At 73.1% G+C, this 57,263-nt stretch carries 49 protein-coding genes (1 of these 49 running past the window's edge); 24 read left to right on the top strand and 25 right to left on the bottom strand.

Annotated elements, in window-relative coordinates; genetic code table 11:
- From C1I92_RS07630 to C1I92_RS07610, 5 genes are all read left to right on the top strand, one after another.
- Positions 1-545, top strand: partial view of a serine hydrolase domain-containing protein gene (locus tag C1I92_RS07630; RefSeq protein ID WP_111254069.1) — the 3' end only. Its footprint begins 877 nt before the window's first position; only the last 545 of its 1,422 coding nucleotides appear in the window; its start codon lies beyond the left edge, outside the window; its stop codon occupies positions 543-545.
- Between the two features lie 11 nt (positions 546-556).
- Positions 557-1,960 carry a serine hydrolase domain-containing protein gene (locus C1I92_RS07625; protein WP_111254068.1) on the top strand — a complete coding sequence of 468 codons (1,404 nt, stop codon included), beginning with the start codon at positions 557-559 and terminating at the stop codon, positions 1,958-1,960.
- Positions 1,961-2,086: 126 nt separating this feature from the next.
- Positions 2,087-3,685 carry an ABC transporter substrate-binding protein gene (locus tag C1I92_RS07620; RefSeq protein ID WP_146605056.1) on the top strand — a complete coding sequence of 533 codons (1,599 nt, stop codon included), beginning with the start codon at positions 2,087-2,089 and terminating at the stop codon, positions 3,683-3,685.
- A gap of 47 nt (positions 3,686-3,732) precedes the next feature.
- Positions 3,733-3,996, top strand: a complete 264-nt coding sequence (locus tag C1I92_RS07615; protein WP_111254066.1) for a type II toxin-antitoxin system Phd/YefM family antitoxin — start codon at positions 3,733-3,735, stop codon at positions 3,994-3,996.
- A gap of 1 nt (position 3,997) precedes the next feature.
- Positions 3,998-4,390 carry a type II toxin-antitoxin system VapC family toxin gene (locus C1I92_RS07610; protein WP_111254065.1) on the top strand — a complete coding sequence of 131 codons (393 nt, stop codon included), beginning with the start codon at positions 3,998-4,000 and terminating at the stop codon, positions 4,388-4,390.
- Positions 4,391-4,401: 11 nt separating this feature from the next.
- On the opposite strand, the gene C1I92_RS07605 is transcribed toward C1I92_RS07610, so the two are convergent.
- From C1I92_RS07605 to C1I92_RS07575, 7 genes are all read right to left on the bottom strand, one after another.
- Positions 4,402-6,105 (bottom strand): DUF885 domain-containing protein, encoded by a 1,704-nt coding sequence (locus C1I92_RS07605; RefSeq protein ID WP_111254064.1) that lies wholly within the window; start codon positions 6,103-6,105, stop codon positions 4,402-4,404.
- A gap of 1 nt (position 6,106) precedes the next feature.
- Positions 6,107-7,705, bottom strand: coding sequence for an ABC transporter substrate-binding protein (locus C1I92_RS07600; protein ID WP_111254063.1), 1,599 nt, complete (start codon positions 7,703-7,705; stop codon positions 6,107-6,109).
- 9 nt (positions 7,706-7,714) lie between these two features.
- Positions 7,715-9,064 carry an amidohydrolase family protein gene (locus C1I92_RS07595; RefSeq protein ID WP_111254062.1) on the bottom strand — a complete coding sequence of 450 codons (1,350 nt, stop codon included), beginning with the start codon at positions 9,062-9,064 and terminating at the stop codon, positions 7,715-7,717.
- Between the two features lie 137 nt (positions 9,065-9,201).
- Positions 9,202-11,112, bottom strand: a complete 1,911-nt coding sequence (locus C1I92_RS07590) for a S9 family peptidase (RefSeq protein ID WP_111254061.1) — start codon at positions 11,110-11,112, stop codon at positions 9,202-9,204.
- Positions 11,113-11,120: 8 nt separating this feature from the next.
- On the bottom strand, positions 11,121-12,650 hold the full coding sequence (locus tag C1I92_RS07585; protein WP_111254060.1) for an ABC transporter substrate-binding protein: 1,530 nt from the start codon (positions 12,648-12,650) through the stop codon (positions 11,121-11,123).
- A 56-nt stretch (positions 12,651-12,706) separates the two neighbouring features.
- Positions 12,707-13,288 carry a TetR/AcrR family transcriptional regulator gene (locus C1I92_RS07580; RefSeq protein ID WP_111254059.1) on the bottom strand — a complete coding sequence of 194 codons (582 nt, stop codon included), beginning with the start codon at positions 13,286-13,288 and terminating at the stop codon, positions 12,707-12,709.
- 155 nt (positions 13,289-13,443) lie between these two features.
- Positions 13,444-15,090, bottom strand: a complete 1,647-nt coding sequence (locus tag C1I92_RS07575; protein WP_111254058.1) for a PucR family transcriptional regulator — start codon at positions 15,088-15,090, stop codon at positions 13,444-13,446.
- 123 nt (positions 15,091-15,213) lie between these two features.
- On the opposite strand from C1I92_RS07575, the gene C1I92_RS07570 reads away from it, so the two are divergent.
- From C1I92_RS07570 to C1I92_RS07530, 9 genes are all read left to right on the top strand, one after another.
- Positions 15,214-15,837, top strand: a complete 624-nt coding sequence (locus C1I92_RS07570) for a TetR/AcrR family transcriptional regulator (RefSeq protein ID WP_111254057.1) — start codon at positions 15,214-15,216, stop codon at positions 15,835-15,837.
- 81 nt (positions 15,838-15,918) lie between these two features.
- Positions 15,919-16,188 (top strand): type II toxin-antitoxin system Phd/YefM family antitoxin, encoded by a 270-nt coding sequence (locus C1I92_RS07565; RefSeq protein ID WP_111254056.1) that lies wholly within the window; start codon positions 15,919-15,921, stop codon positions 16,186-16,188.
- Positions 16,178-16,654 (top strand): type II toxin-antitoxin system VapC family toxin, encoded by a 477-nt coding sequence (locus C1I92_RS07560; RefSeq protein WP_111254055.1) that lies wholly within the window; start codon positions 16,178-16,180, stop codon positions 16,652-16,654. Before C1I92_RS07565 ends, C1I92_RS07560 begins: the two co-directional genes overlap by 11 nt.
- Positions 16,655-16,784: 130 nt before the next feature.
- Entirely contained in the window at positions 16,785-18,680 is a 1,896-nt protein-coding gene (locus tag C1I92_RS07555) for a CocE/NonD family hydrolase (RefSeq protein ID WP_111254054.1), read from the top strand.
- A 19-nt stretch (positions 18,681-18,699) separates the two neighbouring features.
- Positions 18,700-19,734, top strand: a complete 1,035-nt coding sequence (locus C1I92_RS07550; protein WP_111254053.1) for a dipeptidase — start codon at positions 18,700-18,702, stop codon at positions 19,732-19,734.
- A gap of 130 nt (positions 19,735-19,864) precedes the next feature.
- Positions 19,865-21,472, top strand: a complete 1,608-nt coding sequence (locus tag C1I92_RS07545; protein ID WP_111254052.1) for an ABC transporter substrate-binding protein — start codon at positions 19,865-19,867, stop codon at positions 21,470-21,472.
- 22 nt (positions 21,473-21,494) lie between these two features.
- Positions 21,495-22,832, top strand: a complete 1,338-nt coding sequence (locus C1I92_RS07540) for an amidohydrolase family protein (protein ID WP_111254051.1) — start codon at positions 21,495-21,497, stop codon at positions 22,830-22,832.
- 2 nt (positions 22,833-22,834) lie between these two features.
- Positions 22,835-24,823, top strand: a complete 1,989-nt coding sequence (locus C1I92_RS07535; protein WP_111254050.1) for a S9 family peptidase — start codon at positions 22,835-22,837, stop codon at positions 24,821-24,823.
- Entirely contained in the window at positions 24,820-26,751 is a 1,932-nt protein-coding gene (locus tag C1I92_RS07530; protein ID WP_111254049.1) for a S9 family peptidase, read from the top strand. The genes C1I92_RS07535 and C1I92_RS07530 overlap by 4 nt, the downstream gene beginning before the upstream one ends.
- Here C1I92_RS07530 and C1I92_RS07525 read toward each other — a convergent pair.
- From C1I92_RS07525 to C1I92_RS07495, 7 genes are all read right to left on the bottom strand, one after another.
- Complete coding sequence (locus tag C1I92_RS07525) at positions 26,740-28,152, bottom strand: aminopeptidase P family protein (protein ID WP_111254048.1); 1,413 nt, start codon at positions 28,150-28,152, stop codon at positions 26,740-26,742. The genes C1I92_RS07530 and C1I92_RS07525 overlap by 12 nt on opposite strands.
- A gap of 64 nt (positions 28,153-28,216) precedes the next feature.
- Positions 28,217-29,026: an alpha/beta fold hydrolase gene (locus C1I92_RS07520; protein ID WP_111254047.1), complete on the bottom strand. Its 810-nt coding sequence runs from the start codon at positions 29,024-29,026 to the stop codon at positions 28,217-28,219.
- A 14-nt stretch (positions 29,027-29,040) separates the two neighbouring features.
- Positions 29,041-29,826, bottom strand: coding sequence for an ATP-binding cassette domain-containing protein (locus tag C1I92_RS07515; RefSeq protein WP_111254046.1), 786 nt, complete (start codon positions 29,824-29,826; stop codon positions 29,041-29,043).
- On the bottom strand, positions 29,823-30,803 hold the full coding sequence (locus C1I92_RS07510; RefSeq protein ID WP_111254045.1) for an ABC transporter ATP-binding protein: 981 nt from the start codon (positions 30,801-30,803) through the stop codon (positions 29,823-29,825). Before C1I92_RS07510 ends, C1I92_RS07515 begins: the two co-directional genes overlap by 4 nt.
- Entirely contained in the window at positions 30,800-31,618 is an 819-nt protein-coding gene (locus C1I92_RS07505) for an ABC transporter permease (RefSeq protein WP_111254044.1), read from the bottom strand. Before C1I92_RS07505 ends, C1I92_RS07510 begins: the two co-directional genes overlap by 4 nt.
- Positions 31,615-32,586, bottom strand: a complete 972-nt coding sequence (locus C1I92_RS07500) for an ABC transporter permease (protein ID WP_111254043.1) — start codon at positions 32,584-32,586, stop codon at positions 31,615-31,617. Before C1I92_RS07500 ends, C1I92_RS07505 begins: the two co-directional genes overlap by 4 nt.
- Positions 32,583-34,136 (bottom strand): ABC transporter substrate-binding protein, encoded by a 1,554-nt coding sequence (locus tag C1I92_RS07495; RefSeq protein ID WP_146605055.1) that lies wholly within the window; start codon positions 34,134-34,136, stop codon positions 32,583-32,585. Before C1I92_RS07495 ends, C1I92_RS07500 begins: the two co-directional genes overlap by 4 nt.
- Before the next feature lie 99 nt (positions 34,137-34,235).
- On the opposite strand from C1I92_RS07495, the gene C1I92_RS07490 reads away from it, so the two are divergent.
- Positions 34,236-35,054 (top strand): GntR family transcriptional regulator, encoded by an 819-nt coding sequence (locus tag C1I92_RS07490; protein ID WP_158564038.1) that lies wholly within the window; start codon positions 34,236-34,238, stop codon positions 35,052-35,054.
- A 32-nt stretch (positions 35,055-35,086) separates the two neighbouring features.
- Positions 35,087-36,430, top strand: a complete 1,344-nt coding sequence (locus C1I92_RS07485; RefSeq protein WP_111254040.1) for a C69 family dipeptidase — start codon at positions 35,087-35,089, stop codon at positions 36,428-36,430.
- 11 nt (positions 36,431-36,441) lie between these two features.
- On the opposite strand, the gene C1I92_RS07480 is transcribed toward C1I92_RS07485, so the two are convergent.
- The 3 genes from C1I92_RS07480 to C1I92_RS07465 all read right to left on the bottom strand — a co-directional run bounded on the left by C1I92_RS07480 (position 36,442) and on the right by C1I92_RS07465 (position 39,296).
- Positions 36,442-37,284 (bottom strand): amidohydrolase family protein, encoded by an 843-nt coding sequence (locus C1I92_RS07480; RefSeq protein ID WP_111254039.1) that lies wholly within the window; start codon positions 37,282-37,284, stop codon positions 36,442-36,444.
- Positions 37,285-37,347: 63 nt separating this feature from the next.
- Complete coding sequence (locus tag C1I92_RS07475; RefSeq protein ID WP_146605054.1) at positions 37,348-37,689, bottom strand: amidohydrolase family protein; 342 nt, start codon at positions 37,687-37,689, stop codon at positions 37,348-37,350.
- A gap of 479 nt (positions 37,690-38,168) precedes the next feature.
- Positions 38,169-39,296: a nucleoside hydrolase gene (locus C1I92_RS07465; RefSeq protein ID WP_111254036.1), complete on the bottom strand. Its 1,128-nt coding sequence runs from the start codon at positions 39,294-39,296 to the stop codon at positions 38,169-38,171.
- A gap of 68 nt (positions 39,297-39,364) precedes the next feature.
- Between C1I92_RS07465 and C1I92_RS07460 the strand changes: the two genes are divergently transcribed.
- Positions 39,365-40,372 (top strand): LacI family DNA-binding transcriptional regulator, encoded by a 1,008-nt coding sequence (locus C1I92_RS07460; RefSeq protein WP_158564037.1) that lies wholly within the window; start codon positions 39,365-39,367, stop codon positions 40,370-40,372.
- Here the strand turns inward: C1I92_RS07460 and C1I92_RS07455 are convergent.
- Genes C1I92_RS07455 through C1I92_RS07435 form a run of 5 tightly spaced genes read right to left on the bottom strand, consistent with a single transcriptional unit; the run spans position 40,366 to position 45,177 of the window.
- The gene (locus tag C1I92_RS07455) at positions 40,366-41,232 is read right to left on the bottom strand and encodes a ribokinase (RefSeq protein WP_111254034.1); all 867 of its coding nucleotides are present in this window, start codon (positions 41,230-41,232) and stop codon (positions 40,366-40,368) included. The genes C1I92_RS07460 and C1I92_RS07455 overlap by 7 nt on opposite strands.
- Entirely contained in the window at positions 41,229-42,065 is an 837-nt protein-coding gene (locus tag C1I92_RS07450) for a carbohydrate ABC transporter permease (protein ID WP_111254033.1), read from the bottom strand. Before C1I92_RS07450 ends, C1I92_RS07455 begins: the two co-directional genes overlap by 4 nt.
- Positions 42,062-42,949, bottom strand: coding sequence for a carbohydrate ABC transporter permease (locus tag C1I92_RS07445; RefSeq protein ID WP_111254032.1), 888 nt, complete (start codon positions 42,947-42,949; stop codon positions 42,062-42,064). The genes C1I92_RS07450 and C1I92_RS07445 overlap by 4 nt, the downstream gene beginning before the upstream one ends.
- Positions 42,949-44,250, bottom strand: a complete 1,302-nt coding sequence (locus C1I92_RS07440) for an ABC transporter substrate-binding protein (protein ID WP_111254031.1) — start codon at positions 44,248-44,250, stop codon at positions 42,949-42,951. The genes C1I92_RS07445 and C1I92_RS07440 overlap by 1 nt, the downstream gene beginning before the upstream one ends.
- A 36-nt stretch (positions 44,251-44,286) precedes the next feature.
- Entirely contained in the window at positions 44,287-45,177 is an 891-nt protein-coding gene (locus C1I92_RS07435) for a nucleoside hydrolase (protein ID WP_111254030.1), read from the bottom strand.
- A 162-nt stretch (positions 45,178-45,339) separates the two neighbouring features.
- On the opposite strand from C1I92_RS07435, the gene C1I92_RS07430 reads away from it, so the two are divergent.
- On the top strand, positions 45,340-46,479 hold the full coding sequence (locus C1I92_RS07430; protein WP_111254029.1) for a glycoside hydrolase family protein: 1,140 nt from the start codon (positions 45,340-45,342) through the stop codon (positions 46,477-46,479).
- Between the two features lie 4 nt (positions 46,480-46,483).
- Here C1I92_RS07430 and C1I92_RS07425 read toward each other — a convergent pair whose 3' ends face one another.
- Complete coding sequence (locus tag C1I92_RS07425; protein WP_111254028.1) at positions 46,484-47,326, bottom strand: alpha/beta fold hydrolase; 843 nt, start codon at positions 47,324-47,326, stop codon at positions 46,484-46,486.
- Between the two features lie 317 nt (positions 47,327-47,643).
- Between C1I92_RS07425 and C1I92_RS07420 the strand changes: the two genes are divergently transcribed.
- Both C1I92_RS07420 and C1I92_RS07415 read left to right on the top strand, forming a co-directional pair.
- Positions 47,644-48,402, top strand: coding sequence for an SDR family oxidoreductase (locus tag C1I92_RS07420; protein WP_111254027.1), 759 nt, complete (start codon positions 47,644-47,646; stop codon positions 48,400-48,402).
- 108 nt (positions 48,403-48,510) lie between these two features.
- Entirely contained in the window at positions 48,511-51,306 is a 2,796-nt protein-coding gene (locus tag C1I92_RS07415) for an ATP-binding protein (RefSeq protein WP_111254026.1), read from the top strand.
- Here the strand turns inward: C1I92_RS07415 and C1I92_RS07410 are convergent.
- Entirely contained in the window at positions 51,257-52,249 is a 993-nt protein-coding gene (locus C1I92_RS07410) for an alpha/beta hydrolase (RefSeq protein WP_111254025.1), read from the bottom strand. The two genes, C1I92_RS07415 and C1I92_RS07410, sit on opposite strands and share 50 nt — an antisense overlap.
- A gap of 190 nt (positions 52,250-52,439) precedes the next feature.
- On the opposite strand from C1I92_RS07410, the gene C1I92_RS07405 reads away from it, so the two are divergent.
- Genes C1I92_RS07405 through C1I92_RS07390 form a run of 4 tightly spaced genes read left to right on the top strand, consistent with a single transcriptional unit; the run spans position 52,440 to position 55,520 of the window.
- The gene (locus tag C1I92_RS07405) at positions 52,440-53,072 is read left to right on the top strand and encodes a sigma-70 family RNA polymerase sigma factor (RefSeq protein WP_158564036.1); all 633 of its coding nucleotides are present in this window, start codon (positions 52,440-52,442) and stop codon (positions 53,070-53,072) included.
- Positions 53,063-53,785 carry a hypothetical protein gene (locus tag C1I92_RS07400; protein WP_111254023.1) on the top strand — a complete coding sequence of 241 codons (723 nt, stop codon included), beginning with the start codon at positions 53,063-53,065 and terminating at the stop codon, positions 53,783-53,785. The genes C1I92_RS07405 and C1I92_RS07400 overlap by 10 nt, the downstream gene beginning before the upstream one ends.
- 32 nt (positions 53,786-53,817) lie before the next feature.
- Positions 53,818-54,543 (top strand): alpha/beta fold hydrolase, encoded by a 726-nt coding sequence (locus C1I92_RS07395; RefSeq protein ID WP_111254022.1) that lies wholly within the window; start codon positions 53,818-53,820, stop codon positions 54,541-54,543.
- A complete protein-coding gene (locus tag C1I92_RS07390) occupies positions 54,540-55,520 on the top strand; it encodes an SDR family oxidoreductase (protein ID WP_199521035.1) in 981 nt (326 codons plus the stop codon). The genes C1I92_RS07395 and C1I92_RS07390 overlap by 4 nt, the downstream gene beginning before the upstream one ends.
- Here C1I92_RS07390 and cydC read toward each other — a convergent pair.
- Positions 55,517-57,263: thiol reductant ABC exporter subunit CydC (cydC, locus tag C1I92_RS07385; protein WP_111254021.1), on the bottom strand; the 1,747-nt coding region annotated here is incomplete at its 5' end. The genes C1I92_RS07390 and cydC overlap by 4 nt on opposite strands.

The raw sequence follows: 57,263 nt of genomic DNA, 5'->3' as shown, positions 1-57,263 counted from the left end.
TGTTCCCGATCGCCGGCACGACCGCGCCGTGGCACGGCGGCGGATCGCCCAACGGCGTCTCCAGCTTCGGCATCCTGCCCGAGCACGACGCCGTCATCGCCAGCTTCGCCACCGGAGGCGGACGCGCCGTCATGAACGACCTGCTGCACACGGCCGCGATCGAGGAGCTCACCGGCGACTCCGTCATCGCGCCGATCGACGTCACGCCGACGCCGGCCGACGACGCCGACGCCGGCGAGTACCGGGCGTTCCAGACCCGGATCGTGGCCGAGCGGGATGGCGGCGCACTGGTCCTCACCCGCCACAGCGAGCCCTACGACGACGACCACGCCGCGCAGAGCCTCGCCTACGCGACCGGCATGACCGATCCCGTGCCGCTCCCCTACCGCGGCGTCGCGCCCGGGCAGTACGCGCCCGCCGAGGCCGACGAGGCGACGCTGGGCGGCTTCTACGGCCGCATGGGCCTGGTCGCGGCCGTCCCCGCGGACGGCGCCCGCCGGGCCGGCCTGCACACCGGCTTCCGCTACTACCCGAAGACCGCCTGAGAGGACACACCATGGATCTTCGCCAGACCGAACTGCAGCGCACCGTCGAGAGCATCGTCGAGCAGCACGGTGTGCCCGGCATGGTGGTGGCCACCTGGCAGGACGGCGTGCGCGCGGCCGCCGCCGCGGGGGTCGCGAACCTCTACACCGGGCAGCCGTTCGCGGCCGACACCGGCTACCTCACCGGGTCGATCACCAAGGTCTGGCTGTCCACCCTGCTCATGACGTTCGTCGAGGACGGCACGCTGGACCTCGACCAGCCGCTGGTCGCGTACGCCCCGGACGTCCAGTTCGGCGCCGACGTCGAGGTGGCCAAGTCGCTCACGATGCGTCACCTGATGAACCACACCAGCGGCGTCGACACCAGCGACCTGTTCGTCGACTCGCGCGAGTATCCCGACGGCGTCGAGGACTACCTGCCCCGGATCGCGACGGCGCCGACGCTCACCGAGCCCGGCGTGGTCTCGTCGTACAACAACATCGGCTGGATCGTCGCCGAGATCGTGCTGCGCCGCCTGACCGGCCGCACGTTCCACGAGCTGCTCCAGGAGCGGGTGATCGAGCCGCTCGGCCTGCGCCGGACCGTGTTCTCACCGCGCGAGGCGATCCTGCACCGGACCGCGATCGGCAGCTTCCCGTCGCCCGGCGGCGGGCACGAGCCGACGCCGCAGTTCATGTACCCCAGCGCGTGGGCGGCGCCGGGCACGACCATCGTCACCACCGTCGACGACACGCTGACGTTCCTGCGCATGCACCTGGCCGACGGGCTGGTCCCCGCCGGCGACGCGCGCGTCCTGTCGGCCGCGTCGGCGCTCGCGATGCGGACGCCCACCAGCGCCGATCCCACCGGCCCGGACAGCGGCTTCGGCCTGGGCTGGATGTACAACGAACAGGACGGCCGGCGGGTGTTCTCGCACGGCGGCGGCTCTCCGGGCGGCTGTGCCTACGCGCTGATCTCCCCCGACGACGACTTCGCGCTGGCCGCGTTCGTCAACAGCATCGCCGGGATGCCGCCGCTGGCCGATCTCGTCGACGCCGTCCTGCCGGCCGGGCCGTCGCCGCTGGCACCGCCGGTCATCGGCGCCGCGCGCACGGACGTCGACCTCACCCCGTTCCTCGGCAGTTATGAGCGGGTGACCCAGCGCGTGGAGGTGCGTCCCGCCGACCACGGCGACGGCGTCCTGGTGCGGCTCGTCCCGCTGCCCGACGACCTCGTCGGCGCGACGTTCCCGACCATGACCGACGTGAAGGAGTTCCGCGCCGTGCCGACGTCGGCGGACACGCTGGTCTCGCACGGGCCGGCGTACGCGAAGACCGCGTTCGCGCTGCACTTCTCCGAGCCCGGCCCGGACGGCTACCAGCTGGTCTACATGGGCAAGCGGCTGGCCCGGCGTACCGACGCGGTGAGCCGCTGACCGTCGCCACACCGGCGCCTCGGGTCGTCCGGAGCGACGACGACCCATCCCACCTTTCCGCGAAATGGAGGACGGCAGCCGCGGACGCGCGCCCTACCGTGATCGGCACCCGAGAGGAGCACTGCCGTGGGCCGGTCGTCTGGGTTGGTCGTCGCGTTCGTCGCCGCAGGTCTGGTCGCCGCCGGGTGCGGCGCCTCGTCCGACCCGTCCGGTGGTCGGGGAGATGAGGTGCCGTACGCCGAGGACGGCACGTTCACGATGGCGCTCCTGGAGGACCTGGGGTCGCTCGATCCCTATCGCGGCACGGCCTTCCGGGTGGACCGGCTGGCCTACGACTCCCTCGTGAACCTCCAACCGGACGGGCGGTTCGTCTCGGGGCTGGCCGAGGAGTGGACCGCGGACGCCCTGTCGGCCAGGTTCGTCCTCCGCGACGACATCACCTGCTCCGACGGCACTCCCCTGACCGCGAGCGACGTCGCCGCCGCCATCAGCTACGTCAGCGACCCCGAGAACGGGTCGGGCCAGTACGGCATCAACACGCCGACGGTCCCGCTGACCGCCACGGGTGACGACGCCACCAGGACCGTGACGGTCGCCCTCGAGCAGCCGTTCGCCTTCCTGCTGAACACGATCGGCCTGTTGCCGATCGTGTGCCGCGCGGGCATGGAGGACCCGGACCTGCTGGCGACGGCGTCGGCCGGGACCGGGCCGTTCGTGGTTACCGACATCGTGCCCGGACAGAGCTACACGTTCACTCGCCGCGACGGCTACACGTGGGGGCCCGGCGGCGCCGGCACGAGCGAGCCGGGAACCCCGGCCACCATCGTCGTCAGGATCGTCCCCAACGAGACGACGGCGGCCAACCTGCTGCTCTCCGGCGAGGTGAACTACGCCAAGATCTCCGGACAGGACCAGCAGCGGCTCGCGGAACAGTCCTTCGACACCCTCGAGGTGGCCGCGCCCGGCGCGGGGCTGCGGTTCAACCAGAACGAGGCCGACGGCCGCGTGGGCGCGGACCAACGGGTCCGCCAGGCGCTGGTCCAGGCGCTCGACCTCGAGGAAGTGATCCAGGTGTCGACCGGCGGAACCGGCCGGGCGGCCACCAGCCTGGTGCAGGTCGAGCCGAGGGCCTGCGCCGGCGACAACGTCAGCGGACACCTGCCCGAGCACGACCCGGGGGCCGCGGAGGCGCTGCTCGACCAGGCGGGCTGGGTCCGCGGGCCCGACGGCGTCCGTGTCAAGGACGGCACGCCGCTCATGCTCGACCTGCACTACCTGCCGTCGTCGTCGAGCTACGAGAAGCCCACCGTGGAGCTGATCGCCCAGAAGTGGGAGGCGCTGGGCGCGCAGGTCACCCTCACCGCCGACACCACCGTCGGCTACAGCGACGTCCTGTTCGAGCACCGGAACTGGGACGCCGTCATGCAGCTGGGCACCGCCTACCTTCCCAGCGCCTGGGTGCCGTTCCTGTCCGGGCCGCTGCCGCCGGAGGGCACGAACCTCGGGGGCGTCAACGAGGACTACGAGGAACTGGTCGCGCAGGCCGCCACCATGACGCCGCCCGAGGCGTGCGACTACTGGAACCGGGCGGAGCAGGCGCTCTACCGCGACCTCGACATCGTGCCGATCTCCGACCGGATCGACGTCTTCTATCTGCGTCGAGCCGAGGCGGAGGCCGCCGGCTACGTCAACCCGATCCCCACCAGCATCCGCCTGCTCGACTGACCGGTCGGCAGTAGAGCGCGAGCGCTCGATGTACTACTATGTAGAACATGACTGAGGTCGGGATCCGAGCGCTGAAGCAGAACGCGTCGGCGGTGGTGGCCAGCGCTGCCGCCGGTGAGACGATCCAGATCACCGATCGGGGGCGGCCCGTCGCCCAGCTGTCCGCGATCCCGTCGTCGCCACTGGAGCGTCTACTCGCCTCGGGCCGTGCCCGGTCCCCGCGCCGCAGCCTGAACGAGCTGCCGCCACCCACGAGCGGCCCGTCCCTCTCCGAAGAACTCGCGGCGATGCGGGCGGCGGAGCGGTACTGACGTGGCGCACTACCTCGACACGTCGGCACTGGTGAAGTTGGTCGTGGCGGAGAAGGAGTCTACGGCGCTGCGCGCGTGGCTGGACGAGGCCGACCGAGTCCCCGTGTCGTGCGATCTCGCCAGGGCCGAACTCATGCGCGCGGTTCGTCGCACCGCTCCCGACCGAGTCGTCCAGGCGCGCGCCGTCCTGGACTCGATCACGTTGCTGAGCCTCGACACCAGGACCTTCGAGGAGGCCGGTCGGCTCGACCCCACTCTCCTACGGACCCTCGACGCCGTGCATCTCGCCGCGGCACTGGAGCTAGGCGACGATCTCGACACGATCGTCACCTACGACGACCGCCTGGCGGAGGCGGCCCGGAGCAACGGCGTTCCGGTCACCGCACCGAGCTGACGCACCCCGTCTCACACCGGGCTGGTCTCGGCTGCCGAGGCGATCCAGCGGGCGACGATGCCGTCGAGGACGTCGAGCGGGACCGAGCCGCTGGCCAGCACCTGGTGGTGGAAGTCGCGGACGTCGAACCGCTCGCCCAGCCGGCGCTCGGACTCGGCGCGCAGCGCGCCGATGCGCAGCCGGCCGATCAGGTAGGCCAGGGCCTGGCCGGGCCAGGCGATGTAGCGGTCGATCTCGTTGACGACGTTGCTCGGCGAGGTCGCGGAGTTGTCGCGCAGGAACGCGACCGCCCGCGACCGCGACCAGCCCAGGTGGTGCAGGCCGGTGTCGACCACCAGCCGGCAGGCCCGCCAGGCCTCGAACGACAGCATCCCCATGCGCGTGAGGTCGCTGGAGTAGAGGCCCATCTCGTCGGCCAGCCGCTCGGTGTAGAGGCCCCAGCCCTCGGCGTGCGCCGCGACGTAGCCGAACCGGCGGAAGTCCGGTAGCTCGCCGATCGTCTGCGCCAGCGCGAGCTGCAGGTGATGGCCGGGGACGCTCTCGTGGAAGGCCAGCGCCTCGTACTCGTGCCGCGGCCGGGTCGCGGGCAGCAGCGTGTTGACCACGTGCGCGCCCGGGCGGGAGCCGTCGGCCGCGGGCGGCCGGTAGTACGCCAGCGTCGCCCCTCGCGCCTCGACCGGGTGCATCTCCTCGACGACGCACGGCGCGAGGTCGTAGGGACCGAACCAGCGCGGCAGCTCCGCGACCGCCCGGTCCAGCGCCGACCGGACGCAGTCCAGGATCTCCTCGCCCCTGCCGAACCGCAGCGACGGGTCGTCGCGCAGGCGGGTCAACACGGCGGCGGCGTCGGCGGTGCCGAACGCGCGCGCGCCCAGCTCGGCCAGCTCCGCATGGACCGCGGCCAGCCGTTCCAGACCGGTCTCGTGGATCAGCGCCGGCGTCAGGTCGGTCGTCGTGTGGGCGCGGACGAGTGCCAGGTAGGCGTCCTCGCCGCCCGGGACGTGCCGCAGCCCGGCCCGGGCGTCGCCGCGGCCCGCCGCCAGCAGCTCGTCGGCGAGGGCGTCGCGGAAGCGGACCAGCGCCGGGCGCACCGTGCGCGCCACCATCTCCCGCACCCGGCCGGCGACCTCGGCGCCGGCCGGGCCGGCCGGGCGCAGCAGCGGGTCGTCGTCCAGGCTCAGCCCGAGGTGGGCGTCGACCTGGCCGACGGCCTGCCGCACGCCGAGGGCCGTCGGGACCCGGCCGGACGCCGCCGCCTCCAGGTACCGCTCGACCAGCGCGTCGAAGTAGCCGGCCAGGCCGCTCAAACGGTGCAGGTAGGCGTCGACGGCAGCGCCATCGGTGAGCCGGACGGCCGGCACCGTCGAGAGCACGATCGACTGTGCCCCCGCGATGCTGCCCGTCACCGCCACCTCGAACGCGTCGGCGCCCAGTCCGGCGGCCAGGACGGCGCGCCCGTCGCGCAGCAGCCGGTCGAGCATCGCGTGCGTGACCCGGTCCTGCTCGTCCAGCCCCGCCGGGTCGATGCCGGCCAGCCGGTCGGCCAGCGCGGTCAGCCGGTCCAGCCGCCGCTGGTCGGCCTCGCGGCTCGGGTCGGGCACCTCGGCGTCGTACCCGGCGACGCCGAACGCCGTCGCCGTGAGCGGGTCGGCCCGCATCTGCAGGTCGAAGTACTCGTCGGCGACGGCGGTCAGCGGGTCGTCCAGGGCGGGCATGTCACCCCAGCATCCGGATCGTCGTCGGGATCGGCGTGTCGTACCGGGTCATCTCCACCTCCGCGCCGTTGAGGTACCAGTACTCGATCTTGTCGGCGATCGGCACCACGTCGACCTCGCGCAGGATCGCCTGCTCGGCCTGGTCCCAGTACGTACAGGCCTCCGGCGGCGTCAGCGCGACCGCCTGGGCGGCGAGCCGATCGTACTCGGCGTTGCGCAGGTGCCCGATGTTGTTGCCGTTGGGCGGGGTGGTCCCGGACAGGTAGGGCACCATCTGGCTCGGCAGGTTGAAGCTGTAGCCGCCGAGGTAGACGTCCCAATTGCTGGTCTGGTAGAGCGTCGTCGTCGCGGCCGCGACCGCCTCGGCCCGGATGTTGGCCCGCACGCCGATGGCGTGCCACTTCTCCGCCAGCAGCTCGGCCGTGGGCTTGTCCAGCGGGTAGAACCCGGTGATGTAGGTGATCTCCACGGTGAGCGGGGTGCCGTCCTTGACGCGGATCCCGTCCGGCCCGGCGATCCAGCCGGCCTCGTCGAGCAGCTCCTCGGCCGCCGCGACGTCGTGCTCCGGCAGCAGTTCCTCGATGGTGTTGTCAGGGCAGCCCTTGGGGTCCAGCGCGGTGAAGCTGGTGGCGGCGGTCCCGGTGCCGCCGGTGTTGACGCGGATCAGCTCCTCCAGGTCCAGCGCGTGCACCAGCGCCCGGCGGACCGCCGGATCCGCGGTCGGCCGGGTGTCGAGGTGGTTGAACGAGAGCCAGACGCCGGGCACCTTCCACTCGGCGGTCGCCAGGTCCTGCGCCTGCAGCCGCTGCTGGTCCGGGCCCGTGACGCGGGCGACGTTGACCTCACCCGAGAGCAGCAGGTTCGCCGCCGTGGTCTCGTTCTCGACGATCCGGATCACGACGGTGTCCGGCGTGCCCGGCGCGTCGGTGCCGGCGCCGTCCGGGCCCCACGCGTAGCCCTCGCGCCTGGTGAAGGTGTAGCTCTGGCCCGGCACGACCGAGCTGAGGACGAACGGCCCGGTCCCGGCCGACGACGTCGCCAGCTGGTCGGGATCGTCCATGCCGGCCGCGCACACGATGGGCAGCTGGCCGATCGTGTGCAGCAGGAACCCGAACGGCTCGGCCGCCACGACCTCGACGGTGCCCGCGGCGTCGTCGGGGGTCGCGGTCACGGCCACCGCCGGCGTGTTGACGCCGTACTGAGGCGACTGGTTCGCCGGATCGCTGGCGAACGTGATCCCGGCGGCGACCTGGCTCGCCGTCATCGGCGTGCCGTCGGAACAGGTGACGTCGTCGCGCAGCGTGAACGTCGCCCGCTGCGCGTCGACCGTCCACTCCTCAGCGAGGTTGGACACGAAGTCGCCGTCGAGCCGCTGGTACACCAGCGAGTCGTAGGCCAGCTGCGACAGGCCGAGGATCTGGCGCGTCCGGTACGGATCGAAGCCGCCGGGGTCGGCGTTGCGGACCATGGTGAACGTGCCGCCGTCGGCGTAGGTCACCGAGCCGCCGGAGTCGCCGCTGGACGACGGCGGGTCCGACGACGCGCCGCAGCCGGCGGCGATCAGGCTCACCGCGGCGAGCGGGAGGAGGAGCCAGCGCATGGGGTTCTCCTAGGCGGCGGTGGTGCCGGGTTCGACGAGGACGGGGTGCAGTGGCAGGGCGTCGCGGTCGACGACGGCGCCGTCCTTGATCACGTCGACGATGCGGGTGTAGTTCTGCACGTCGGCCAGCGGGTCGGCCTCGAGGATCACCAGGTCGGCCCGCTTGCCGGGCTCGAGGGTGCCGACCTCGTCGGCGACGTGGTACGCCTCGGCGATGTAGCGGGTGGCCGACAGCAGCGCCTCCATCGGCGCCATGCCGCGCTCGAGCGCGCCCTGCAGCCAGTACACGTGCGACTCGCCGAGCTGGGTCGGCGTGTCCGGGCTCTTCAGCAGCTTGGAGAGCAGCGGGTGGTTGAGCACGCGCGGCCCCCAGGCGAACGCGTCGGTGGTGAGCAGCAGCCGGGCCCCGGCCGCGATGAGCCGGCGGTCGTTGTCGTCCTTCTTCTCGTGGACGATGCTCAGGATCTCGCCGCCGTTCTCCTTCACCCACGCCTGGTAGCGCTCGGTGCAGACCAGCGCCGCGACCGGGAGGACGCGGTCGACGATCGTCTTCAGCGTCTCCTCCGGCATCGCCTCGCGCCCGGTCACGTCGCCGTGCTGGAGCAGGTCGGCGCCGGCCTCGATCTCCATCCGCAGGCTCTCCACCGTCGTCGTGTGCGCCTGGACGGTGATGCCGGCCCGGTGCCCCTCCTCGACGATGGCCCGCTGCGCCGGCTCGGAGAACGCGATGAACTGCATCTCCTTGTGCCCGCTGCCGGCGTACTTGATGAAGTCGACGCCCGAGCGCTCGATGTAGTCGCGCACCCGCAGCCGGACCTGCTCGGGCGTCAGCCACAGCAGGTCGTCGCCGACGCCCTCCTCCCACTGCTGGTTGATGCGGTCGACGGTCTCCTTCGCCAGCACGTCGCCGGGCGAGAAGAAGTCCGCCGACAGCGGGCCGCCGAGCCCGATGATGTTCCCGCCGGCGTAGATGCGGCTGCCGACGGTCTCGCCGCGGTTGATCGCGTCGCGCACCGTCAGCGTCGGCTGCAGCGGACCCCACGTGTCGAACACCGTCGTGACGCCGGCGCGCAACGTGACCTGCGCCGCCTCCTCGACGAACTCGGCGTATCGGCCCGCGTACTCGATCAGCACGTCGGGGACGGTCCCGGCGAACAGGTGCACGTTGGCGTCCATCAACCCGGGGATGACGTACCGCCCGGCGGCGTCGATGACCTCGGCCTGCTCCGGTACGACGGTGTCCGCGGCCCGCGACACCGAGCGGACGCGGTCGTTCTCGATGAGGACGACCGCGTCGGGGACCGGCTCACCGCCGGTGCCGTCGATGACCGTCGCGCCCACAATGGCCTTGAGACTCATGATCCTCTCCCCTGTCGCCCGGAAGTACGCCGGCGCTGGGCCGGTGCACTCGATGGTGTCGGCCGGGCGCCGGGAAGTCGTCGTCAGGCAGAGGGAACCGGTGGCACGGCCATGCGTGCCGCCGACGAACGCGGCCGTCAGGAGAGGTGGCGGGTGAACCAGTCGACGAGCGCCTCGTTCTGTGCCACGCGCGCGGGCACCGGCCCGTCCCAGGCGCCCAGGTGGGAGCAGTGCGGCAGCCGGAGCATCGCGGTGGGGACGCCTCGGCGCCGCAGCTCGTGGAAGTACTGCTCGGACTCCGTCGGTGGGCAGCGCAGGTCGTTCTCGCCGACGACGAACAGCAGCGGCGTCGTGCACGCCGGCGCGTACGTCAGCGGCGACTGTTCCGCGTAGCGCTGCGCCAGCTCGCTCGGCGCGCCGCCCATCTCCTCGGCGACGAACCAGTTCCAGTCGTTGGTGCCGTAGCTGGTGGTCCAGCTGGTCACCGGGTTCTCCGCGACCGCGGCCTTGAACCGGTCCGAAGTGCCGGCCAGCCAGCAGGTCGCGAAGCCGCCGTGGGAGTACCCGCAGACGCCGAGCCGGTCCGGGTCGGCGATGCCGGCGCGGATCGCCTCGTCGACCGCCGCGTGGTGGTCCAGCGCGCCGGCCGGCCCCCACTCGCCGCGGATCAGCTCGGAGAACTCGGCGCCGTAGCCGTGCGAGCCGCGGAAGTTGTGTGCCACGACGGCGAACCCGGCGCCGACCAGGAGCTGGAAGTCGATCATGTAGGTGCTGCCGAACGCGCCGTACGGACCGCCGTGGATGTAGAGGACGGTGGGCCACGGACCGTCGCCGGGCGGCGTCAGCGCCCACACGTCGGTCCGCACGCCGTCGGCGGCCGTCGCCGTGAGGTGCCGCAGCCCCGGGGTCACCAGACGGGCGACGAGGTCGTCGTTGTCGCTGGTGATCCGGGTGGCGCCGAGCACGAGCTCCGGCGGCCGGAGGAACGACGTCGCGGCGTGGAGCACCTCGCCGTCGTCGGAGACGTCCAGCAGGTAGGCCGAGCCTCCGGGTGAGGTGAGCGGCACGACGGACTCGGGGCCGTCCAGCGCCACCCGGACCACGAGGACGTCGCCGCCGTCCTGGCCGGAGAGGCAGGCGTCGCCGCCGCGGATCCGGATCCGCGGCGCGGAGAGGTCCGCCCACACCGGCAGGTCGGCCTGGACCCGCAGCCCGATGCCGGCCGGCACACCCGCCGTCCGGCACTCGATCGCGCCCGTCGCGACGTCGAGCGTCCACAGATCCAGCCGCTGGGTGAGGAAGTAGCCGTCCGGGCAGCCGACGAACGCGATGCGCCGCCCGTCCGGGCACCACTCCGCCGCGAGGACGCCGCCCCAGTCGCCGGTCAGGGTCCGCGTCACACCGTCGTCCACGGACACCACCCGCAGCTCGGGCAGGCCGGTCCAGACCCGGTCCGGCGGGAACGACGCGATGTAGCACAGCTGCTTCCCGTCCGGCGACCAGCGAGGGTCGCCGTTCATGCAGCGGTCGTCGGTGAGCCGGCGCACCGTGGCGTCCGCGACGTCGACCACGTGGAGATCGGTGACGACGTCGTCCAGATAGCCCAGGCCGTCGAAGCGGAACGTCGCGCGCTCGACCCGGTACGGCAGCCGGCTGGGACGCTCGGCCGGGCCGGCCGCGAACGCGACCGACCGCGCGTCCGGCGACCAGACCGGCCGCCCCGACACCCCCTGCGGCAGGGCGGTCAGCGGCCGGGCCGGTCCGCCGTCGATCGGAACCAGGCAGATCTGGTCGCGGCCGTCGGCCGATGCCAGGACGGCGAGGAACCGCCCGTCCGGCGACGCCGCGGCGTAGCGGGGGTCGACGAGCTCGGGTGCGACCCGGCGGCGGTCCGAGCCGTCGCGGCCGAACAGCCAGAGGCTGCGGATCTCGTCCAGGTCGCGGGTCGTCCGCACCACGCAGCAGAAGCCGAGGTCGCGGCCCGGGACCAGCCCCGCGTCGTTGACGAGTACCAGGTCCAGGGCGTCGGCCGGCGTCATCCCGTCCATGCGTCCGCTCACTCCACTCGGATCGACGTCGGCACGATCAGCCCGCCCTGCGTGCCGATCACCTCGAAGGTCGCGTCGGCGGCGAAGATCGGCACCTCGACGTCGGCGAGCGGGACGACGGACGCGGCGTCGTACAGCGCCAGCTCCGCCTCGTTCCACACGGCACAGGTGTCGTCGCCGGAGCCCATCGACTCGGCGAAGGCGTCCATCGTGGCGTTGTCGACGCCGGCGAAGTTGGAGCCGTCCGGCGGTTCGGCGCCGGAGACGTAGGGCAGCAGCTGCGTGGGGATCTGGACGTCGGTCTTGCCCCAGAAGATGTCCCAGTCCCCCGTCTCGAACAGCGTCGGGCCCAGCTGCGCGTCGGTGACCGGCTTGAGCGTCGTCGCGATCCCGGCGTCGCCGAGGCCCGCGGCCACCAGCTCGATCGCGGCCTTCACATCCGCTCCCAGCGACGTCGGGTACATGAGCGTCACCGCGAGCGGGCGACCGGCGAGGGCGGTCGCAGCGGCCGCCGGGTCGTGGCCGGGCAGGGCGGCGGACGGGTCGACGCCGCCGCAGACCAGCGGCTCGGACAGCAGGCCCTGCGACGTCACGCCCGTCCCACGGGTCGCCACCCGGGCCGCCTCGTCGAGGTCCATGCTCTGCAGGACGGCGGTCCGGAGCGCCTCGTCCTCGAAGAGCCGGCCGGCCCGCTGGTTGAACCAGATCTGGCCCACGGGCTCGCGGAACGCGATCGGCGTCAGGCCGGCCCCGGTCAGCCGCTCGCGGTCCGGCCCGCGGATCTCCGCGGCGTCGACCTCGCCGTCGAGCAGCAGGTTCGCCGTCGTCGACTCGTTCTCGACGATGCGCACCACCAGCGACTCCGGCAACGGGCCGCCGGGCTCGCCGTCCGGGCCCCACGCGTAGCCGTCCCTGCGGGTGAGGCGGTACTCGCTGCCGGGCACCGCCTCGCTCATCGTGTAGGGACCGGTGCCGTCGGCGCCCCGGACGAGCGTCGCGCGATCCCCCAGCCCACCGGGACAGACGATCCCGAGGCTGGACAGCTGCGCGAGCAGGAACTCCGGCGGCGTCGACGTCGACACCATCACCGTGTGCGCGGCGTCGTCGGCGGACACCACCGCATCGACCGGGACCCGGATCCCCCGCACCGCCGACTCGTTCGCCGGGTCGAGGACGTAGTCGAAGTTCTCCTTGACGATCGCCGCGGTCAGCGGCGTGCCGTCGCCGCAGGTGACGTCGTCGCGCAGCGTGAACGTGACGGCCGAGCCGGACTCCGTCCACGTCTGCGCGATCCCGGGGAGGACGGCGCCGTCGGCCGCCACGTTGACCAGCGGGTCGTACAGCAGCCGGGACATCTGGATGACCAGGCCGACCGAGCTGGCCGGACCGTGCGGATCGAGGTTCTGGGTGTCGTCGGTGACGGCGAGCACGAACGTGCCGCCGTCGCTCGCCGCCGGTTCGCCGGTGCTGCCGCAGGCCGCGACCAGGGCGATCGGCAGGGTGACGCACACCCCTGGGATGGCGCGCGCGAGCTTCATGGTGGCTCCTCTCCACGTAGCGGATCGAACCTGGTCGAGCGACGTTCTGAGTGAGTTCAGCGGGTGAGCCGGGCCAGCAGCGCCGTCATCAGGTCCGCGCGGTCGTCGGTCTGTTCGATGACCTCGAACAGGGCCAGCCCGTTCGAGGCCGCCCGGACGAGCTCGGCGAAGTCCTTGGCCGGCAGCGAGCTGCGGCTGGCCAGCGGCTGCATGGCCACCTCGAACTCGTGCGCGAAGTGGCGGAACTGCGTACGCAGCGCCGCCCTGAGCTCGGGGTCGCGCACGGATGACGCCAGGAACTCGTGGTACGCGCTGAACCACCCCAGGTACAACGGGTCCTCGAGCTGGCCCTTGACGAGCGCGACGACGGCCTGCTCGGCGTCGTCGGCCGCGGCAGCGGCGCGCCACATCTCGATCTGTGAGCGGTACCGCCGCTCGAGCACCGCGAGGAACAGGCCCGCCTTGTCGCGGAAGCTGGAGTAGATGGCGCCGGTCGTGTATCCCGCCCGGGACGCCAGCCACTCCACCGAGGCGCCGTGGAAGCCGCGCTCCAGGAACCCGGTCTCGGCCGAGTTGAGCACCTGCTCCCGCGTCAGCGCCCGCCGCCGGCCCTTGCCCTTCGCCAGATCGGTGCCCATCGATGCTCCATCGTCCGATAGCGTCGTTATTGCGATAGTGATGTTATCCGATAATGGCGTTATCGCAAGAGGGCACACCCACGACCATGATCATCAACCTTCTGAGCTGTCAGGACGACGCAAAAGGTTGATGATCACGGGTCGCGCCGGGCGCGTCAGATGTCGAGGAGGCGGAGCTGGAGCATGGCGGTGAACCGCTGGTCACCGTCGTCGAGGTTGAGGCCGCCGACCTCGGTGAGCCGGCGCAGGCGGTAGCGGAACGTGCTCGGGTGCACGTGCACGGCGGTCGCCGCGGCGTTGACGTCGCCGAAGGCGTCGAGCCAGGCGCGCAGGCTCAGCGCCAGGTGCGAGTGGTGCTCCGCGTCGTACTCGATGAGCCGGCGGATCGGCCCGTCGGGCAGCCCGATGTCCAGGGCGACGAGGTCGGACAGCTCCAGCAGCAGCGCCGCCGCGTAGACGTCGGAGATGCGCACGACCGGCCCCGCGGCCCGCCCGGACCGGACGACGCGCAGGGCGCGGTCGGCGTCGAGGCGGGACTGGGCGAGGTCGGCGACGGTGCGCACCGTCCGGCCGATGCCGATGCCGAAGGCGATCCGCTCGCCGGTCCGCTGGAGGAACGCGTGTGCGATGCGGACGGCGCGCTCCTCGCCGTCGTCGGTGTCGGCGGGGACGGGAAGGATGCCGTAGACGACGCCGCGGACCAGGCCGCAGGCCGAGCCCGGGTGGACGGTGGCCAGGTGCAGGGCGAACGCGTCGGAGCTGCGCTGCAGGTCCGCCTCGGCACGGGCGGCCGGCACGGGCGGGTCGGCGGGCAGGGTGCACAGCGCCAGGACGACCGCCGGGCCGGCGGCGAGGTCCAGCTGGCGGGCCGCTTCGCCCGCGCTGGCGCCGCCGCCGAGCACCGTCGCGACCAGGTCGGTGCGCAGCCGGCGGTGCACGTCCGCGCCGGCGCGCTGGCGCAGCATGTGCAGCGCCACCAGCCCGGCGGCCTCGGTGAACGCCGTCCGCCGTTGGTCGGTCAGCGCCTGCGTCACCGCCCACATCGAGCCGAGCACCTCGTCGCCCGCGCGGATCGCGACGGCGATGCGGGGCAGCACGTCGGGCATCTCGACCCGGATCGGCTCCGCGCTGCGGTAGATGGCGGTGAACACGCCGCGGTCCTCGAGCATGGTCCGGAATCGCGCCGGGCAGCGCCGGCCGAGGATGGTCTCGAACCGCAGCGGATCGAGGTCGTCCTGACCGCTGGAGAACGCGATGAGCCGCGAGTCCAGGTCCTCGATGGTGATGGGCGCGTCGACCAGCGCGCTGACCGCGTTGGCCAGGGTGAACAGGTCGCCGGCCGGCATCTCGATGACGGAGTCCGCGCGGCCGCCGCCGACCTCGGTCTCGGCGAGGACCGAGCGCAGCAGCGCCGCCACCTGCGTCCAGGAGGCACCGCGCGCCAACGCCAGCAGGGCGACACCGGAGACGTCGGACGCGGTCCGGATGGTCTCGTCGATCACCAGCGGCGTGCGGACGACGAGCCCGACGGCGTCGGCCTTGCCCAGTTGCAGCAGCAGCGCCGCCACCTCGTGCGGCTCGTGCACGCCGACGCCGAGGACCAGCGACGCGGGTGGCAGCGGCGAGTCGTCGTGGGGGTCGTGGATGCCCACCCCGCCGACCGACGAGGACAGCCGGCCCTCCCCCACGACGAGGTTGAGCAGCGTCGTCCCGAGCTGGTCGAGCACCCGGGCCAGGCTGGTGAGCGAACGGTCGGGACTCGGGCCGCCGGGCTCGGCGGCGCGCGCGACGCCAGTGGTCACCGCGGGATCACCTCCCACTCGAGTGGTTGATCTATCGCGACGGCGCGATATAGTGGCGCTACTAAATAGCGGCACTATCCACCCGGACCGAACAGTCTGTCAACGAGGAGGCGCGCCGAGCGGATGAGCACCCGCACCCGAAGCGGCACCGGCGCCGCTCCGAAACGCGTCCGGGCGATCACCCGCGAGAACGTGCTGGTCGCGGCGGAAGAGGTGTTCGCGGCCAAGGGCTACCGCGGCGCCTCCATCAACGAGATCGCGGCGGAGGCCGGCTACACGATCGGCGCCCTCTACTCGAACTTCGCCAGCAAGGCGCAGCTGTTCATGGCGGTCACCGAGCGGCGCATGCTGGCCCGCGGGCGGCGGCTCGAGGAGGCCCTGCGCGGCGTCCAGGACCGGATTCCGGTCACGACGGTCGCCGAGATCATCTGGGCCGAACTGCAGCCGGAGAAGGCGTGGACGATCGCCGGCTACGAGTTCGTCGCCGAGGCCATGCGCGACGACTCGCTCGGGCCGCGGCTGGTCGAGCTCAACGACGAGGCCCGCGACATCGTGCGCGACATCCTGGTGGCCAGCATGGCCGGCCGGCCCGTCCCCGCCCTGCCGCTCGAGCGCATGGTGACGCTGACCCAGTGCCTGATCAACGGCATCGCCGCCACGGCGACGTACGACCTCGACCTCGACCTGACCGAGACGCTGGCCGACGGGCTCGCGCTCATGCTCGACGGGCCGGGCGAAACGAGTTGATACGAACGCTGCGAGCGGCGGTGACGACAAGCTGCTGCCACCCGGTAGCACCGGGTGCCACACCGACGTATCCTGGTACCCATGGCGGCACAACCCGAGATCACGCAGCGCGATCTACGCAACAGGTCCAAAGAGATCATGGACGCCGTTCAGAGAGGCCAGGCGTTCACCGTCACACGCGATGGGCATCAGATCGGTGAGCTGATTCCCCTGCGCCGGCGCCGGCGGTTCGTCACGCGGCAGGAGTTCGCTGCCATGTCCCGAAGCGCTCCGGGTATCTCCCTCGAGGCGTTCCGGGCCGACCAGGAGGCTGCGGCCGACCAGGAAATGCACGATCCCTATGCGCGTTGAGTACGACCAGGGCCTGCTGGACACCAACATCATGATCTTGCGCAGGTGGGTGGACCCTGAGGAGCTTCCGTCCGCGATGGCGATCAGTTCCATCACCCTGGCCGAACTCTCGGCAGGCCCCCATGAAGTCCGCAGGAACGACGCGCAGGGCGAGTACGACGAATACGCGGAGCGCGCCCGAAGGCTCGACGTTCTCCAGCGTGCCGAGAATGAGTTCGATCCGATTCCGTTCGACGCAGAGACGGCTCGCATCTACGGGCGGGTCTGTGCGGCTGTCATCGGCGCCGGTCGCAAACCGAGACGTCGCGTGGCCGACCTGATGATCGCCGCCACCGCGATCGCCGAGGAGTTGCCACTGTTCACGACGGATCCCGATGACTTCACCGGGCTCACCAGTCTTCTCACCGTTGTGCCAGTGACGCGACCGACCATTCCGCCGTCCTCCGACGAGGCAACGACGCGCTGACCGGTCGCGAACGACCTCAGGCGCCCGCCAGCCGGGTGAGGCGCGGGTTCGTCGCCCACCACGAACAGACCGGCCCAGGCTCTGCACCGGCGACGACGACCGCGATCGCCCGCCGCGGCACCATCGGAGGATGAGCACCGACACCGTCGCCGGGAGTCTGTCGCCCCTTCTCGCCGAGACCGCGCCGGAGCTGGCCCGGGTGCTGCGGCGCAGCGCCCTGCTGACGCCGCCGCGGTTCGCCGTCGCGCAGATCGACGTGCGGACCGAGCTGGTGACGATGCGCGACGGCGTCCGGCTGGCCACCGACGTGTGGCTGCCGCCGCAGCTGCCGGCGCCGGTCGTCGCCATGCGGACGCCGTATGGTCGCGGCGCCGACCCGATCGCCGGCGCCTTCCTGTCCTTCGCCCGCCGCGGCTACGCCGTCGTCTCCCAGGACGTACGTGGCACCGGCGACAGCGAGCCGGACACATGGGACTACTACATGTACGAGCCCGACGACGGCTACGACCTCGTCGAGTGGATCGTCCGGCAGGACTGGTGCGACGGGTTCGTCGGCGCGTGCGGCGGGTCGTACGTGGGCCAGACGCAGTGGCAGATGGCCCTGCATCCGGCGATGTCCACCATCGTGCCGGAGGTGAGCGGCCTGGGCGTCGCCGTCAACACCGCGCACCTCTACCTGTTCCTCGACGCCTACGCGCGGGTCGTCGGCAAGGGCGAGGGCAAGGTCGCCCTGCACCTCACCGAGATGGAGGACCACGTCGCCGCGGAGACGCTGGCCGGCGGGTACTTCAACGAGCCGCTGTACCAGCCGGTGCCGGAGCCGCTGCTGCGGCGCTACCCGCAGCTGCGGGACCTCTCCCCCGGCGAGCGCCAGCGGCGGCTGTGGGACCTGTACTGCGCGATGAGCGGCGCCGAGCGGGCCGCCTTCGTGCGCCTGGCCACCGGATCGCCGGCCGTCACCACCGTCGACGTCGAGTCGCTGCCGTCGGTGTTCGGGCAGCGCATCTCCCACGACGCGCACACGCTGCCGCACCCGGACCCGGCCGAGCTGGCCCGGTCCTTCCACGCGCCGGTGCTGCTGCGCACCGGCTGGTACGACTGGGGGCTCAACGACGCCCTCGCGACCTGGGACCTGCTGATGCGCGCGGCGCCGGAGCCGGTGCGCTCGGGCAGCCGGCTGTTCGTCGCGCCCAGCGCGCACAACCAGCCCGGCTACCACGAGGGCATGGCCGAGCACCCGGAGCTGCACCACGCCTACGGCACGCCGACGAACGCCGAGACGCTGCTGCGCTGGTACGACGCCGTCCGCGAGGGCCGCACCGACGAGTGGCCGGCGGTCGTCTACTACCTGATGGGCGCGAACGAGTGGCGCAGCGCCGACGCGTGGCCCGTACCGGGCGCGCGGACGGTGGCGCTCCACCTCGGCCCGCGGGGCACGCTGACGACCGGCGCGCCCGGCGCGGCCACCGGCCCGGACCGGTACGTCTACGACCCCGACGACCCCACGCCGACCGTCGGCGGCAGCATCGTGTCCTATCGCTACCCGCCCGGCAGTGTCGACGTCAGCGCCGTGCAGCGCCGCGCCGACGTGCTCACCTACACCACCGACGTGCTGCCCGACGACGTCGACGTGGTCGGCCCGCTGCGGCTGGTGCTGTACGCCGCCTCGAGCGCGGTCGACACCGACTTCGTCGCCCGCCTCTCCGACGTGTTCCCCGACGGCCGCGCGATCCAGCTGCAGAGCGGCCTGCTGCGGGCCCGCTACCGTGACCTCGACGGCGAGCCGGAGCTGCTGGAGCCGGGCCGCGTGTACCGTCTGGAGATCGACATGTGCGCCACGGCCAACCGGTTCGCCGCCGGTCACCGCATCCGCCTCGACATCTCCTCCGCCGACTTCCCGAAGTACGACCGCAACGCCAACCGCGGCGGCGAGCCCGGCCCGCCGGTCCCGGCCGAGCAACTGGTGCACCACGACCCCGAGTACCCGTCCCACCTGCTGCTGCCGGTCGTCGCCGGCCGGCTCTGACCCGGAGGACCACCCAGCGATGGACGCAGCCGACCTGCACCGCGACGCCGTCGTCGTCGACACCCACAACGACCTCATCCTGCTGGTCGACCACTACGACCGGCGCGGGCAGACCGACCACTTCGCCCGGTTCTGGCTGCCGGAGCTGCGGGCCGGCGGCGTCGACGTGCAGGTGCTGCCCATCTGCATCGAGGAGCAGTTCCAGTCCGAGGGCGCGCTGCGCCGGACCCTGCTGCTGATCGAGCGGATCCACCGGCTCGCCGACGAGCATGCCGGCGACGTAGCGCTGTGCCTGACCGGGGCCGACGTCGACGCGGCGGTGGCGAGCGGACGGATCGCGCTGGTCATCGCGCTGGAGGGGGCGCATGCGATCGGGCAGGACCCGGCGCTGCTGCACACGCTGGCCCGGGTCGGCGTGCGGGTGGTCTCGCTGGCGCACTTCGGCCGGACGTTCCTCGCCGACGGCAGCGGGCTGGACGACACCTCGCGCGGCGGGCTCACGCCCGAGGGCGTCGAGGTCTTCACCGCGATGGAGCGGCTGGGCGTCGTCTTCGACATCAGCCACCTCGGCCTGGCCGGCGTCGAGGACGTGCTCGACCGCGCCACCCGGCCGCTGCTGGCCACCCACTCGGCCTGCCTCGCGCTCACCGACAGCCATCGCAACCTCGGCGACGCCCAGGTCAAGCGGATCGCCGAGCTCGGCGGCGTCGTCGGCATCGCGGCGGCCATCCCGTTCTTCATCGACGCGACGACGCCGACGGCCGACCGCGTCGTCGACCATATCGAGCACGTCGCCGAGACCGCCGGCATCGACCACGTCGGCCTCGGGCCGGACTTCATCGACGACTACTACCAGCAGGTGTTCGGCGGCTGGATCCTGCCGCCGGGCTTCCCCAGCGACACGGCGTCGGCCGAGGTCGCCCGGCCGTCGGACCTGCCGAAGGTCACCGAGGCGATGCTGCGGCGCGGCTTCGCCGAGGACGACGTGCGCAAGGTGCTGGGCGGCAACACGCTGCGGGTGCTGCGCGACGTGATGGGCGTCCCGGCCGGCTGATCCGCCGGACCCGGCCACCGGTTCGCCGATCGCGCGAAACGGGCCGCCGTCTTTGCGGCCGCAGAGCATATCCGGGCGCCGTCGCCGTCCCTACAGTCGGGGCCAGCCACGCTGCCGAAGGAGGATCGCCATGCCGCGATCGCCACTGCCGCCCCTCGCCCTGCTGACGACCGTGCTCGTCGCCGCGTGCGGCGCGTCGTCCGGCCCGTCGGGCTCGTCCGCCTCCCCCGGCGAGGCGAGCTACGCCACCGACGGCACTCTGACCATCGCGTTCAACTACGCGCCGGGCAGCTGGGACCCCTACCCCGCCACCGGCGCCGGGATCACCGCGCTGAACTACCTCATCTACGACTCGCTGGTGAACCAGCGCTCCAACGGCGAGTTCGTGACCGGCCTGGCCGAGCAGTGGTCGGTCGACCCGTCGTCGGCCACGTTCACCCTGCGCGACGACGTCACCTGCTCCGACGGCTCCCCGCTGACCGCGAGCCAGGTCGCCGACGCGATCGCCTACGTCAGCGACCCGGCGAACCAGTCGGCCATGTACGGCTTCCACACGCCGACGGTCCCGGTGACGGCGACCGGCGACGACGCGGCCGGGACGGTGGAGGTCACGACGGAGGAGCCGTACGGGTTCCTGCTGGAGACCATCGGCCGGCTGCCCATCGTCTGCGCCAACGGCATGCGCGACCGCGAGCTGCTGACGGCGGGCTCCGACGGCACCGGCCCGTTCGTGCTCACCGAGGTCGTGCCCGGTCAGAGCGCCACGTTCACGCGGCGCGACGACTACGCCTGGGGACCGGAGGGCGCCACGACGGCGGAGCCCGGGGTGCCGAAGACCGTGGTGGTGCGGTTCATCGAGAGCGCGACCACGACGGCCAACCTGCTGCTCGCGGGCGAGCTGAACCTCGCCCAGATCACCGGCCCCGACGTGGACCGGCTCGACGCGGCGCCGCTGGAGCGCGTCGACTGGGAGACCAGCGGCTCGTGGCTCTCGTTCAACCACTCCGCTGAGCGGATCCTCGCCGACCGGCGCGTCCGGGAGGCGCTGGTGAGCGCGGTCGACCTCGCCGAGGTGATCAAGGTCAGCACCGGCGGCCACGGCAGCGCCTCGACCGGACTGCTGCCGTTCGACTTCTCGGTCTGCGCGGCCGACACCGCCGACGGCCTGCTGCCCGAGCACGACGTGGCGGCGGCCGAGGCGCTGCTCGACGAGGCCGGCTGGGTCCGCGGCGCCGACGGCACGCGGGCCAAGGATGGCCGCCCGCTGGCCATCGACCTGGTGTACTTCACCGTCACCTCGGAGTACCAGCGGCCCACCGCCGAGTACCTCGCCCAGCAGTGGGAGGCCATCGGCGTGCAGGTCGAGCTGCCCGGCTACAGCTCCACGGCGGCCACCGAGGTGCTCTACCAGACGAGCAACTGGGATGTGTACCTCTCCGGCTGGGAGTTCATCCTGCCCAGCCAGATGGTCCCCTACCTGTCCGGACCCGTGCCGCCGGACGGCCTCAACATCATGCACCTGGACAACCCGGAGTACGAGCGGCTCGCCGCCGAGGCGATCACGATGACGCCGCCCGAGGCCTGCGCGTCCTGGAACGAGGCGGAACGGGCGGTCATCGGCGAGCTCGACCTGGTGCCGGTGTCCAACGCCAGCGAGCCCTGGTTCCTCCGCGGCGCGGAGGCGGAGATCCAGTACCGCGGCCCCGTGGCGACCAGCCTGCGGGTGCTCGAGCAGTGACGGCGAACGACAGGAGGCTCTCATGACACTGACGGCGATCGCCGGCGCCACGGTCGTCGACGGCACCGGGCGCCCGCCGCTGCGCGACGCCGTCGTGCTGATCGACGGCGAGCGGATCGTGTCAGTGACACCGGCCCGGGAGACGGTCGTCCCGGGCTCGGCGACGATGATCGACGCCACCGGGAGACACGTCGTCCCCGGCCTGATGGACGCGAACGCGCACCTGTTCTCCGCGTTCCCGGACGTCATCCTCGAGCACGATGGCCGCTACGACGAGCTGGTCCTGGAGGCGGCGCAGGTCGCGCTGAAGGCCGGCATCACGACGGTGTTCGACACGTGGGGCCCGCTCCGGCCGCTGACCACCGTCCGCGACCGGATCAACCGCGGCGAGGTCGTCGGCAGCCGGATGTTCGTCGCCGGCAACATCATCGGCTTCGGCGGGCCGTTCTCGTCGGACTTCCAGTCGCCCGGCGACTTCCTCGGCCCCGAGATCGTCGACCGGGTCAACCACGAGTGGGAGCAGGGCGTCGGCCAGGACCTGATGTGGCTGACCGCCGACGGCATCCGCCGGCGGGTCCGGGAGTACATCGAGCGCTCGGACGTCGACTTCATCAAGTACGGCGCCTGCGGCCACTCGACCCCCGTGCTGTTGTTCTCCGAGACGGCGCAGCGGGCCATCGTCGAGGAGGGGCACCGGGCCGGCATCACCGTCCAGGCCCACACCATCACCGTCGAGAGCCTGCGGATGGAGATCGAGGCGGGCGCCGACCTGCTCCAGCACGGCAACATCACCGGCAAGGAGCCGATGCCCGACGACCTCGTCGCGGCCATCGCCGGTCGCGGCATTCCGGTCGCCGCGATCGTGCCGACGAAGCGGTACCGGGCCTGGGTCCACGAGCACGGCCCCGAGTGGTGGCGGACGGTCGGCCTCAACCCGGCCGCCGCCGAGAACGACCGCCGGCTGATCGACGCGGGCGCCCGCCTGTTGCTCACCGTCGACGGCGCGCTGATGGGCCCGCGGCTGCGAAAGCACCCGGCGCTGGCCCGGCTGCGCGACGTCGTCGACCACTCGCAGCACTTCGGCGAGGGCCACTTCTACTGGCTCGAGGCGGTGACCGAGCTCGGGATGGCGCCGATGGAGGCGCTGCTGTCGGCCACCCGCTACCCCGCGGAGGCGTACCACGTCGCCGACGAGCTGGGCACGCTGGAACCCGGCAAGCGGGCCGACCTGCTCATCCTCGACGGCGACCCGCTCGACGACGTGCGGAACTACCGCCGCATCGTCGACGTCATGAAGGACGGCGTCGTCGTCGACCGCGACGCGCTGCCCGTGAGCCCGATCATCTCGGCACCGGAGTGAGCATGGACCGTGACATCCGCGACAGCGACGCCTACCGTGGCGTCGAGGACTTCTACCGGCGCTGGCTGGAGCCCGGGTTCGGCCGCGTCACCGGGGTGGCCGACCCCTCGCTGCGACCCGACGGGCGCGCCGTCGCCGTCACCGGCACCATCCTGGAGAAGCTGGAGGGCCTGGGGTCGACCCGCATCGCGGTGGCCGACGGCGACGGCCTGCGCGTGCTGACGGGCGGGCCCGGCAACGACCGCTGCCCCCGCTGGTCGCCGGACGGGAGCACGCTGGCGTTCCTGTCCGACCGGGCCGACGAGGGCGTGTTCGGCCTCTATCTGCTGCGCGACGGGCTCGGTGAGGCGATCGCGGCGCCACGGGTCGACGGCACGGTGGAGTACTGCGCCTGGTCGCCCGACGGCGAGCGGATCCTGCTCGGCGTCGCGGGGCTGGGCGCGGACCTCGCCGGCGGCCAGGGCTCCGGAACGAACTCCGGCCGGTCCGACGACGGCCCGGGCTGGCTGCCCGCCGTCGAGGGCGGCGAGGAGTCGGCCTGGCGCAGCGCCTGGGTCTACGACGTCGCGGCCGGCACGGTGCGGCGGGTGTCGCCGGACGGGCTGAACGTGTGGGAGGCGGCCTGGCTGGGCCCGGACCGCGTCGTCGCCGTCGCGTCCGAGGGCGACCCCGGCGAGGGCGCCTGGTACACCGCGGCGCTCGTGGCCGTCGACGTGACCAGCGGCGGCGCCGAGGCCGTGTACAAGCCGCAGTCCCAGCTCGGCTGGCCGGCCGGCTCGCCGGGCGGGCGCCGGATCGCCGTCGTCGAGGCGCTGTCGAGCGACCGGTGGATCGTGGCCGGCGACCTGAGGCTGGTCGACCCGGCGTCCGGAGTCGTCGTGGCGGCCGACACCGGCGGCGTCGACGTCACCGGGCTGCAGTGGCTCGACGACCGGCGGCTGGGCTACGTGGGCGTGCGCGGCCTGGACACCGTCGCCGGCGTCTACGACGTGTCGACGGGCACGTGCGCCGAACTGCTCGCCACCGACGCGTCGTCGGGCGCGCGCTACCCTGACGCCGCGTTCGCGCCCGACGGCACCGCGGCGCTCCTGCTCGAGCGCTACGACCGGCCGCCCGCCGTCACCCTCGTCGCACCCGGCGGCGCCACCACCGAGCTGGTCGCCCTGACCGATCCGGGCGCGCGGTGGCTGGCGTCCGTGGCCGGAACCGCGGCGCCGGTGAGCTGGACCGCACCGGACGGGCTGCGGATCGAGGGCGTGCTGTGCCGTCCCGCGGGCGACGGCCCGTTCCCGCTGGTCGTGCTGGTGCACGGCGGGCCGGTGTCGGCGTACCGCAACCGCTGGCGGATGGGCCACGACTACACCCCGCTGCTGGTCAGCCGCGGCTTCGCCGTCCTGCATCCGAACCCGCGCGGGTCGTCCGGACGCGGCCAGGAGTTCGCCGGCGCGGTCTACGGCGACATGGGCGGCGCCGACACCCACGACATCCTGTCCGGCATCGACGACCTGGTGGCACGCGGCATCGCCGACCCGGCCCGGCTGGGTGTGACCGGCGGCAGCTACGGCGGCTTCATGTCGTGCTGGCTGGTCACCCAGGACCGCCGCTTCGCCGCCGCCGTGCCCGTCGCCCCGGTGACCGACTGGTACAGCCAGCACCTGACGTCGAACATCGGCCACTTCGACGCCCTCTTCCTCGACGACGACCCCTACGCCGCCGGCGGCCGCTACCACGGGCGCAGCCCCGTCATGCACGCCCGCGCCGTCCGCACGCCGACGCTGCTGGTCGCCGGCGCCCGCGACCGGTGCACCCCGCCCACCCAGGCCGCGGAGTTCCACACCGCCCTGCGCGACCACGGGGTCGAGACCGAGCTCGTCGTGTACCCCGAGGAGGGCCACGGCGTGCGCCGGCTGCCCGCCCGCATCGACGTCGCCACCCGCATGCTCGGCTGGTTCGAGCGGCACCTGTCCGTCCAGTCAGGAGGAACGGCATGAACGACATCGAGGCGGCGCTCGCCGCGACCGTGGTCGCCGACGTGCAGGTGTCACCGGACGGGGAACGGGTGCTCTACGTCACCAGCTCCGTCGCGACGGAGAAGGACACGCCACCCGCGGGGACGCTCGGGCTGGTCGACGCCGCGGGAGGGACGCCGCGGCGGCTCACGTCGGGATCGGCCGGCGACCGCTGGCCGCGCTGGTCGCCGGACGGCCGGCGGGTCGCCTTTCTCTCCGACCGGGAGAAGCGCGGCAGCGCGCAGGCGTACCTGCTCGACCTGCGCCACGGCGGCGAGGCGGTGCGGCTCACCGGGCATGACGGCGGCGTGCTCGCGCTGGAGTGGTCGCCCGACGGCGCGCGGCTGGCGCTTCTCGTGGCGGCGGCCGGAGACGAGCCGCGCGAGGACCACGACGAGACCGTCGCCGGCGAGGACGTCGGCAAGGCGAGCCTGTGGCTGCTCACCGTCCCGGACGACGCCGCGGCCGGCGGCGCGCTGCCGGACCAGCACCGCCTGTCGCCGGCCGACCGGCACGTCGGCGGCATCCTGGACTACGGCCCGGCGACGTTCGGCTGGGCGCCGTCCGGTGACGCGCTCGTCGCCACGTTCACCGCGTCGCCCGTCTTCACCGACCAGCTACCCGCCGAACTGGTGACCATCGACCTGCAGGGCGGGGTGCGTGGCCTGGGCACGGTCGAGACGTTCTCCGCCATGCCGCGGTTCGGCCCGGACGGCGCCACCGTCGCCGTCAACGCCGCCGACGGCGCGCTGCCGGCGCTGTTCACGCTGCAGACCGTCCCTGCCGGCGGCGGGTCGGCGCAACTCCTCGCGCCGGGTCATCCCGGCTCGTTCTTCGGCTTCTCGTGGCTGCCCGGCGGCGAGATCCTGGCGATCCTCCAGGAGGGCCAGCAGCAGCGGCTCGCCGTCGTCGACCCGGCGGGCGGGCCGGTCCGGGACGCCATCGCGCCGTTCGACCGGCCCGGCTGCGTGACCGCGTTCAGCGTCTCCGCCGACGGCCGGCGGGTCGCGTTCGTCCGCGCCGACGACACCTCGTACGGCGAGGTGTACGTGGCCGACCTCGGCTCGGACACGCCCGCCCGGCGGCTCACCGACCTCAACCCGTGGACCCGCGAGCAGGACTACGGCGAGGTCCGCGAACTGTCCTGGACCTCGTTCGACGGGCTGGAGCTCCAGGGCCTGCTGGTCCTGCCGGTCGGCTACCAGAAGGGGCGGCGCTACCCGCTGCTGCTGCAGATCCACGGCGGCCCGATGGGCGCCTGGCTGCACGAGCTGCGCCGCTACCCGTGCCTGGACTGGTCCCAGTTCCTCGCCCGGCGCGGGTACGCCGTCCTGCTGCCGAACCCGCGCGGCTCGTCCGGCCGCGGCACGGCGTTCCTGTCCGGCATCGCCGGGAACTATGGCGAACCGGACTTCGAGGACCTCATGAGCGGCGTCGACGCGGCCGTGGACCTGGGCGTCGCCGACCCGGAGCGGCTCGTGGTGGGCGGCTGGTCCGGCGGCGGCTACCTCACCAACTGGACCATCACGCACACCGACCGGTTCAAGGCGGCGGTCTCCGGCGCCGGCATCGCCAACTGGGTGAGCTTCCAGGGCACCGCCGACTGCCGGTCGGCGTTCGACCGCTACTTCGGCGTCGTCGACGAGGACCCGGAGACGCACTGGTTGCACTCCCCCATCCGTTACGTCAAGGCGGCGACGACGCCGACGCTCATCCTGTACGGCGAGCAGGACGCCCGCGTGCCACCGAGCCAGGGCCACGAGCTGCACCAGGGGCTGCGCGCCCGAGGCGTCGAGACCCGGCTGGTGCTGTACCCGCGCGAGGCGCACGCCGTCGTCGAACGGGATCACCAGGCCGACCTGCTGTACCGGGTGATCGACTGGTTCGACACCCACCTGTCAGGGCAGTAGTCCGGCCATCCAGGTCTCGACTGCGCCGGGCTCGCGCGGCAGGGCGGCGGACAGGTTCTCCGCGCCCGCGTCGGTGACGAGGAGATCGTCCTCGATGCGGATGCCGATGCCGCGCAGCTCCTCGGGCACGAGCAGGTCGTCGGCCTGCAGGTAGAGCCCCGGCTCGACGGTCAGCACGTGGCCGGGCGCGAGCGTCCCGTCGGCGTACGCGGCCGCGGGCGCCGCTGTGCAGTCGTGCACGTCGAGGCCGAGCATGTGGCCGCTGCCGTGCAGCGTCCAGCGCCGGTAGAGCGTCGACTCCGGGTCCAGCGCCTGCTCGGCGCTGACGGGCAGCAGGCCGAGGTCGGCCAGGCCGTGCGCCATGACCTCCATCGCCGCCTCGTGGTAGGCGCGGAACCGCGCGCCCGGCCGTACGGCCGCGATGCCGGCGTCCTGCGCCCGCAGCACGAGCGTGTAGAGGTCGCGCTGCAGGCCGGTGAAGCGGCCCGACACCGGCAGCGTGCGGCTGATGTCCGCGGTGTACAGCGACCGGGTCTCCACGCCCATGTCCAGCAGGAGCAGCTGCCCGGGTCGTACCGGCCCGTCGTCGTCGATCCAGTGCAGGGTGGTCGCATGCGGCCCGCAGGCCACGATCGAGGTGTAGCCGACGTCGTTGCCCTCGGCCCTGGCGCGGCGCCAGAACGTGCCCTCGATCCAGCGCTCCCCGTGCTCGAGCACCCGCGGCCACTCCCGCAGGCACTCCTCGAAGCCGCGCGCGGTGGCGGCGCAGGCGGCGCGCAGCTGCTCGATCTCCCACGGGTCCTTGACCAGCCGCAGCTCCGACACGGCCGCGGCCAGTTCGGCGTCGCGTTCCGGCGCGCCGTCCGGCGTTCCGGCCAGGGCGTCGACCCGCGGATCGACGCCGCGCAGCAGCCGGGCCGGCGGGCCGGACGCGAACACCGCCGGCAGCTCGTCGAGATGCCGGCAGTCCAGCCCGAGCCGGTGCTCGGTCTCGGCCAGGCTCGGGCGGCGGCCGGCCCAGAACTCGCCGTAGCGGCGATCGCGCCAGAACTCCTGCTCCGTCCGCGGCGCCCGCGGCCGCAGGTACAGCGTCGCCGCGCCGTCCTCCAGCACCACGACGGCGTCGCTGGCCTGGTTGCCGGTGAGGTGCACGTGCGCGCTGCCGGCGCGGAACCGGTGGTCGACGTCGTTGTTGCGCGTCCTCAACCCACCGGCCGGGACGACCAGTCGCCCGCCGGGGAACCGCTCGGCCAGCGCGGCGCGGCGCTTCGCCGCCCACGCCGCGACCGGCGCCGGCTCCCCCGGCTCGTCGTGGTCGGCCCATCCGGTCGCCATGAACGCCTCGAGCGCCGCCGGGACCGGCGGCTCGTTCGCCCCGGCCGTCGACTCGCTGTCACCCATGCGCCTCACCCGTCCCGGTCGCGTCCGGGTCCCAGTGTCACATCGGCGCCGGCCGTGGTCGTCGTCATCGCGAACGGACGTCGGCGCCCTGTGTCGTCGCCACCGACGATCCGGCCAGCTGCTCGAGGACGGGTGCGACGACGTCGACGCGGAGGAAGGCGGACACGTGGTTCTCGCCCTCCAGCACCCGCAGCTCGGCCTGCGGCGGCAGCAGCGGGTCGGGGAAGTCGAGGAGCTGCACCTCGTCCTCGCCGGCGATGAACCGGACCGGCTGCCACACGTCGGCCAGCGCCCGGCCGAGCGGCGGCGCCGTCAGCTGGCCCAGGTACCAGGAGTGGGCCGTCGCCGGCTCGTTGGCCAGGAAGGTCTCCCGCAGCCAGTCCCGCCCACCGCCCAGTCTTGACACGTCGCGTGCCGCGGGCGCCAGTCCCTCGGCGCGGATCCGGGCCGCGGTCTCGGCGAACCGGCCGTAGCCGGCGGGCAGGTCGGTGAACCGTCCGTGCCGGCCGGACGAGCCGATCGCCACGACGCCCCGGACACGGTCCGGATGCAGCGCGGCCAGCGCCAGTCCCACGGTGCCGCCCCACGACCAGCCGCACGCCGTCACCCGGTCGACCCCGGCGGCGTCCAGCACGGCCAGCACGTCCTCGACGTCGGACGGGATCCCGTACCTCGACGGGTCGCGGAACAGCGAGCTGCGCCCGTGACCGCGGAAGTCCGGCAGCAGCAGCCGGTGGCCCGCCAAGGCGTCGGCGTAGCCGGCCAGGCGCCAGTAGTCGCCGCTGGCCAGCCCGCCGTGCATGAGCAGCAGCGGCTCGCCGCCGCCGACGTCCTGGTAGTGGATCCGGGTGCCGTCCCGTTCGATCTCCGGCATGGTTGTCTCCCCTTTCAGCGACGGCCCGCGGCGCCGGGCTCGAGCCCGAACAGCGACCGGGTGTACGGATGGTCCGCGTGGTGGTAGAGCGCGGCCGCGTCGGCCACCTCGACGATCTCCGACCGCCACATGACGGCGACGCGATGCGAGACGTAGCGGGCGGCGGCGAGGTCGTGCGAGATGAACAGCGCCGCGAAGCCGACCTCGTCCTGCAGCCGCCGGATCAGGTTGAGGATCTGCGCCTGGACGGAGACGTCGAGCGCGCTCACCGCCTCGTCGAACACCACCAGGGACGGGTGCGAGACCAGCGCCCGGGCGATGGCCACCCGCTGCTGCTGCCCGCCCGAGAGCTGGTGCGGGAACCGGTCCGCGACGCCCGGGTCCAGGCCCACCTGCTTGAGCATGTGCGCGACCCGCCGGCGCCGTTCGTCTGCCGGGAGCGCACCGGCGACGGTGAGCGGCTCTGCGACGGAGGTGCCGCAGCGCAGCCGCGGGTCCAGCGACCACGCAGGGTTCTGCAGCACCGCCTGCAGGCGGCCGCGGTGCCGGCGGCGGTCCTCGCCGAGGGGGCGGCCCTCGAACAGCACCGAGCCGGCGGTCGGCCGCGCCAGGCCGAGGAGCAGCCGGCCGACGCTGGTCTTGCCCGAGCCGGACTGCCCGACCAGGCCGACAGTCTCGCCGGGCGCGATCGTCAGGCTCACGGCGCTGACGGCGCGCTGGTGCCGCCGCGCCCACGGTGGCCCGGACCCGTAGTCCAGGTCGACGCCGCGCAGCTCCGCGGTGGGAACGGGCGTGGTCATCGGCTCACCTCCGGAACCTCGTCCAGCGTCACGACGGCGTCGAGCTCGCCGTCGCGGTGGCAGAGCACGCGGGCCGCGTCGGCGGACGGCTCGGGCCGCCGCGCGTCGCACCGGTCGACGCGGAACTCGCACCGCGGTGCGAACGCGCAGCCGGCCGACGGCCCGGTCAGCACCGGCGGCGATCCGGCGATCGAGCGCAGCGTGCCGCCCACGGTCTCCTGTCCCGGAACGGCATGCAGCAGCCCACGGGTGTACGGATGCCGCGGCCGTTCCAGGACGTCGTCGGGCGGTCCGGTCTCGACCACCCGGCCGCCGTACATGACGACCAGCCGCGTGCAGTAGGCCGCGATCCCGGTGAGGTCGTGGGTCAGGACGAGCAGCGCCGTGCCCCGCTCCCGGCAGGAGTCGGCCAGCAGCCGCAGCACGTCGTGCTTGATCTCGGTGTCGAGCGCGGCGGTGGGCTCGTCGGCCACGAGCAGCCCGGGCGAGCGGGCCAGCGCGATCGCGATGGCGACGCGTTGCGCCATCCCGCCGGAGAGCTGGTGCGGGTAGCTGCGCGCGACGCGTTCCACGTCGGGCAGCCGCACCTGCTCCAGGCGGCTCAGCACGTCCGCCCGGCCGGGCCGGTCCAGGTGCTCGGCGAGCTGACGGCCGACGCGCCGGGTCGGGTCGAGCGAGCCGGCCGCGTCCTGGAGCACCAGGCCGAGCCGGGTGCGGCGCAGGCGGCGCAGCCGCGGCGGGTCCAGGCCGAACACGCTCTCGCCGTCGACCAGCAGGTCGCCGGTCAGCCGCTGCGCGCTGGCCGGGAGCAGCCCCAGCGCCGCCATGCCGAGCGTGCTCTTGCCGGACCCGGACTCGCCGACGACCGCGACGAGCTCGCCCGCGGCGACGGTGAGCGAGGCTCCGTCGAGCGCCTGGCTGACGCCGTGCGGCGTGTCGTAGCGCACGGCCAGGTCGCGCACGTCGAGCAGGGTCATCGCAGTGCCCTCACTTCTCTGGGATCGAGGCGGTCGCGCAGGCCGTCGCCCACGAGGTTGGTGGCGGTGATCGCCGCGACCAGCACCGCACCCGGCACGAACACCAGCCAGGGCGCGATCGACAGCGCGTTGAGCCCGCCGGACACCAGCGAGCCCAGCGAGGCGGCCGGCGGCTGCACGCCCAGGCCGAGGAAGCTCAGCGCGCTCTCGACCAGCATCGCGACCGACAGCGCGAACGTGGCCTGCACGACGATCGGGCCGGCGATGTTCGGCACGACGTGCACGGCCATGATCCGCCAGGCGGGGACGCCGCTGACCTCGGCGCCGACGACGAAGTCGCGCTCGGCCACCGTCATCGCCGCCTGCCGGAACACCCGCACCATCAGCGGCAGCGTCACCAGCACGATCGCCGCCACCGCCGCGGGCCGGCCCGGGCCGAGGACGGCGGCCACCATGATCGCGAACAGCAGGCCGGGGAACGAGAACAGGACGTCGGCCAGCGCGACGATCACCCGGTCGGCCGCACCCTTCAGGTAGGCGGCGGTGACGGCGAGCACCGTGGCGGCCACCGTGGACAGCGCCACCGCGAGCAGCGCCAGCAGCAGCGTGTTGCCGATGGCCTCCGCCACGCGCGGCAGCATCGACCGGCCGAGGTCGTCGGTGCCGAACGGGGCGCCCGGCGACGGCGCGGCCAGCCGCTCCCCCAGCGCCGCCGGGTCGCCGAACGCACCGAGCCGCCCGGCCAGCCCGGCCACGACCAGCACCGTCAGCACGACCACGGCGACGACGGTGACACCGTCGGCCCGCAGCCTCATCGCGCGACCCTCCGCCGGGCGCCGAGCCGCGGGTCGATGTAGCCGCCGGCGAGGTCGGCGAGCGCGTTGGCGACGACGAACGCGGCCGCGCCGAGCACCACCGTCGCCATGACCACCGGGTAGTCCCGCGCGTTGACGGCGTTGACGGCGTACTCGCCGACGCCGGGGATGGCGAACACCCGCTCGATGATCAGCGCGCCGCCGAGCAGGGCGCCGACGTTCACCGCGCCGATCGTGACGATCGGGTTGGCCACGTTGCGCAGCACGTGCCGGCGCACGATCTGCCACGTCGACTCGCCCCGCGCGATCGCCATCGTCATGAACGGCTCCGCCCGGACGGCCAGCACGGCGTCGCGCGTGGTGCGGGCGACGATGCCGGTGGCGAAGAAGCTCAGCGAGAGCGCCGGCAGCAGCATCCGGGCGGTGCTGCCGAGCGGGTCCTCGGCGAACGGGACGTATGACGCGCCGACGATGCGCCAGCCGGCCTGCGACGCGACGAACACGAGCACCGTCGCGACCACGAAGTCGGGGACGCTGGCCGACAGCGCGCCGGCCACCCGGCCCAGCCCGCTGGCCCGTCCGCGCAGGTTGGCGACGCCGGCCGCGATGCCGAGGGCGGCGCCGGCCGGCACGGAGATGACGGTGGCCAGGACGGCGAGCTGGGCGGTGGCGGGCAGCCGCACCGCCAGCTCGTCGACGATCGGCCGCGAGCTGAGCAGCGACGTGCCGAGGTCGCCGGTGACGATGCCGCCCACCCAGCTCAGGTACTGCTCGGGCAGCGGCCGGTCCAGCCCCAGCATGGCCCGGACCGTGGCGTGGCTGGTCTCGCTGGCGCTGGTGCCCAGGTACACCGACTCGAACCCGCCCGGCACGGCGTGCAACGCGATGAAGACGAGCATCGTGACGGCGACCATGGTCGCGGCGGCCCGCGCCAGGACGACCGCGGTGCGCCCGATCGGCCCGCTCACGACGCCGGACCGAACTCGGCCAGCCGCCGGAACGTCATCTGAACCGGCTCGATCGGGTTCAGCACCGGCTCCACCCGGTCCGACCGGTAGACGATCACCGTCGGCTTCGTCGCGAGCGGGATGAAGAAGGCCTGCTCGTTGAGGCTCTCGCAGGCCGCCGCGACGGCGTCGGCGCGCTCCTCGCCGGGCGGCAGCGCCAGCGCCTCGCGGACCAGTCCCAGCGTGGCCGGGTCGTCGCCGACGAGGTGGGCGAGGATCGGCGCGCGCTCGGGGTCCATGTAGGAGAGCAGGTGCGAGCTGGAGCCGCCGCCGGTGAACCAGTTGAGCGTGGCCTGGAAGGTGCCGTTGGTGAACGTCTCCTCCAGCCACGCGCCGCCGTCCATGACGCCGACCTCCGCGTGCAGGCCGATCTCCTGCAGGTTCTGCTGGATCACCTGGGCGATCTGCGGGCCGCGCAGGGCGCCGAACGCGGGCACCACCGTGAGCTGGAAGTCCAGCTCGCTCACGCCGGCCTCGGCGAGCAGCTCCTTGGCCGCGTCGACGTCACGACCTTCGGCACCCAGCACGCCGGCCGGGTCGCAGGCGTCGGCGAACGCGCTCGGCGTGATCGCGGTCAGCTCGCCGATGCCGCCCAGCGCGGTGTCGATGATCTGCTGCCGGTCGATGGTCAGGGCGACCGCCTGACGGATCCGCTGGTCGACGAACGGCGAGCCGGTCCACGTCGAGTTCAGCGACAGGTAGTAGAGGTCCGTCGTGTCCTGCACCGTGACCTCCAGCGACGGGTCGCCCTCGAGGATCGTGCGGATGTCCGGGTTCGACGACATGGTGAAGTCGATCTCGCCGGTGCGCAGCGCCGCCAGCCGCGAGGCGTCGTCGGGGATGAACTTGATCTCCAGCTCCTCGACCTCGCGCACGTCGTCGCGCCAGTAGTGCGGGTTGGGCTCGAACGTCCACGACACGCCGGACACGTGCTCGCCGGCGACGAACGGGCCGGTGCCCAGCAGGTCCTCGTCGGGGTTGAACGTCCCGGCGGCCAGCTCCTCGGCCGGCAGCACCCAGAACAGCTCCATGCGGGCGGGCAGGTCCGGCATCGGAGCGGCGAGCTGGACGTCGAACGTGAGCGGGTCGACGACCGTCATCGTGTCGACGTTCGGGAACGACCCGGTGCGCACGTCGAGCTCCTTCAGCGCCTCCCAGGTCCCGACGACGTCGGCCGACGTGAGCGCTCGTCCGTTGGAGAACGCGACGTCGTCGCGCAGCGTGAACCGCCACGTCGTCGGCGACGTCTCCTCCCAGGTCTCCGCCAGCCCGGGACCCACCTCGAGGTCCTCCGTCGGCTGGGTGAGCGGTTCGTAGACCAGGCTGAAGATCTCGAAGGCGTGGATGTCGCCGGCCTTGAGCGGGTTGATGCCGGCCGGATCGGTCTCCTTGCCCCAGACGAGCGTGAACGGCCCGTCCTCCCCGCCCGCCGGCGACGTGCCGCCGGCGTTGCAGGCGGCGACCAGGCCCACGAGGAGCGCTGAGACCACGAGCTTCATGACGCGACGCACGATGTCCTCCACTCTGATACACCAGATACGAGGACTGATATGTTAACCACCATGAGCCAGCGTGTCACCACCCCAGATTCTGGCCTACACTGGCGACGCATGGAGCCCGACCGGATCGCCCGTTCCAACGCCGACGACGCCTACCAGGCGATCCGCCGGTCGATCGTGACCGTCGAGATGCCGCCGGGCACCGCGTTCACCGAGAACGAGTTGGTCAAGCGCGTCGGGCTGGGCAAGACACCGATCCGCGAGGCACTCCTGCGGCTCAAGCTCGAGAACCTCGTGGCCGTCCAGGCGCGGTCGGGCTACCGGGTCGCGCCGGTGACGCTCAAGGACGTCCGCGACACCTGCCGGCTGCTCGGCTACCTCGAGGCACAGGTCGCCGAGCAGGCCGCCGCCGACCCGATGGCGCAAGCGCGGCTGGAACCATTACAGGGCCAGGTGGCTTACGGCGCGAAGACCGACCGTTCCGCCGAGACCACCGACGGCTGGGTCCGCGGCGACTGGCAGTTCCACGTCGGGCTGGCCCGCGGCCAGGACAACCAGCTGCAGGCCGACGTCATGACCCGGCTCAACCAGCTGGTCCTGCGCTTCCGGTACCTCGCCCTGAAGCTCGGCGTGCCCGGGCACCTGCTCGCCCACCAGCACGACGACCTGCTCACCGCCGTCACCGCCGGCGACGCGGCCGCGGCCCGGAAGGCGACGGAGAGCAGCTGGCGCGAGACGGAGGCCGGGCTGCTGGGGCTGCTGTCGGCCACCGAGTCGGTGCAGAGCACGAACGTCTGGGGCGCGGCGGACAAGAACGCGTTCTACCTCGACGCCGCGCCGGCCGGCCCGGCCCTCACCGATGTCTTCGAGCCCGGACTCACCCGGCAGGCCCGGCAGCATCCGCCGGTCGAGCCGAGCACGACCCCTTGACCCCCGACCCCCGCATCCGAGGAGGACGCGCCGTGACCCTCGCCGAGCCAGACCGCTATCCCCCGTCGTGCGACACCATGGTGGCCTTCACCGGGCCGCCCGGCGAACGCCGCGCGATCTTCGCCAAGAACAGCGACCGGCCGGGCCTGGAGTGCCAGCCGCTCACGCACGTGCCGGCCGCCGCGCACGACCCCGGGTCCACGGTGCGCTGCCAGTACCTCACCATCCCGCAGGCGCCGCGAACGCTCGCGGTCCTCGGCAGCAGGCCCTGGTGGCTGTGGGGCTTCGAGCACGGCGTCAACGAGGCCGGCGTGGCGATCGGCAACGAGGCCATCTACACCCACGACCCCGTGCCCGAGACCGGGCTGCTCGGCATGGACCTCGTCCGCCTCGGCCTGGAGCGCGGCGCCACCGCGGCCGAGGCCAAGCGCGTCATCACCGACCTGCTCGAACGGCACGGACAGGGCGGCTCCGGCGCGTACGGCGCCAACCGCGGCTACCACAACAGCTTCATCGTCGCCGACGCCACCGAGGCCTGGGTCATCGAGACCTCGCGGCGGCACTGGGTCGCCCGCCGGACCACCCGCGGCGCCGTCATCGCGAACCTGCTGACCATCGAGGACGACTGGGACGAGTGCTCCGACGGCCTCGAGGAGCACGCCCGCGAGATGGGCTACTGGACCGCGCCCGCCGCGACGAAGCTGGACTTCCGCGCCGCCTACGAGGACCGCGAGTCGCGCCCCTGGACCGAGCCCCGCTACGGCGTCGGCTGCCGGCTGCTGGCGGACAACGACGAGTTCAGCGTGCCCGGACTGATGCGCTACCTGCGCGACCACTTCGCGTCGGGCACCGTCAACGCCCCGCCGCCCGACGGGGCGCCCCTGCAGCGCACCGTCTGCCTGCACCCCGGCATCGCGCAGGGGTCGACGGCCGCGAGCATGGTCGTCGAGCTGACCGGCGACGGGCTGCCGCCGGTCGCCTGGGCGAGCATGGCCACGCCGTGCACCGGCATCTTCCTGCCGATCACGGTCGGGCATCCGCTCCCGCCGGCCCTCGAGACCGGCGGCGAGCATCCCGCGCACGACTCCGCCTGGTGGGCGATGCGTGAGCTCCAGTACGTCACCGACCGCGGGCCCGTGCTGCTGACCCCGATGGCCCAGGCGGCCTGGGCGCCGATCCAGCAGCGGCTGCTGGCCGGCCCACGGCTCACCGCCGGCGAGCTGGCCCTGCTGACGGCGGAGGTCATGGAGCGCCGCGACCGGCTCATCCTCGAGCTGACGGTGGCGCAACTGCAGCACGAGCACACCCTCGCCGCCAACGGCGACGGCGCGTCGGCGCCGGCCGTCGGCATCGCCGGCCTGCTCGAATCGTCCTGAGACAGCGGACGTCAGAACCGTGGTGCGGTGGGCGACGACGGCGTCAGGATCCCACCGGCCCGGGTCCGCACGGCGTGCGCCGCGGCGGCGGCGTTCCGCACGACCGAGCGGACGTCGTGACTGACGATCTCCCGGTCCTGCTTGACGATCCGCCCGTCGATCAGGACCGTGTCGATGTTCGCCGGTGTCGCCGACCGGACGACGGTGGACTCCAGGTCACCGAGCGGCGCGATGTTGACGTCGTCGGCCCGGATCAGGATGATGTCCGCCCTCTTGCCCGGCGTGATGGAGCCGGTCACCGCGTCGAGCCCGAGCGCCCGCGCTCCGTTGATCGTGGCCATCTCGATCACCTGGCCGAACACGACCGCTGGGAGCTGCGCGGTGTCGGTGCCCACGTACGGGATGCCCAGGTTCCACGCCACGTTCATCGACTCGAACATGTTGATCGGGGCGAGTGACGAGGCATCGAACGACAGCGAGATCGTGATCCCGGCGGCCAGCATCCGCAGCAGCTGGCCATGAAAACCGCCGGCGGCGCCCAGACGGAGCTCGGAGTGGACGGCGAAGCTCACCGGAGCGTTCGTGCGCACCATCGCCTGCCGGTCCGCCTCGTCGAACGGCAACGCGTGGCAGAGCAGGAAGTCCGGGCCGAGGAAGCCCATCCGCTCCAGGTCCGCGGCACGTACCGCGGTGGTCGGTCCCTGCCCCGCGTGGACCGAGATCGGCAACCCGCGCTCCCGGGTCTCCGCCATCTCGGTGCGGAAGTTGTCCAGCTGGCCCGGTCCGCGCAGGTTGACACCCAGGTGCACCAGACCGCCGAAGGGCGACGTCGGGCCGAACCAGGCCGACCGCACACGGTCGATGTCGGCGAAGTCGATCGGCTGCGTCGCCGGCTGACCGTCGCGGTGCCCGTACGACTACCGCGCTCGCACCAGCCCGTCCGCGTGAGCCTGCAACTCGGCGTCCGCGTACTCCGGGCCACGCACGTTGTGCGCCCAGTTGTTGACCGTCGTCACGCCGGCGCCGGCGCACTCGACCAGACCGAGCAGCACGCTGTCATAGAAGTCATCCGGCTGGTACGCGGCGACCGTGGCCGACTTCGCGGCGAAGTACTCGAATCCGGTGGAGACGAAGTTCCGTCCCAACGCGCTCCACATGTGGTGGTGCGTCTCGACGAACCCGGGCATGGCGATCATGCGAGCTGCGTCGATGACCCGGGCGCCGCGGGCCGCGAGGACGACCTCTGGTCCGGAGGCCAAGAAGTCGACCAAGGCCCCTTGGGCCACCGTGCCCCGATGACCTCGGCAGCGGCCACACTCACCGGCTGAGTGGTGATCGTGGTGGCGCGCCCCCGGGTGAGGATGGGGACCGCGACCCTGATCCGCGCGCCGTCGTTCGTGATGGTGGGAACGCCGACGACGAGCCCCACCGAGACCTCGGTTCTGCTGCCACGTCCGGCCGGGTCGGTCCTCGGCTCGGTGTGGGCGCCGGCGGTCGCGCCGCCGGCGATCGTCACCGCACCGCTGCCGGCGAGTAGCGCCCCGGCTCGCAGGAGTGAGCGACGATCGATACGCGTGCCCATACTCATGCTCCTTTGTACGGAATGAGACACGATCCTGTCGCGCTTGAGCTCACTGCACCGGTGCCCTCATGAGTAGGGCGAGCGTAGGGCTGCCGGTATTCACCCGTCCAAGCCCGTCAGAGCATCGTTTGATGCCGCACACGTATCGCGGATCGGCTAACCCAAGGGGCCGGCGTACTGACGGGGTTCGGCGTCGGTCAGCGGGCCGAGGGTCGAGCCGAGCCAGCCGGCCGGTGCGAACGAGGCGTAGAGCCGCGGCAACGCCTCGCGCAGGGCGCGTTCGTACTCGCGCGGGTCGTCGCGGGCGAATACCAGCGCGTTCGGGTTCTGGTCGGTCAGCGCGAACGTGTAGAGGCCGGTCGGATGGGACGCGGCGCGGCACGGGACCAGCTCGTTGCGCACCACGACATCGGACGGGGCGACGCCGGCGGCGGCGACGATCTCGTGCGTGCCGTCCGGGTGCCGCACGAGCGCCGAGCCGGACACCTCGATCCAGGCGGCGGTCTCCCACACCGCGTGCCGCCGGCCGTAGACGCGCTCGGCGACGTCGGCCGGCGGGTCCTCGTCGAGCGCGCGCAGGAAGTCGATCCGCGTCGACACGCCGAGCCCGTAGAGCAGGTAGCGCCGCAGCGCCGGGTGCAGGCCGTCGATCCAGCGCAGGTCCTCGAACCACCAGAGCGTGTTGTGCACGCCGTAGGAGAAGCAGTCGACCTCGGTGGCGCACGGGTACAGCGCGAGCGGCAGGCCGGCGTCGACCAGCCGGATGACCGCCAGCGGGTCGAGATAGACGTTCCACTCCAGATAGTCCAGCGACGTCGAGCCGGCGCTGAGGTGGATGCGGGCGACCTTCTCGCGGAACAGCGCCGGGTCGCGGTTGAACGCGACGGCGATCGGGCGCGCCGATCCGAACGACATGACGTGCACCGGCGTGTCCGACGCCCGCAGCGTGTCCAGCAGCAGCTCCGGCCCCGTCTGCTGGAACGGCGGCACGTCGCGCAGCTGGTCCTCGACGGTGCGCATGCGGGCGAACGGCGAGATCCCGTACGGCACCTGCCGGCCGAACAGCGCGTTCAGCTGCGTGACCGGGATGACGCCCGGTTCCCGCGGCCCCGGGTAGCCGGGCACGCCCTCGCTCACCGACTCGCGCTTCTCGATCGACACGTCCAGGACGATCGCCCGCAGGTCGACGCGGTCCAGCCCGAACGGCAGCAGCAGGTCGAAGTTGTCACCGGGGTCCTCGGGCGGCTGATAGAGGTCGGTGACCACGATCACGGGCGTGGGCATGGCTCGACTCTACTCGAATAGATATGGTGCTCCTATACTCGTCGCACGACGAAAGGCGCAGGGGATCGATGAACGACACGCAGCGCCGGCGCGCACCCACGCGGACCGACGTCGCCCGGCTGGCCGGGGTGAGCACGGCCGTCGTCAGCTACGTCACCAACGACGGCCCGCGCCCGGTGGCCGCCGCCACCCGCGAGAAGGTGCTGGCGGCGATGCGCGAGCTGGACTACCGGCCCAACGCGGTCGCCCGTGCGCTGCGCCTGCAACGCGCCCAGGCCGTCGGCCTGGTCGTCCCCGACGTCAGCAACACCTACTTCGGCGCGCTGGCGCGCGAGCTGTCGAACCAGGCGTTCACGGCCGGCTACGCCCTGCTGCTCGGCGACTCCGACGACGATCCCGACCGCGAGCAGGCCCAGATCGAGTCGCTGGTGAGCCACCAGATCGACGGCCTGATCATCGTCAGCCTCGCGCCGGACTCGGTGGCCGAGGTCAACGGCACGCCGACGGTGTACCTCAACCAGCGCAGCCAGCCCGGCCAGCTGTCGCTCATCGTCGACAACGAGGGCGGCGCGCGGCTGGCCGTGGCCCACCTGGCCGGGCACGGGCTGCGCCGCATCGCGCATCTGGGCGGACGCGAGGGGGCGCCCGGCGCCGACGAGCGACGCGCCGGCTGGGCGGCCGAACTGGCGGCGACCGGCCTGGAAGCCGAGCCCGCACTGATCGTGCAGGCGGAGTACAGCCGGATCGCCGGTCACGAGGCGGCGGTCGAGCTGCTGACGCGCACGCCGCGGCCCGACGCCGTGTTCGTGGCCTCCGACGTCCAGGCGCTCGGCCTGCTGGCCGCCGCCCGCGAGCTGGGCATCTCGGTGCCGCACGACCTCGCCGTCGTGTCGTTCGACGGCACCGACGACGCCGTGTTCAGCGACCCGCCGCTCACCGCCGTCGAGCAGCCGATCCCGGCCATCGCGGAGGCGGCGCTGCAGGCGGTGCTGGGCCAGGCGACGCCCGCCGCGGCCGGCCTCGTCCCCGTCCGCCTGGTGGTGCGCGCCTCGTGCGGCTGCCCGCCGGGTCACTGACGGGCGCGACGCCACCGGTCGAGCTCCGCCGACGTCGGGTAGGAGCCCTGCGCTCCGGGCCGCGTCGCCACGAACGCGCCGGCCTCGACGGCCAGCGTCGCCGCGCCGGCCAGGTCCAGGCCCGCCGCGAGCCCGGCCACGAGGGCGCCCATGAACGCGTCGCCGCACCCGGTGGTGTCCACCGCCTCCACCCGCGGCGCGACGATCTCAGTCGTCCGCCCGCTCGCCGCCTCGTGCAGCAGCGCACCGCGCGCGCCCAGCGTCACCACGACGTCGCAGCTATCGGTGCCGCCGGCCAGCATCGCCGACTCGTGTTCGTTCACCACGACCAGCACGCCGGGACCGAGCAGGCCGTCGGGCAGCCGTCGCATCGGCGACGGGTTGAGGACGAAGCGCGCGCCCAGCTCCCGGGCCCGGGCCGCGGCGGCGAGCACGGCGTCGTCCGGGACCTCGAAGCCGGTGACGACGAACCGCGCGTCGCGCACCGCCGCGGTCACCGCCGCCGCGTCGAGGCACAGGTTCGCCCCGCCGCTGACGACGATGAGGTTCTCCGCGTCCGCGTCGACGAGGACCACCGCCTCACCTGAAGGCGCGTCGACCCGCGCGACGCCCGTCACGTCGACCCCGGCCGCGGCGACCGACGCCACCAGGTCGGCGCCGCCCTGGTCGCCGCCCACGGCGCCCACGAGCGCGACGTCCGCGCCGAGCAGCGCCGCGGCGACGGCCTGGTTGGCGCCCTTGCCACCCGCCGCGGTCGACCGGCCGTGCGCGTGGATCGTGTGCCCCGCCGCGGGCAGCCGATCCACCCGGAACGTGCGGTCCACGTTGAGCGAGCCCACGACGACGACCCGCGCGGTCATCCCTTCAGCCCCGTCGTCGACAGCGACTCGGTGTACTGCTTCTGGAAGAACAGCAGCAGGACCATCGGGATGATCGTCAGCACGAACGAGCCGGCGAGGATCTGGCCGAGGTCGACGGTGAACAGCGTGCTGAGGTTGGCCAGCGCGATCGGCGCGAGCTGGCGTTCCGGCGAGGTCCCGATGAGCAGCGGCCAGAGGTAGGCCTGCCACTGCGACAGGAACAGCATCATGCCGGCGCCGATGAGCGCGGGCTTCGACAGCGGCAGGACGATGCGCCACAGGGTCGCCAGGCGGCCGAGCCCGTCGACCTCGGCGGCCTCGAGCAGCTCCGCCGGTATGCCCAGGAAGAACTGCCGCAGCACGAAGATCGCGAAGCCGTTGGCCAGCGCGGGCAGCACCAGGCCGGCGTAGGAGTCGCTCAGGTTCCAGTCCTGGAACAGGCCCGACAGCGGGATCGCGATGGCGTCGAACGGGATCATCGCCACCAGGACGATGAAGGTGAACACGGCGCCTCGGCCGGGGAAGTCGATCGTGGCCAAGGCGTACGCCGCCGGCACCGCGATGGCCAGGCCGAGGGCGATGGTGAGGCCGGCCACCAGGAAGCTGTTGAACAGGCCGGTGAGGAACGGCCCGGACAGCAGCCCGGAGTAGTTCGTGAGGTCGCCGCCCACCGGCACGAACGCCAGCCACGACAACGGCGTCATGTGGTCGACGTAGCTGTTGCCCGGCCGGGTGGACGAGACGAACACCCACCACACCGGCAGGAAGACCGCGAGGGCGGCGAGGACCGCCGCGGTCGTGAGGACGGCGGTCCCGCCGCGCGAGCGCCTCATGACCGATCCTCCCTGAGCAGCCGGAACTGGACGGCCACGATGACGGCGAGCAGCAGCATGAGGATGACGACCTCCGCCTGGCCGACGCCCACGTCGCCGAGCAGGTAGGTCCGGTTGTAGATGTCGAACATGATCAGGTTCGTCGACCCGTTCGGGCCGCCCTTCGTCAGGATCTGCACGGGCGCGAACAGCAGGAACGACCCGACCGTGCATGCGATCAGGACGAACGCCATCGGCCGCTTGAGCAGCGGGAGCGTGATCGAGAACAGCCGGCGCCACCACCCCGCGCCGTCGATCGCCGCCGCCTCGTACAGGGCGTCGGGGATGTCCTTCAGCCCCGCGATCACGAAGATCATCCAGTAGCCGAGGGCGCCCCAGGTGACCATGATGCCGATCGAGAACGCCGCTTGGCTCGCCGAGGTCAGGAACGGCTGCGGCGGCAGGCCCACGACCGCCAGCAGCGCGTTGACCAGGCCGTCCGGCTGCAGCGCCGTGCTCCAGATGAGCGCGACCACCGCACCCGGCACGGCGGCCGGGACGAAGATCATCGAGCGCCAGAGGCCGACCAGCGGCAGCCGCTGCGCCGTGATCAGCGCCAGCGCCGTCGACAGCACCACGATCGCGGGGTTGAGGACGAGGTTGAAGACCAGCGTGACCACCAGCACGGAGTGGAACCCGGGGTCGGTGAGCAGGTACGTGTAGTTCGCCAGTCCGTCGAACTCCGACGCACCGGTCGCCAGCGAGACGTGCCGGAAGCTCTGGCTCACCGCGCTGATCATCGGCACCACCCGCATCAGCACCAGCGCGATGAGCGCGGGGCTGAGCATGGCGACGGCGACGAGGGTGGAGCGCGCCTTTCGCCGCGTCGCCGTCGCCCGGTACATCACCGCAGGCGCTCGATCTGCGCGCCGATCTCCTCGTCGGCCTGCGCGGCGCGCTCGGCCGGATCGGCGCCGTTGCGGATGTCGGAGAACAACTGCCCGGCGCCCGGCTCGAACACGCTGTAGCCGACGACGGCCGGGCGGTGCACGGCGTTGTTCTCCAGCTGGTACTGCAGGATCGCCCCGAACCCGGCCGTCGCCGCGCCCGCCGACGCCTCGACGCCCTCGACGTAGGTCGCGAAGGCCTCCGTGTTCGTGGGCGTGATGCCGGCCACCTCGGCCGACTGGGCGTTGCCGGTCGGGTCGATCGTCATGTAGCGCAGGAACTCCTTGGCGGCCTCGAGGTGCTCGGACTTCGACGAGATGCCCACCGCCCACGAATCCGTGGACGTCGCCGGCTCACCGCCCTCGAAGTAGGGCGCCGGCGCGACGCCGTAGTTGATGCCGCCGGCGTTGGCCACGCTCACGCCCCACGGGCCGGAGATGATGAAGGCGGCCTTGCCCTCCTGGAACAGCGCGCCGTTCTTGTCGTTGGTGATGCCGCGCGGCGAGAGCCCGTCCTCGAAGAGGCCGTAGTACCAGGTCAGGGCGCGCTGCCAGCCGTCGCCGGAGAAGTCCACCACGCCGTCGGCGTCGATGCCGTCGCCGCCGCCGGCGGAAACGCCCATCATCTGCAGCTGGTAGTAGGTGTCCCACTGGTCGAACAGCAGCGGGTACTCGGCCGCGCCGGCGCTCTGCACGGCCCGCGCCGCCTCGGTCAGCTGCTCGTACGTCCACGGCGCGGCGGGATCGCCGGACGGCGGCTCGACACCGGCCGCGGCGAGGACGTCGGTGTTGTAGTAGAGGAACTGCGAGGTGGTCCAGGGCGCGAGCGCGAGCAGCTTCCCGTCCACCTCGCGCGCGGTGACCATGCTCTCGCTGACGGCGGCGGCGATCGCGTCCTCGCGCAGGTCGCTGATGTCGGCGAGGAAGCCCCGGTTGTTCCAGTCCAGCGCGGCCCCGCCGGCGTCGACGACCATGAGGTCGATCCCGTCGCCGCCGGCGCCCATCCGCTGGTTGATGGTGCTCGTGTACTGCGCGTAGGGGATGTTGAGCTGCTTGACGGTGATGTCCGGGTGCAGCTCCTCGAACCCCTCGATCACCCTGGCCCAGGTCTCGGCCGGGTCGGCGTTCGCGAAGGTCAGGGTGATCTCCCCGCCGTCGCCGCCGCCCGAGTCGTCCGTCGATGACCCGCCGCAGCCGGCCAGCGCCAGCACGCCGGCGCCGATCGCCGCCGCGAACGGGAGGATCCGGATCGTTCCCATGGCGTTTCTCCTCTTCGAGCGATGCAGGGATGGAGGTCAGGCGGTCGTGGCGGCGGGCCGGGCCGCGGCGAGGATGCGGTGCACGATCTCCTCGGTGACGCGCGGCACGTCCAGGTCGACGACCACCTCGTGCGGCCCCGCCGGGTCGGAGGCGAACCGGGTCGTGCCCGCGCCGTCGCCGTCGGTCTCGACCGTGATCGTGCCGCGCTCGGTCGCGAAGAGGTCGGGCCGCGCGAGGGTGAGCACGGCGATGGGGTCGTGCGGCACGTTGTGGTCCTGGCCGGCGAAGGCCCAGAAGCGGCGCATCTCCGCGCCGATCAGCCCGCCGAACGCCCCGCGCGCGGAGATGGCGTCGAGCTCGGCCCGGCCGAGGCGGACGCGCTGGGTCTGGTCCAGGCCGACGGCGAGCAGGTCCAGGCCGGACGCGAAGACCTCGGCGGCCGCGGTGACGTCGCAGCGGACGTTGTGCTCGACGACGCCGGCCCGGAACTCCCCGCCCATCATGACGACGCGCTCGGTCTCGCGGTCCGGCCGGCGCAGCGCGACGGCGACGTTCGTGAGCGGCCCGATCGCGACGACGGTCGCACTGGCCGCGAGCTCGCCGGCGGCGTCCCGGCCGCCCGCATAGACCTGCTCGCCGAGGTCGGCGATGGTCGAGCCCTCGTGCCCCGGCCACCACACCGGCCGCCCGGACAGCGTCTCCGGCTCGCCCGGCGCGATCGGCGGCGCCGCCCGCCCCGCCGCGGCGAACACCTTCGCGACGATCCGGGCACGCAGCTCCACGTCGCCGTACACCGTCGTCACCGCGGCGACCTCCAGCTCGGGCGAGCCCAGCGCCATCGCGAGGGCGAGCAGGTCGTCGACGTCGGTGCCGATGTCGGTGTCGAGGGCGAAGGTGGAGCGAGCCGCCGAGCTGTCGTAGGTCATGGGTTCCCGTCTGTCGGTCGCGCGTCGTGTGGTCACGAGCGGTCGTCGTGGGCCTGTCGTCGACGCATGCTATTCGAGTAGACTCGCCGCCGCAAGCACGAATCTACTCGAATAGCGCAGCGCGAGTAGATGACCTGTGACGACGGACGATGGAGGTCATCCATGACACGTTTCGGCACACTCAGGCTGGCGGCCCTGCTGGGCGCCGGCGTCCTGCTCACGCCGCTGGGCACGGCGGCGGCGCAGGACGACGCGAGTCCGCGGCCGGCCCGCGACCGGCTCACCTGGGACCCGGGATCGCTGGCCTCGGTGTACCAGCCCGCGCCGGGGTTCTACTCCTACGCGCCGTCAGTCGTGCGCGACGGGGACACCGAGTGGATCTGGTCCTGCCACAACGACGAGTCCCGCGTGATCGAGGACCACATCTACCTCACCACGCGCGTCGACGGCGTCGTCACGCAGACGCGGTCGGTCCTGCACGCCTCGCCGGCGCCGGCCTGGGACAGCTTCCACACCTGCGACCCGAGCGTCGTCGCCGGGCGGTTCCACTACGGCGGGGTCCGCTACTCCTACGCGATGTTCTACCTGGGCAACGACGTCGACGCCAGCGCGCACAACCAGGTCGGCGTCGCGTTCGCGACCGATCCGGCCGGGCCCTGGGTCAAGTACCCCGAGCCGATCGTCACGTCGGACCGCGTCGACCAGTGGGGCGCCGGCCAGCCGACGGCCGTCTCGCTCGCCGGCGACTCCGGCCGGGTGCTGCTCGCCTACACCCGCGGCGACACGTCGACCCGCGCCTACGCCAGCGTCGTCGACCTCACGCAGGCGGAGCGGCTGCGGGTGAGCCCGCCCGTCCTGCTGCCCGCGGACGGACTCGTCGGCGCCGACGGAGCGCCGGACTACCTCAACGGGTTCGACCTCGCGCTCGACCGCACCGGACGCGACGTCGTGGTCGTCCGCGAGCAGCACCCCTACCCCATCGACAACCCGTGGTGGATCGGCCCGTCGGTGCAGGTCGCACGGATCAGTCTGCGGGACCTGCTCGCCGGCGCCGGCCGGTGGCAGCCCCTGGGCGAAATCGACCACGCGCTCACCGGGTTCACCCGCAACCACAACGCCGGGCTGGCGCGCACCTGGCACGGCCGGCTCGCCGACCCCAGCGGCGTCGAGGTGGTCTTCACGAGCTCCTGCTCCAGCCTGCCCACCATCGACGACCCCGACTGGAGCCAGGCCACCTGCGACTCGCTGTACTCCTACGACCTCTGGTCGATCACCGGACGGTGGACCGGGTCCGCGTCGTAGTCGGTCACGTCGTCGAGGCGGCCGCGGCGAGGATCACCCGGGTGACGTCGCCGGGATGCGTGATGGGCGTCAGGTGTCCGCCGCTGACCCTGGTCACATGAGCCCCGGCCCGGCTGGACATCTTCTCCTGCAGCGCGAGCGGGATCACCTTGTCCGACGTCCCGATGAGCGACCACGACGGGATCGTCCTCCACGCCGCTGGCCCGGAGGGCTCGGCGAACTGGGCGGCCGCCGCGGGTCGCTGGGTGGCGGCGAGGACGGCGGCCTCACTCGGCCTGACACCGTTGGCGAAGCATCGAGTGAAGCCCGGATAGGGCGGGTTCGCCTCCCAGCGCAGGTACAGCTCGACCCCGCCGTCGTAGGGCACGGGGTTGAGAGCGCTCTCGTCGATGCAGGAACCCGAGCTCGCCGCCAGCGCGCCGAGGACCTCGCCCTCGTCGGGCATGAAGCTGTCGATGTAGACGAGCGCCTTGACGTTCGTGTTGCCCACCGCGGCGTTCGTGGTGACGAAACCTCCATACGAGTGCGCGACGAGCACGATCGGGCCCGGGATCGTCTCGAGGTAACCGGCGAGATACGCCGCGTCGGCGGCCGGTCCGCGCAACAGGTTGGGTGGAGCGACGGCGGTGAAGCCCCTGTCCCGCAGCCGCTCGATCACGCCGGTCCACGACGAGCCGTCGGCCCAGTCGCCGTGCACGAGCACGATCGTCGGCCGGGGATCTCCGCCGGCCCGCACGTTGGTGCCCGCATGCCCGCCGGCGCCGAGCGAGAGCATCGCGACGAGGGCGAGAACGGGCGTGATCAGGAGCGCGCGCCGGCGGCGCGGCGCCGATTCGTGGTTGGACATCGAAGCCTCCGATCGGAGTGGTTGTCGCGTCGGCCGTGGGTACTGGCGGCGGGTGGGACCAGCCGCGGTCTGCTTGACGCAACCCCCGGAGGAGCCGTCTGAAACCCGGTCTCCCAGCTCTTACCTCGCGGCTCGGCCAGTGCCCACGCGGACGGATCGAGCGGACCGGAACGTCGTCCCGCTCACCGATGAGACCGGACAGGCGTGCCGAATGTGACAGCCGAGGCGGCCCGCGCTGTCACGCTTCGGGCGGGCCGTCCGGTCTGAGGAGTGACCGGACGGCGAGCGTCGCCCTCCGGCTGCACTGGAGGTGCGAGATGAAGATCGTCGTCATCGGTGGCAGCGGGCTGATCGGCTCGACCGTCGTCGCTCGCCTGCGTGAGCACGGCCACGAGGCCGTTCCCGCGTCGCCGAACACCGGCGTCGACACCCTCACCGGACAGGGGTTGGCCGAGGTGCTGACCGGCGCGGCGGTGGTGGTCGACGTGTCCAACTCACCGTCGTTCGAGGACGACGCGGTGCTGCGGTTCTTCCAGACGTCGACGCGGAACCTGCTGGCCGCCGAGGCCGAGGCGCGGGTGGGGCACCACGTCGCGCTGTCGATCGTCGGCGCCGGCGAGTTGCCCGACAGCGGCTATCTGCGGGCCAAGGTGGCGCAGGAGTCGCTCATCGAGGCCGGGCCGATCCCGTACTCGATCGTGCGCTCCACGCAGTTCTTCGAGTTCGTGAAGAGCATCGTCGACGGCTTCACCGTCGAGACCACGGTGCGGGTGCCGCACGTGCTGTTCCAGCCGATCGCCGCCGCCGACGCCGCCGGGGTCGTCGGCCGCACGGCCGTGGGCGAGCCGTTGAACGGGCGGATCGAGATCGGCGGGCCGGAGCGGTTCCGGTTCGACGACTTCGTCCGCGACGGCCTGGCCGCGCGGAGTGATCCCCGCACGGTGGTCACCGATCCGCACGCCCGCTACTTCGGCACCGAGCTCGATGAGCGATCGCTCGTCCCCGATGCCGGCGCAACGCTCGGCGGGACCCGGTTCGCCGACTGGGTGGGCATGACGACGGCGCCCGCGCGGTGACGCGCCCGGGGTCTTGCCCGGGGCGATCGTGAGTGCGATCCTGAGGCATCGACTCCGGCCGGGCCCGCGCGCCCTTCCGGCCGGGTTCTTCGGCCGCAGGAGGACGTCGTGGAACCAGGGTCGCTCCCGCCGCGATGGCTTCGAGGGCGCGACCAGGAGTGCCGGGAACTCATCGAGCTGGTGCGCGCGGCCCGTTCGGGTCACAGCGGCGTGCTCATGGTGCAGGGCGAGGCCGGCATCGGCAAGACCGCCCTGCTGGACTATCTCGTCGACGCCGCGTCGGAGTGCCGGGTGCTGCGAGCCGCCGGTGTCGAGTCCGAGATCGAGCTGGCCCACGCCGGTCTCCATCAGTTGTGCCGTCCACTCCTGGACGAGTTCGGCGGGCTGGACCGGCTGCCGCCGCCGCAGGCCGAGGCGCTGGGCACGGCGTTCGGGCTGCGGAGCGGCCGGCCGCCGGACCGCTTCCTCGTCGGGCTCGCCGTCCTGACGCTCCTGTCGGAGCATGCCGACGACCGGCCCCTGATCTGCCTGATCGACGACGCGCAGTGGCTGGACCGGGCGTCGGCCGAGGTGCTGGCGTTCGTCGCCCGCCGGCTGGCCGCGGACGCGATCGCCATGGTGTTCGCCGCCCGCACGACCGACGACGACCACGCCTGGGCCGGCCTGCAGCGCCTGACGGTGCGCGGACTGCGCGAGCCCGACGCCGCGGCCGTGCTGGAGTCCGTGGTCACCTCGCCGCTGGACACGCGCGTGCGCGACCGGATCCTGGCCGAGACGCGCGGCAACCCGCTGGCGTTGCTGGAGCTGCCGCGGTGGATGTCGCCGGCCGAGCTGACGTTCGGCCCGGGACCGCCGGCCGCCGGGACGGTGACCAGCCGCATCGAGGACGGTTTCCGCCGCCGGCTGGACACCCTGCCCGACGACACCCGCAGGCTGCTGCTGATCGCGGCGACCGAGCCATTGGGCGACGTCGGCCTGCTCCGGCACGCGGCCGAGCGCCTCGGCATCGGCATGGACTCCGCCGCCGCGGCCGAGGGCGCCGGACTGATCGAGGTGTGGGACACCGTGCGGTTCCGGCACCCCCTCGTACGCTCCGCCGTCTACCGGTCCGCGGCCTCGCCCGACCGCCGGGCGGCGCACCGTGTGCTCGCCGACGTCACCGACCACGACCGTGACCCGGACCGGCGGGCCTGGCACCGCGCGCACGCCGCCACCGGCCCGGACGAGGACGTGGCCGCGGAGCTGGAGGCGTCCGCCGACCGTGCCCTGGCCCACGGCGGGCTGGCCGCCGGCGCCGCGCTGCTCGAACGGGCGGCCCGGCTCACCCCCGACGAGGCCGGCCGGGTCGAGCGCGAGCTCAAGGCCGCCCAGACCATGCTCCACGCCGGGGCCGTCGAGGACACGCTGCGCCTGCTCGGGCTGCTCGATCACCGGAGCCTGACCGAGCTGCAGCGTGCACGCGCCGAGGTGCTCCGTGCCCACATCGCCTTCGCCTCCAGCCGTGGCCATGAGGCCGTACGCCTGCTGCTGGCCGCCGCCCGCCGGCTGGAGCCGCTCGACCTGGAGCTGGCGCGCGACACCTACGTCAGCGCGCTCGAGGCCACGCTGTTCGCAGGGCTGCGGCTGGGCGAGCCGGCCGCCGTCGAGGTGGCACAGGCGGCTCGGGCCGCGCCGCTGCCGCTCCGCGAGCGCCGGGGCGATCTGTTCCTCCAGGCGATCGCCGTGCTCCAGGAGGACGGCTTCGTCGCGGCGGTGCCACTGATGCAGCGCGTCGTCAACGCGTTCGACACCGACGACACCGCCGTCGACGAGGCGCTGCGGTCGCTGGCGTTCGCGAGCGAGATCGCCGTCGACCTGTGGGACCTGCGACGGTGGGCGTCGCTGTGCCAGCGCCACATCGGGCTCGCCCGCGAGTCCGGCGCCTTGAGCGCGCTGCAGCTCGCTCTGAACAGCGTCATCTACACCAAGGTCTTCGCCGGCGATCTCACCACCGCCGCGGCGCTGCTCGACGAGGCCACGGCGCTGGCCGAGGTCGCCGGCGTCACCAGCCATCCGTACGGCGCGATCGCCCTGGCGGCGTTCCGCGGCGACCAGGACCATGCGGGCCCGCTGATCGCCGTGGCGAGATCGGACGCCCTCGCCCGCGGCGAGAAGATGGTGGTGGCGCTCACCCACTGGGCCGAAGCGGTGCTGTGCAACGGCAACGGCGACTACCCGGCCGCGCTCGCCCACTGTCGCGCACTGCTCGAGCCGGCCGACCACGACGGACGGGTGTCGCTGCCGCCCACGGGGATCCAGCCGAGCACCTGGGCGCTGGCCGAGCTGGTCGAGGCGGCCATCCGCTGCGACGATCCCGCGACGGCGTCCGCCGCGGCCGAGCGGCTCGCCGAGGTGGCCGCGGCCAGCGGCACGGACTGGGCGCTCGGCGTGTCGGCACGGTGCGCAGCCCAGCTCGACGAGCGCCGCGCCGAAGGTCTCTACCGCGAGGCGATCGACCGGCTCGAGCGCGACGGCGCCCGGGTGGACCTGGCGCGGGCGCAGCTGCTGCACGGCGAGTGGCTGCGCCGGTCGGGCCGCCGCAACGACGCGCGGTCGTTCCTGCGGCCCGCGCACACCTCGCTGGCGGCCATGGGCGTCCAGGCCTTCGCCGAACGCGCCCGCCGGGAGCTGGCCGCCACCGGCGAGACGGTGCGCAGGCGCGCACCGGAGACGCGCAAGGAGCTCACCGCTCAGGAGCTGCACATCGCCCGGCTGGCGGCCGAGGGCCGCACCAATCCGGAGATCGGCGCGGAGCTCTACCTCAGCCGCCACACGGTGGAATGGCATCTGCGGAAGGTGTTCGCGAAGCTGGACATCACCAGCCGGCGTCAGCTGCGCGATGCCCTGCGGCGGCCGGCCGGCTGACCTCGAACGCCTTGCGGAGCACGTGCACGGCCTGCTCGATCGCGGCGGTCGCGGCGGCGGTCTCCCGAACGGGGTCGAGCATCATGAAGTCGTGCAGGATGCCGTTGTAGCGGACGGTGGTGGTGCGCACCCCCGCCTCGATCAGCCGGCGCGCGTACGCCTCGCCCTCGTCGCGGAGCACGTCGTTCTCGCCGACGACGACGAACGCCTCCGGCAGCCCGGCGAGCTCGTCGAGGCCGGCCCGCAGTGGCGAGACGGTGCTCTCGCCGCGCTTGGTCTCGTCGGGCAGATACGCGTCCCAGAACCAGGCCATGCCCTTCGCGGTGAGGAAGGGGCCGTCGGCGAACTCGCGGTAGGAGCCGGTGTCCTGCCCGGCGTCGGTCACCGGGTAGTACAACGACTGGTGCACGAACGTCACGTCTCCGCGCCGCTTGGCGAGGATCGTCAGCGCCGCGGCCATGTTGCCGCCGACCGAGTCCCCCGCGACCGCGAGCCGATCCACGTCCAGGCCGTGCGACCTCCCGTGCTGGACGATCCACCTGGCCGTCGCGTACGCCTGCTCGATCGCCACGGGGTAGCGGGCCTCCGGTGAGCGGTCGTACTCGACGAACGCGACGGCGGCGTTCGCGCCGACGGCCAGCTCGCGGACCAGGCGGTCGTGCGTGCCGGCGTTGCCGAGGATCCAGCCGCCGCCGTGGAGGTACAGGATCACGGGCAGCGGCGCGCCGAGCGCGCGATGTCTGACGATGCGCACGCGCACGTCGCCGACCTGTGCGGGGACAGTGATCCAGTGGTCGTCGACGTCGGGCTTTTCGATCGGCTCGGCCTGGAGGTCGTCGAGCACCTTGCGGGCGCCTGCCGGGCCGAGCTCGTACAGGAACGGCGGGCGCGCCGTCGCCTCCGCGAGGGCCTGCGCCGCCGGCTCAAGAACGTGAGTGTTCATGCTGGGCTCCTGTCTGAGGGCTACGTCACCTGGACCGGACAGGCGGCCTCCGTTGTGACAGCCCGCGTCGCCACGGACTCGACCACGGACCTGGCCACGGACTCTCATCGGCGCGATGTCGCCCTGCGAACGCGAGGGTGATGCCACCGGCGCCGCCGGCGCATGGATCCGTCGAACCGTGGAGGCGGTCATGAACACGGATCTGCTGGACCCCCCGCTGGACCAGGCCACATCGATCTTCGCAACGGCCCGGCCCCAGCTCCTGGCCATCGCCAATCGGATCCTCCACGACGAGGGAGAGGCCGAGGACGTCGTGCAGGACGCCTGGTTCCGGTGGCGGCGCACCGACCGGTCGGCGGTCAACGACCCGCGTGCCTTCCTCGCCACCACGACCGTCCGGCTCGCGCTCAACGCCGCCCAGTGTGCCCGCCGGCGGCACGAAGCCCCGGCGACGAGCCGGTTCGCCGAGCCGGTCGACGGCGGTCCCGGGCCCGAGGCCCAGACGGTGTACCGCGACGCCGTCGAGGCGGCGATCACGCTGCTCATGGAGCGGCTCACGCCGCACGAGCGCGCCACCTACCTGCTGCGCGAAGGGTTCGGCTACCCGTACCGGCGCATCGCCGAGGTTCTTCGCCTGCAGGTCGCGCACACCCGCCAGCTCGCGCGGCGAGCACAGCAACGGCTGGCGTCGGACCGCCGCGTGCCCGTGGACGCGGCCGCGCGGCGCCGCCTGCTCGAGGCGTTCCTCGCGGCCGCCCGGACCGGCGACCTCGCCGGCCTGGAGCGGCTGCTCGCACGGACGGAGCCGCACCCATGGAGCTGACCACCCGTCCTGAGAGCGGGACGCAGATGCGGCCGACGCAGCTCGATCAGCGCATCGACACCGGGGCCACGACGGTACTGGCGAGTGCGTGGCCACACCTGAGCGCCATCGCCGGCCGGCTCGCCGACGGCACCCGCGCCGACAGCGAGCGCATCATCCGCGACGCCTGGCGGCGGTGGTCGGTCGACGCGGACTCGACGCGGTCCGGCCTGCCGGGACGGTTCGCGAACGCCGGTGACCGGATCGCCGTCGAGATCATCGCGGCCGCCCACCGACGCACCGAGCACCCGGCCCGTGAACGCGCCGGCCGTACGGCCGAGCCCGGCGCCGGCTCCGCGAGCGAGACCGAACGCACGCAGGCCGCCGAGCTCGCCGTCCTCGTCCTTCGCGCACAACTGACGCCGGCCGCGCAGCTGGTCTTCGTCGCCCGCAAGGCGTTCGCCTGTCCCGCGGGCGGGCTGCGGAGGATCCTGCGCTCGGGCGCGATCGCTCTCGGTGACCCCGGCCGGCCGGCCCGCACACGTAGGGACGACTGGCCGCGCCGGCGGGCCCGGCCCATGGGGTTCCGGCCCATCGCGCGAGCGTTCCGCGCCGCCGCCCGCAGCGCCAACCTCGCCGACATCGAAGACCTCCTGGGCGCGGACCTGGTGGACCGACCGGCTCTCTGGCGCCGGTTGTCACGTCCGGCGCCGGCTACCCGGTCTATCCCGTGACCAGTGTGACCGCTACGAGAAAGGGAAGTCCGATGACCGGGAAGAGAGTGACCGTCGTCCTCGTCCACGGCGCGTTCGCCGAGTCCGCGAGCTGGGCCGGCGTCGTGGAGAGCCTGCAGGAGCGCGGGCTCGACGTCGTCGCGGCCGCGAACCCGCTGCGCAGCCTGCACGGCGACGCCACCTACGTCCGTGACGTGATCGACGGCGTCAACGGGCCGGTGGTGCTCGTCGGCCACTCCTACGGCGGCATGGTGATCACCGAGGCCGCCGCCGGGCACCGAGCGGTCAGCGCCCTCGTCTACGTCTGCGCCTTCGCGCCGGACCACGGCGAGAACGCCTTCGGACTGTCCACCAAGTTCCCCGGCAGCACGCTCGGCGAGGCGATCGCGGGTCACCCGGTCTCGACTGGCGGCAACGAGCTCACCATCCGGCCCGACGTCTTCCACCACCAGTTCGCCGCGGACGTCTCCCCCGCCCAGGCCGCGATCATGAGCGCGACCCAGCGGCCGGTCACCGAGCTCGCCCTCACCACCGGACTGCCGACGGACATGCCGGCCTGGCGCACCATCCCGTCGTGGTTCGTCTTCAGCGACCAGGACCTCAACATCCCGGTCGCTCTCCACCGCTACATGGCCGAGCGGGCCGGGGCCAAGACCATCCGCGAGATGGCGGGTGCCTCCCATGCCCTCAGCGTCTCCCAGCCCGACGCCGTCGCGGCGACGATCCTCGAGGCCGTCGACGCGGTCGCGGCGTCATGAAGATCGTGGTGGTCGGTGGCACCGGCCTGATCGGCTCGGCGGTCGTCCGCGGGCTGCGCCGGCACGGCCATGAGGTCGTCCCGGCGTCGCCGACGACCGGAGTCGACACGCTCACCCGGCGGGGCCTGTCCGAGGCGCTCACCGGCACCTCGGTCGTGGTCGACGTCTCGGACTCCCCGTCCGTCGAGGACGACATCGCCCTGCGCTTCTTCGAGACCTCCACACGGCACCTGCTCGACGCGGAGGCCGGCGCGGGCGTCAGACACCACGTCGCCCTCTCGGTGGTGGGAGCGGACCGCCTGCCCGACCTCGGCTACTTCCGCGCCAAGCTGGTGCAGGAGAACCTCGTCGCACGCTCGCCGATCCCGTTCACCCTGGTCCGGGCCACGCAGTTCTACGAGTTCCTCATGCGCATCGCCGACGCCGCCACCGACGGGGACGCCGCCCGGCTCGCTCCCGTGCTCGTCCAGCCCATCGCGGCCGACGACGTCGCCGACGTGCTCGGCCGGATCGCGGTGGACCCGGCGGCGAACGCCGTCGTCGAGATCGCCGGTCCGGAGCGGCTGCGGTTCGACTCCCTCGTCTGGGACGAACTGTCCGCTCGCGACGATCCCCGCACGGTCGTCACCGACGAGCGAGCACGCCTCTTCGGCGCCGTGCTGAGCGAGCGGTCGCTCCTGCCCGGCGACGAGGCGTGGCTGGCGCCCACGCGGTTCGCGGACTGGCTCCTGCACCGGCGGACGACGGCGGCGCCGGCTTCGGTGCCGGCGTCGGCCGACCTGGCCGGCCTCGGCCGCGAGCTCGCGGCCGAAACCGCGTTGGGCGAGGCGAGTCGCCTGGAGGACGCCATGCGCGAGCCGGTTGAGAACTGGCGGTTCGACCCGGCCGAGGCCCAGTGGTACGAGGCGGTGCTCCACGACCTCCGCGACGCCGTCGAGCGCGGGCGCGCCCGGCCGGACGCCACGGCCTGGACCTAGTCCGCAATCCGCGTCCCGTCGCCGTCGCGGGCGGCGAGGAGGTCGCGGTAGTCCGCGCTGCGGGCGAGCAGCTCCTCGTGCGTCCCGGTGTCGGTCACGCGCCCGCCGTCGAGGAGGACGACCCGGTCGGCGGCGCGGATCGTGGAGAGCCGGTGGGCGATCGCGAGCACGGTGCGGCCCGTGCTGGCGGCGGCCACGGCCTGCTGCACGATCCGCTCGTTCTCCGCGTCCAGGCTGGACACCGCCTCGTCCAGCACAACGACGGGCGCGTCCTTGACCAGCGCGCGAGCGATCGCGATCCGCTGCCGCTGCCCGCCGGACAGCTGTGCGCCGTGCTCGCCGCACGGCGTGTCGTAGCCGTCGGGCAGTTGGGCGATGAACTCGTGCGCCGCGGCCTGCCGGGCGGCACGCTCGACGTCGGCGTCGGTGGCGTCCGGGCGGGCCAGCCGGATGTTCTCCCGGACGGAGACGTTGAACAGGTATGCGTCCTGCGGCACCAGCGTGACCAGCCGGCGCAGCGTGTCCACGCCGTACGAGCGCACGTCGGTGCCGCCGACCGCGACCGTGCCGCCGGTCACGTCCCAGAATCGCAGCAGCAGGCTCGCGCACGTGCTCTTGCCCGCGCCGGACCGGCCCACCAGGGCGACGGTCTCGCCGGGCCGGATCTCGAAGCTCAGCCCGCGCAACACCTCGGGGCCGTCGTCGGCGTAGCGGAACCGCACGTCGTCGAAGCGGACGCCGGGCACGCCCCGCGGCGCCGGCGCCGAACCCGTGTCCGGGACCTGGTCGGGGTAGCCGACGATGGTCAGCACCCGGGCCGCGGCGGCCCGGACGTCGCCCAGGGTGCGGGCGGTCGCCGACACGACGGCGATCGGCGCCACCGCCGCCACCGCCAGCACGACCACCGTCGGCAGCCAGGCCGGTGCGAGGTGCCCGTCGTGGAAGCGGACGACGGCGACCAGCACGGTCGCGGCGGCGCCGAGCGCCAGCAGCAGGTCGGTGGCGACCTGTTCGGCCGCCGAGCGAACGGCGTAGCTGCGCCCCGCCGCCTGGAACGACCGCATCCGCCGCAGCAGCCGGTCGCGGTGGGTGCGCGTCGCGCCGAACACCGTCAGCTCACGCAGGCCCTGGATGCCGTCCAAGGTGTCCGCACCGAGCGTGCCCAGCTGCTCCCGCAGCCGCCGGCCCTGCGCGCCCGCCCGCTTCGCCAGCGCGAACGGGATGATCGCCACCAGCGCCATCACGACGGCGGTGACCACCGCGACCGGGACGTCGACCACGCCGATGACAACCACGGACGACACCGACACGAGCACTGCGCCGAGGTAGTCGCCGGCGGTGTGGGCGAAGAACAGCTCGGTGGCGTTGACGTCGCCGATCGCGGTGCTGGTGAGGTCGCCGGTGCGACGGCCGAGCAGCGTCCGCGGCGTCGCCCGCTCGAGGCCGTCGTAGACGCGCACCCTCAGGTCCCGCATCAGCGCGAACGCCCAGTCGTGCCCGACGTCGCTCTGCCACCAAGCCGCGAGCGCGGCGCCGGCCGAGGCGGCGACGAACCAGCCGAAGACGCCGGCCAGGCCGGACCAGGAGTCACCGGCGAGCACGGAGCCGGCCAGCCAGGCGCCGAGGCTCGCCGCGGTGATGCCGAGCCCGGCGAACAGGATGCCGGAGAGCACCACGCGCGCGAAGCGGAGCCTGTCGGCGAGCAGGTAGGGCAGCAGGCCGCGCAGCGGCGCGGGGTGGGTG

It is taken from the genome of Jiangella anatolica (assembly GCF_003236295.1).
Classification (GTDB): domain Bacteria; phylum Actinomycetota; class Actinomycetes; order Jiangellales; family Jiangellaceae; genus Jiangella; species Jiangella anatolica.
The sequence above is the reverse complement of the archived record's forward strand: the minus strand, read 5'-3'. Positions and strand labels throughout refer to the sequence as shown.

What these genes read in the sequence shown, in the direction of transcription:
- C1I92_RS07625 (WP_111254068.1), top strand. Translation starts at nt 557, where the DNA reads ATGGATCTTCGCCAGACCGAACTGCAGCGCACCGTCGAGAGCATCGTC.
- C1I92_RS07465 (WP_111254036.1), bottom strand. Translation starts at nt 39,296, where the DNA reads ATGCCCACGCCCGTGATCGTGGTCACCGACCTCTATCAGCCGCCCGAG.
- C1I92_RS07505 (WP_111254044.1), bottom strand. Translation starts at nt 31,618, where the DNA reads ATGAGGCTGCGGGCCGACGGTGTCACCGTCGTCGCCGTGGTCGTGCTG.
- C1I92_RS07430 (WP_111254029.1), top strand. Translation starts at nt 45,340, where the DNA reads ATGACACGTTTCGGCACACTCAGGCTGGCGGCCCTGCTGGGCGCCGGC.
- C1I92_RS07545 (WP_111254052.1), top strand. Translation starts at nt 19,865, where the DNA reads ATGCCGCGATCGCCACTGCCGCCCCTCGCCCTGCTGACGACCGTGCTC.
- C1I92_RS07605 (WP_111254064.1), bottom strand. Translation starts at nt 6,105, where the DNA reads ATGCCCGCCCTGGACGACCCGCTGACCGCCGTCGCCGACGAGTACTTC.
- C1I92_RS07580 (WP_111254059.1), bottom strand. Translation starts at nt 13,288, where the DNA reads ATGGGCACCGATCTGGCGAAGGGCAAGGGCCGGCGGCGGGCGCTGACG.
- C1I92_RS07510 (WP_111254045.1), bottom strand. Translation starts at nt 30,803, where the DNA reads ATGACCCTGCTCGACGTGCGCGACCTGGCCGTGCGCTACGACACGCCG.
- C1I92_RS07515 (WP_111254046.1), bottom strand. Translation starts at nt 29,826, where the DNA reads ATGACCACGCCCGTTCCCACCGCGGAGCTGCGCGGCGTCGACCTGGAC.
- C1I92_RS07600 (WP_111254063.1), bottom strand. Translation starts at nt 7,705, where the DNA reads ATGCGCTGGCTCCTCCTCCCGCTCGCCGCGGTGAGCCTGATCGCCGCC.
- C1I92_RS07590 (WP_111254061.1), bottom strand. Translation starts at nt 11,112, where the DNA reads ATGGACGGGATGACGCCGGCCGACGCCCTGGACCTGGTACTCGTCAAC.
- C1I92_RS07585 (WP_111254060.1), bottom strand. Translation starts at nt 12,650, where the DNA reads ATGAAGCTCGCGCGCGCCATCCCAGGGGTGTGCGTCACCCTGCCGATC.
- C1I92_RS07520 (WP_111254047.1), bottom strand. Translation starts at nt 29,026, where the DNA reads ATGCCGGAGATCGAACGGGACGGCACCCGGATCCACTACCAGGACGTC.
- C1I92_RS07560 (WP_111254055.1), top strand. Translation starts at nt 16,178, where the DNA reads ATGCGCGTTGAGTACGACCAGGGCCTGCTGGACACCAACATCATGATC.
- C1I92_RS07535 (WP_111254050.1), top strand. Translation starts at nt 22,835, where the DNA reads ATGGACCGTGACATCCGCGACAGCGACGCCTACCGTGGCGTCGAGGAC.
- C1I92_RS07540 (WP_111254051.1), top strand. Translation starts at nt 21,495, where the DNA reads ATGACACTGACGGCGATCGCCGGCGCCACGGTCGTCGACGGCACCGGG.
- C1I92_RS07525 (WP_111254048.1), bottom strand. Translation starts at nt 28,152, where the DNA reads ATGGGTGACAGCGAGTCGACGGCCGGGGCGAACGAGCCGCCGGTCCCG.
- C1I92_RS07565 (WP_111254056.1), top strand. Translation starts at nt 15,919, where the DNA reads ATGGCGGCACAACCCGAGATCACGCAGCGCGATCTACGCAACAGGTCC.
- C1I92_RS07440 (WP_111254031.1), bottom strand. Translation starts at nt 44,250, where the DNA reads ATGGGAACGATCCGGATCCTCCCGTTCGCGGCGGCGATCGGCGCCGGC.
- C1I92_RS07455 (WP_111254034.1), bottom strand. Translation starts at nt 41,232, where the DNA reads ATGACCGCGCGGGTCGTCGTCGTGGGCTCGCTCAACGTGGACCGCACG.
- C1I92_RS07445 (WP_111254032.1), bottom strand. Translation starts at nt 42,949, where the DNA reads ATGTACCGGGCGACGGCGACGCGGCGAAAGGCGCGCTCCACCCTCGTC.
- C1I92_RS07530 (WP_111254049.1), top strand. Translation starts at nt 24,820, where the DNA reads ATGAACGACATCGAGGCGGCGCTCGCCGCGACCGTGGTCGCCGACGTG.
- C1I92_RS07435 (WP_111254030.1), bottom strand. Translation starts at nt 45,177, where the DNA reads ATGACCTACGACAGCTCGGCGGCTCGCTCCACCTTCGCCCTCGACACC.
- C1I92_RS07425 (WP_111254028.1), bottom strand. Translation starts at nt 47,326, where the DNA reads ATGTCCAACCACGAATCGGCGCCGCGCCGCCGGCGCGCGCTCCTGATC.
- C1I92_RS07395 (WP_111254022.1), top strand. Translation starts at nt 53,818, where the DNA reads ATGACCGGGAAGAGAGTGACCGTCGTCCTCGTCCACGGCGCGTTCGCC.
- C1I92_RS07410 (WP_111254025.1), bottom strand. Translation starts at nt 52,249, where the DNA reads ATGAACACTCACGTTCTTGAGCCGGCGGCGCAGGCCCTCGCGGAGGCG.
- C1I92_RS07595 (WP_111254062.1), bottom strand. Translation starts at nt 9,064, where the DNA reads ATGAGTCTCAAGGCCATTGTGGGCGCGACGGTCATCGACGGCACCGGC.
- C1I92_RS07555 (WP_111254054.1), top strand. Translation starts at nt 16,785, where the DNA reads ATGAGCACCGACACCGTCGCCGGGAGTCTGTCGCCCCTTCTCGCCGAG.
- C1I92_RS07390 (WP_199521035.1), top strand. Translation starts at nt 54,540, where the DNA reads ATGAAGATCGTGGTGGTCGGTGGCACCGGCCTGATCGGCTCGGCGGTC.
- C1I92_RS07460 (WP_158564037.1), top strand. Translation starts at nt 39,365, where the DNA reads ATGAACGACACGCAGCGCCGGCGCGCACCCACGCGGACCGACGTCGCC.
- C1I92_RS07420 (WP_111254027.1), top strand. Translation starts at nt 47,644, where the DNA reads ATGAAGATCGTCGTCATCGGTGGCAGCGGGCTGATCGGCTCGACCGTC.
- C1I92_RS07615 (WP_111254066.1), top strand. Translation starts at nt 3,733, where the DNA reads ATGACTGAGGTCGGGATCCGAGCGCTGAAGCAGAACGCGTCGGCGGTG.
- C1I92_RS07490 (WP_158564038.1), top strand. Translation starts at nt 34,236, where the DNA reads ATGGAGCCCGACCGGATCGCCCGTTCCAACGCCGACGACGCCTACCAG.
- C1I92_RS07570 (WP_111254057.1), top strand. Translation starts at nt 15,214, where the DNA reads ATGAGCACCCGCACCCGAAGCGGCACCGGCGCCGCTCCGAAACGCGTC.
- C1I92_RS07550 (WP_111254053.1), top strand. Translation starts at nt 18,700, where the DNA reads ATGGACGCAGCCGACCTGCACCGCGACGCCGTCGTCGTCGACACCCAC.
- C1I92_RS07450 (WP_111254033.1), bottom strand. Translation starts at nt 42,065, where the DNA reads ATGAGGCGCTCGCGCGGCGGGACCGCCGTCCTCACGACCGCGGCGGTC.
- C1I92_RS07405 (WP_158564036.1), top strand. Translation starts at nt 52,440, where the DNA reads ATGAACACGGATCTGCTGGACCCCCCGCTGGACCAGGCCACATCGATC.
- C1I92_RS07400 (WP_111254023.1), top strand. Translation starts at nt 53,063, where the DNA reads ATGGAGCTGACCACCCGTCCTGAGAGCGGGACGCAGATGCGGCCGACG.